Below are 57671 nucleotides of genomic sequence, written 5' to 3'. Positions count from 1 at the left end.
CACAGTAGTGTGCACGGCGGAGGGTGGTTCGGCCATCATGCTCCTGACAGAACTTCAGGAGGAGTGAGCGGTGGACCTGATCAAGACGGACTTCCAGCTGCTGGACGAGCGGTTCGCGCGCGTCAACGGCGACGAGTGGACGCAGCGCCTGCACACGGGCTGCCGCTGGACGGAGGGGCCGGCGTACTTCCCGGCCGGCCGCTACCTGGTGTTCAGCGACATCCCGAACGACCGAACAATGCGCTGGGACGAGACAACGGGCCAGGTCGGCGTGTTCCGTCAGCCGTCCGGGTACGCGAACGGCCACACGGTGGACCGCCAGGGCCGGCTGATCAGCTGCGAGCAGGGACCCCGCCGCGTGACGCGCACCGAGCACGACGGCTCGATCACGGTGCTGGCGTCGGAGTACCAGGGGAAGCGTCTGAACAGCCCGAACGACGTGGTCGAGCACTCGGACGGGTCAATCTGGTTCACCGACCCGAGTTACGGAATCGACAGCGATTACGAGGGGTACCGAGCCGAGAGCGAGATCGGCGCCTGCCACGTGTACCGCGCGGCCCCGGACGGCTCGGTGACGATCGTCGCGGACGACTTCAGCCGGCCGAACGGCCTGGCGTTTTCGGCGGACGAGTCGCGGTTGTACATCGCGGACACGCGCCAGGACCCGAGCCACATCAGGGTGTTTTCCGTGGTGGACAACGGAAAGCTGACCGGCGGCGAGATTTTCGCGACGAGCGACAGCGGCGGCTTCGACGGAGTGAGGGTGGACAGCGAGGGCCAGGTCTGGGCGGCAGCGCACGACGGCCTGCACTGTTTCGCTCCGGACGGCACGAGAATCGGCAAGCTGCGCATCCCGGAGGTGTGTTCGAACTTCACGTTCGGCGGCGCACGGGGAAACGAGCTGTTCATCACCGCTTCCAGCTCGGTCTACACCCTGAGGGTGACGGTGAACGGCGCCCGCTACCCGCGCTGAGCGTTGGAGGCGGTCGGGAACGCCTCCCGGCCCAGTGCGCCTTCGGTGCCCCCACGCACCCCAGGCCACATCGGGGCGCTTGGGGCTCAGCCGGGCACGCCGTCGGGAGCGGTCCGGGCGCCGCAGTGGTCTGGGCGCCGCAGCAAGCCGGGCGCCGCAGCTGCGGGGCCGGGCGTCGCCGGGAGCGGTCCGGGCGCCGCCGCAGCGAGCTGGACGCTGCGGCGAGCCGTTCGGGGTGGCTAGGCGGGCGTGGCTGTCTCCACTCGCTCCACCACCGCGTCGAGGCGGCGCCAAGCCCGGCTCACCTGGACCAGCCAAGCCGCCTCGGTGGCCACGTCCGCTTCCGTGTCCGGTTCCGCCGGGTGGTCGGGCTCGCGGGCGAAGCGGCGACCCGCGCGGCCCGCCTCGATCGCCGCCGCCAGGGTTACTGCTTCCACCGTGGCCGCCACCTCCGCCTCGCGGACTCCCGCCCGGCGCGCCGCCGCCTCCGCCCGCGCCGGGAGGTCCGGGTCGAAGTGGGCTCGGAGCGCCAAGTGGCCGTCGCGGATTTCGATGACCCTGCGGTACAGCGCGAACTCCGCGCCGCCCGCCAGTTTGCGGCCCGGGTCCAAGGCGATGCCCGGGACCGCCGTGCGCAGCGCCGTCCACAGCGGCTCGATGCGGCGGTACGCCCGGTACGCGCGGACCCGGCCGACCAGCGACGACACCGCCGGTGACCACGCGCTGAGCGTGGCTCCCGCCGTCACGAAACCGATCGTCACGGCCGCGAGCACCGAAGACGGGACGTCCTCGCGGGCGCCGATCCGTCCCGTCCGCGCCAGCTGCACGACGTCGTCCACGTCCCAGAACGTCCACGCTGCCGCCGCGCCCACGCCGACGACGAGCAGCCACAGCCCGGCGCGCAGCGGTCCCGGCTCCGCGTGCCACGCGCTGCGGACGAACACCGCGAGCAGCAGGCCGAGGCTGATCAGGCTGTACACCAGGAACAGCACCTTGTCGCCCAGGGCGAACGGCAGGCCGGCGGCCGAAAAGAGCGTGTCGTCGCCCACGCGCCGCGGCTCGGAAAGCGCGAAGCACGCCGCGAGCAGCACCATCGTCGCCGCGGTGAACAGCGCGTGCGGGGCGAGGCGGGCGCCTTCGCCACGCCACACCGACTGCGTGAAGGCGACCGCGAACCCGATCGCGCCCAGCTTCAGCTCGTCGCCGGACAGGTTCAGGACCCACTCGGCCACCGGGCCCGGGCCGGCCAGCGCCGACATCGCCGGCGTCAGCACGAGGATGCCGGCGGCGATGCAGATGCCGAAACCGGCGAGGAACCACATCGTGCGCACCGGCTGGCTGCGGCGTGCCTCGATCAGCTTGTACCCGAACCCGGCGAAGCCCGCCGTGCAGAGGTAGTAGGCGAGGGTTTCGATCACGGCGTGCGGCGGCCGAACAAGGAATCGAAGCGCCGCACGCCTTCCGGGACGCCGGGCGCGGGTTCGCGCGGTTCCGCGGGCCGGACGACGCGCTGGGCGAGCAGGCTCGCGACGAGTTCGGCTTCGCGCTCCTCGACCTCCGAGTAGGTGGTGCGCCCGAGCACGCGCCGGACGAGTTCCGGCGAAAGGTTCGGCATGAGCTGCCGTCCGGCGGCGGCATCGATGGCGACGCCGTCGGCGCCCGCGTCGGCTCCGACGTGACCGCACAGCAGGTGCCCGACCTCGTGCAGCAGGATGTGCCGCCGGTGCAACGCGGTCGTGTTCGTCGGGTAGAGGATGTAGTCGGCGCGTTCGGTGCTCATCAGCAACCCGCACGGCGCGCCTTCGGGAGCGCTGACCGGCATGAGTTCGATGGGGCGCCCGCGCTGGGCGGCCAGGCCCGCGACGAAGTCCTCGGCATCGAACGGTTCGGGCAGGCTGACGCCGTCGGCGACCTCGCGGGCCCGCCGCCACAGCGAGCGGGCCGGTCGCCGCCGCCACCATGGTCGCGCCACCTCAGCCCTCCTTCACCACGCCGCGGACGGTTCCAACCGGATCAACGCGGCAGAGCGCCCGTGGTTGCGCGGCCGTCGAAAATCCGACGCACGGACGCGGAAGACGGTGCCCCGCGGGCGGCTCGGCGGCCGGAACGACGATTCGCGACGATACCGGGCGACGGCCCACGGAGGTGCGGCAAGTCCCGAACCCAGGGCGATGTTCCGCAAGTACCGATGGGCAGACGCCCGCAGGCGAACCCCCACCCGCACCAGCGCTTCGCGCCAACGCCCGGCAGCTCCCCCGATGGCGAGTCCCCTCAGCTCTCCTTCTTCGGGCCGCCGCGACCGGCCTCCCGCCGGGCGATCGCGTCGATCATGTCGCTGATCGTGTCCAGGCCGTCGGAAGACAACGTCACCGCCCGCAACGCCAAATCCCGGACCCCGGCGTCGCGCAGGGCGCCCAGCAGGGCCAGCTCCTCCGCGATCTTCCGGCTCTGCTCGTCGTCGAAGAAGTACGCCGGGGGGACTCCGAAGAACTGCGCCAGTGCCTCGAGGTGCCGCTTGGTCGGGTTGTCGCGGCGGCCCGTGCGCAGCTGCCACAAGTACGTGGTCGAAAAGCTCTCACCCGTCGCTTCGCGGCAGGCCTTGGCGACCTCTTCGTTGCTGTACGGCTCCCGATCGGGCCTGCGGACCACGTGGAACAGCCGGTCGATCTTGTCGGCCAGCGTCGACTTTCCGGGCTCCTTGACCACGATGCACTCCCTCAGCTACCAGGCACATTCATCTTAGCTGAATGGCGAACCCCCTTTATCTACCCGAGTTCGCCCGCGGCCGCGGCTGGCACCGCGGGCACGAGAACGACGAACGGTTCATGAACGGCTCCCGCCGGATCGCCGTGCCGCACCGGTGGCACGGCATCCCCTCCTGGCCGTACGCGTCCAGCGACCGGTCGAAGTACCCCGACTGCCCGTTGACGTTCACGTACAGCGCGTCGAACGACGTGCCGCCCGCCCCCAGCGCCGCGTTCATCACGTCCGACGCCGCGGACAGCAGCTCCCGCCCCTTCGCGAGGGACAGCTTTTCGGTCGGACGGGCCCAGTGCAGGCGAGCGCGCCACAGGGCTTCGTCCGCGTAGATGTTGCCGATGCCCGAAACGAGCGTCTGGTCGAGCAGCGCCCGCTTGACCTCGGTGCGCCGCGACCGCAGCGCGCGCACCGCCGCGTCGAGGTCGAACTCCGGGTCCATCGGGTCGCGGGCGATGTGCGCGATCGTGTCCGGGAGCAGGACGTCGCTGCCGATGTCACTGAGGTCGTCGAGGGCCAGGCCGCCGAACGTCCGCTGGTCGACGAACCGCAGCTCCGGCCCGTCGTCGTCGAAGCGCAGGCGGACCCGCAGGTGCTTCTCGTCCGGCGCGCCCTCCGGCTGGACGAGCATCTGCCCGCTCATGCCGAGGTGGGCCAGCAGCGCCTCCTTGTCGGACAGCTCCAGCCACAGGTACTTGCCCCGGCGCCGCGCCGCCTCGACGCGGGTGCCGGCGAGCCGCTGCGCGAAGTCCTCCGCACCCAGGGCGTGCCGGCGGATGGCGCGCGGGTGCAGGACCTCCGCCTCGCGGATGGTCCGCCCCGCGACGTGCGCCTGCAGGCCCAGGCGGACGACTTCGACCTCGGGAAGTTCGGGCATACGGCCATTGTGCCCGGCGGGTACGACACTTTCTGTTCGGCGCCGCCGGACGACGCCGTTACGGCGCGCTGGGGCCGACGTCCGCCTTCGTCAGCGGGACCCGCGTCGCGCCCGACGCGAAGTACTCGTCGGCGCCGACGTCGTAAGCACCGGTGCGGGCCTGCAGGTCGAAGTCCTTCGCCGCGAACGGGTACGAACCCACGCCCGCGTCGATCGCCGGGCTGCCCGAAGCCAGCCGGTAGAGCCCGGCGGCGTCCTTGACCAGCTTCGGGTCGACGTTGCGCGACGGAACGCCCGCCGTGCCGCCGAAGGTGATGTTGCCCTCGTACTTGACCGTCGACCCGCTCGGCAACGTCACCAGCGTCCCCGACGTCCCCTTGACGATGTTGTCCGCGACCACGCAGTCCTTCGGCTTGAAGTCGCCGCCGTCGCCGTCGATCACGCTGTTGCTGCCCAGCACCGTGTTGTACGCGACCGTGACGCGGTCCGGCCGGTCGTGGAGCTTGCTCGTCGGCCCGCTGTCGGCTTCGTTGCCGGAGCCGAACACGATCGCCCGGCCGCCGGAATTCGCCACGTAGTTGCCGACGATCTTGTGGTCGTTGCCGTGGAACCGGATACCGGAGTCGAACAGCACATTGCCCTCGACGGTGCTGCGGTTGCCGTGGCGCAGCACGATGTAGCCCCGGCTGTCGCGGATCGTGTTGTACCGAACCACGTTGTCCGACGACTTGACCGAGATCGCCTCGCTGTCGCCGTCGGCCTTCTCGAACAGGTTGTTCTCGATCAGCGCGTTGGCCGGGTACGACTGGTGGTCGCTGAGGCCCAGCCTGATCGACTCACCACCGTTCGAACCGCTGAACTGGTGGTTGTAGAAGTAGTTGTGGTGCACGTGAACGCGCTTCGCCATGGCGCCGGACGGCCCGAGGATCTGCAGGAACACGCCCTGGCTGGTGCGGTTCTGGAAGACGTTGCGGTCGACGACGGTGTCGTCGCCGCTGACCGTCACCCAGTTGCCGTCGGTGGTGAGCTGGAAGTCGTTGCGGGTCAGGCGGTTGCCCGGCGCGCCGGCCGGGACGCTCAGCTTCGCGCTGCCCCGGAACTTGAACCCGCGCAGCACCACGTTCGAGACGCCGCTCGCGAACGAGAAGGTCTTCGAGCCGGTGATGGTCGCCTGGCCGGTGTGCTCCGCGGCGATCGTCACGGGCGCCGAGGCGGTGCCGGACCGCTTGATCGACAGCGTCGAACCCGCGGAGTAGCTGCCGTCGGCGAGCACGAGCGTGTCGCCGGGGTTCGCTTTGTCCATTGCGGACTGCAGTGCCGCGAGCGAAGTGACGCGGACCTGCGCGGCCGAGGCCGCCGGTCCGGGCACGACGACCAGCGCCGCGGCGATCAAGGGTACGAAGAGCAGACGCATCCGCCAAACCTCTCAGTGAGCTTCGGGCGGCGGATGTCCACACGCTACTGAGCGTTCCGGGAAAGCGTCAACAGGAGTTCCCGCTGATCAGGACTCCGGTTCGGCCTTCTTCTGCGCCTCGAGTTCGGCGGACAGCGAGCGCCAGGCCGTCTCGGCGGCCTTCTGCTCGGCTTCCTTCTTCGTCGAGCCGGCGCCGTTGCCGAGGGGACGGCCCGCGACGAGCACCGTGGCCGTGAACTCCTTGCGGTGGTCCGGCCCGGTGTCTTCGACCTTGTACTCGGGCACGCCGAGGCCGGCCGACGCGGTCAGCTCCTGCAGGCTCGTCTTCCAGTCGAGCCCGGCCCCGCGCAGCGGCGCTTCGGCGAGCAGGCCGTCGAAGAGGTGGTGGACGAGCTTGCGCGCGATCTCGATGCCGTGTTCGAGGTACACGGCCCCGATCACGGCCTCCAGCCCGTCGGCGAGGATGCTCGCTTTGTCCCGCCCGCCGGTGAGCTCTTCGCCCTTGCCGAGCAGCAGGTGCGCCCCGAGCCCGCCCTCGCCGAGCCCGCGCGCCACCCGCGCCAGTGCGTGCATGTTGACGACGCTGGCGCGGAGCTTCGCGAGCTGACCTTCGGGCAGATCGGGATGCGTGTTGTACAGGTGATCGGTGACGACGAGGCCGAGCACGGCGTCACCGAGGAATTCCAGCCGCTCGTTCGGCGGCAGCCCCCCGTTTTCGTACGCGTACGAACGGTGGGTCAGCGACAGCCGGAGCAGCTCGGGGTCGAGAACGACCCCGAGCGCTTCGAGCAACGGCGCCGGATCGGCTGGTGGTCCCCCGGGCGTCTTGCCCCCCATATCGGCTACCCGATCAGGCGGGCTCGACGACCTGGCGGCCGTTGTGCTGGCCGCACGACGGGCACGCGATGTGCTGGAGCTTCGGCTGCTTGCAGGCGCGGTTGGAGCAGGGCACCAGCTGCACCGGAGCCGCCTTCCACTGGCTGCGGCGGGAGCGCGTGTTGGATCGCGACATCTTCCGCTTCGGGACGGCCACGAGTAGATCTCCTTATGACGGTCTGCTCGCGGTGCGAGCGAACTTTCCTCCGGAACGAGCTGGACGCTCGTCAGGCTTGCTCAGCTGGGCCCTTGCGCAGGCTTTTCGCCCGCGTTCTCGTCGAAGCGCTCGACCAGTGCGGCCCACCGAGGGTCTATCTTCTCATGCCCGTGTCCGGGCTCGAGATCGGCCCACTTGACGCCGCAGTCGATGCAGAGCCCGGCGCAGTCTTCCGTGCACAGCGGGGCCAGCGGCAGGGCCAGCACGACGGCGTCGCGGACGATGGGTTCGAGGTCGATCCGGTCGTCGATCAGCCGGGGGATCTCGTCTTCGTCCGTGGTCTCCTCGGTGGCCGACCCCGGGTAGGCGAACAGCTCCTGGACCTCGACCTCGACCTCTTCGGTCAGCGGGTCGAGGCAGCGGGCACAGGTGCCCTTCGCCAGCGCTTTCGCGGTGCCGCTGACGAGGACGCCTTCGACGACGGACTCGAGGAGCAGGTCGAGTTCCAGCTCGGAGCCGGCTTCGATGGTGATGACATCGGGGACGCCGAGCGGCGTCTCCACCGGCACGCTGCGCGTGAGGGCGCGGCTGAGACCGGCGTGACGGCCGAGCTCACGGGTGTCGATCACCCACGGGCTGCGGTCGTCGAGCTGGGGGGTCTTGTTCTCGGACATCCAGTCCAGGGTACGCACGGGCCGCCACCCCTTTTGAGCTGGCACCCGGCGAGGTCGTGCGGCGGGTGGCCGCTTCCGCGCGCGCCCGCCCTCCCTCTGGGGGCCGTCCCCGGGTCCAGTCTATCGGGGGTGGCCGACGAAAAGCCGGGAAAGCCGCAGGTGGGGAGCTTTTGTCCCCAACCCGGGCGGAGTGTGGACAACCGCCCCCGGCAACTCAAAGCCCGGCTGAGAAGCTCGTCACACCTGGTAGTCGTAGAGCGTCGGCCGGCCGCCGGAGCTCGGCAGGTTCGCCGGCGAGCGCAGGTGGTTGCGGCCCGAATCGACCGTTCGCAGCGTGGTCGCCAGCAGCTCCGAGAACTCCGCGAGCTTGCCGTCCACGTACGCGTCGCAGTCCGCTCGCTGGCGGTCCGCCTCCGCGTGGGCCTCGTCCACGATGCGGGCCGACTCCGCGTGCGCCGCCTGGACCACCTCGGTCTGGGCGACCAGGCGCGCCTGCTCGGCGCGGCCGTCTTCGATGGCCCGGTCGTACGCGTCGCGGCCCGCCTGGACCATGCGCTCGGACTCGGCGCGGGACCGGTCCGTGAGGTTCTGGTACTCCGCCTGGCCCGCCGCCACCGTGCGGTCGGCCTGGTCGTGCGCGTCGGCGAGCATCTGCTCCGCCCGGGCCCGCGCGTCGGCGAGGATGCGCTCCGCTTCGTCCGTCGCGTCGGCGATCGCGCGCTCGGCCTCGGCGTTCGCGCCCGCCACCGTCTCGCCCGCTTCCTTGCGGGCCGCATGAATCAAATCGTCGCGCTTGTCGAGGACGTCCTGGGCGTCGTCGATCTCCGCCGGCAGTGCGTCGCGGACGTCGTCGAGGAGCTCGAGCACGTCACCCCGGGGTACCACGCAGCTGGCCGTCATCGGGACGCCACGCGCCTCCTCGACGATCGTGACGAGCTCGTCGAGCGCCTCGAAAACCCGGTACACGGCAACTCCAATCCCCTGTCGCTGTGTCCAGTCTGCCCGCATCGGGCGCCGAAGCGGTGAACGCGACCGGCGCCGGGCGTGTCCCCCTGGACCACGCCCGGCGCCGGAGTTCCTAATACAGCGTCAAGGCCGGATCGGTGATCACCTCGGTGAGCTGCTCTTCGGTCAGCGGGTAGCCGAGACCGCCGATCACGACCGCCGTCGAGCCGTCGGGGCGGTAGAGGAACCCGACGGTGCCGTCGCGCACCGGGTCACCGTTCCGGTCCCGGTACACGAGCTCGGAGAGCACCAGCAGCCCGCCGCCGGGCTGGGGCACCCGGGTGCAGCGCCCCGCCGAAACCGGCGTGGTGCAGAGCCGGTCGGCCGGGACGACCTCGCCCGCGGCCCCCGGGCCGCGGACGGTCAGCTGGAAGTTGCCGGGCCGTCCGTCCGCGTCGACGAACTCGGCCGTCACGCCCATCCGCTCCGGCCCGATGCTGTCGGCGGGCGACCGGCCCAAGGTCAGGTCGTGGACGCCGGGGAGCGCCCGCGTCACGGCGTCGGCGAGCGCCAGCCGGATCCGGGACTGCTCGGCGAGCGAGGGCGGGGACGGCGGACCGGCCGGCGGCACGGGCGCCGGACCGGGCGCGAACACCGCCACGGCCGCGACGGCCGAGGCCGCTGCGAGGGTGCCGATGATCCCCGCCCCGCGTTTCCGGGCCTGCCGGGCCGCGCGATCGGCGACGTCGTCCGGGTCGAAGCCGAGCGGCGGTTCCGGGACGTCCAGCTCGCGCAGGCGGGTTTCGAGTTCGTGCATCACGCGCTCCTCTCCGAGCTGTGCTCGAGCACGCCCCGGAGGGTCTCGAGCCCGCGGGCGGCCTGGCTCCGCACGGTTCCTTCCGAGCAGCGCAGCACCTCCGCGACCTCCGCGGCCGGGAGGTCGGCGCAGTAGCGGAGGACGACGGCGGCGCGCTGCTTCGGCGGAACCTCGGCGAGGGCGCGCAGGAGCGGGCCGGAAATCCCGGCCTCGGGCGTGGCAGAGGGCTGGTCCGGCACGACGCCGTCACGGCGTTCGCGACGCCGCCACGGCCGCCGCTGCTCGTCGAGCCAGCAGCGCAGCAGGACCTGCCGGGCGTAGTTGTCGACGGGCCCCCGCCGGGCGACCTTCGGCCAGACCCGGTACAGCTTGATCAGCGCGACCTGGACGAGGTCCTCCGCGAGGTGCCAGTCGCCGCACAGCAGGTACGCCGTCCGTCTCAGCGCACCCGCCCGCGCCCGGGCGAACTCCCGGAAGTCCGCGTCCTCCGCAGCCCGCATCGCGCCTCCCTCGTCCTCGTTCCGGTGTACCTCACGGACGAGGGGGCGCGGCGCGTTGCACGGTTCAGGAATTCAGGTCGATCCGCTTGAAGGTCGCGTAGTGGTCGGGGGTGTAGGCCAGCTCGCCCGCCTTGCCGGAGATCACGCGGTCGTTCGTGCCGACGGTGAAGAACTTGTAGTAGCCGGACGCGCAGGCCGGGAGCACGCCTTCGCGGTTCTCGTACGTCGTGCCGGCCGAAGTGCCGTTCCGGACGTTGTCGACGACCGTGCGAGCCGCCGACGACAGCTGCGAGTAGCCGATCTTCGCCAGGCCCGAGAGGTCGCCGCAGGCGTGCGTCGTGCCGCCGACGTCGATGACCTTGAAGGTGGCGTAGTGGTCGCCGGTGTAGAAGTACTCGCCGGCGCTGCCGGTCACGATGCGGCGCGTGCCGCGGGTGCTCGAGCCCGGCGTGGGCACCGTGTACTCGTGGTAGTAGCCCGAGGCGCAGGCCGGGAGCACGCCTTCGCGGTTGTCGAAGACGACACCGTCGTTCTTCGGGTACGGGAACGGCCCGCCGGTCTGGATCAGGTTGTACGTCTTCGTCGCTTCGGGCGGCAGCGCCGAAAGCGTCGTGTGCGAGAAGCCGGAGAGGTTCCCGCACGCGTTCTGCGCGACGACGGCGGGGGAAGCCGGGGAAGCCGCTGCGGCGGCGGTGACCCCGGCGAACAGCGTGGCCAGGAGCGCGAAGAGGACCGCGACCAGGCGTGATCGGTAGTTGGCCATTTTCGGACCGTAACTCGATCGGATGATCGTCGGGAGACGCCGACGTGAACTCCCGCACCACCGGCCCCAAGTCCCGACGAACGGAGGGGGCCGGACGACGGGAACCGGACACCCGGGGTCCGATGTGGACCCGGTGGCGGGTCAGCGCCCGAGCTTGGGGAACTTCTCCGAAAGCCGCTCGTAGACGACCGCCGGGACCAGGTGCTCGATGTCGCCGCCGAGCGCCGCGACCTCCTTGACCAGCGAGCTGGACACGAAGCCGTACGCCGGGTTGTTCGCCATCAGCAGCGTCTCGACGCCGGTGAGCTCGCGGTTCATCTGCGCCATCTGCAGCTCGTAGTCGAAGTCGCTGACCGAGCGCAGGCCCTTGGCGACCGCCGCGATGTCGTGGTCGCGGCAGTAGTCGACCAGCAGGCCCTCCCAGGAGTCGACCCGTACGTTCGGCAGCTTCGCGGTGATTTCGCGGAGCATGTCGAGCCGTTCGGAGACCTCGAACAGCCCCTTCTTCGACCGGTTCACCCCCACCGCGACGACGACCTCGTCGAACAGCACGCTGGCCCGTTCGATGATGTCGAGGTGCCCGTTGGTGGCCGGATCGTAGGAACCGGGACAGACCGCACGCCGCATGGCGCGGACGCTACCGTGCCGGACCCGGTCTCCGCCGCGTGGTTCACGACACAGCCGTGTACTCCGCCCAGAAGACGGCCGTGTCGCCGTACTTCTTCGCGCGCGCCGGCGCGAAGCCCGGCGGCCAGTCCGGCTCGCCGTCCCGGGCGGCGCGCTCGATCACCACCAGGGCCGACGGCCCCAGCCAGCCGCCGGCGGCCAGCGCCGCCAGCACGGTTCCGAGCGCGGCCGCGTCCACGGCGTACGGCGGGTCGGCGAGCACGAGGTCGAACGAGGCGGGCGCGGGCGCCGCGACCACCGCCTCGACCGCCCCGGCGCGGACCGTGCCGCCCAGGCCGAGCGCCGCGACGTTGCCGCGCAGGACGTCCACCGCGCGCCGGTCGGACTCCACGAACAGCGCGTCCGCCGCGCCGCGCGAGAGGGCTTCCAGGCCGAGCGCGCCGGACCCGGCGTAGAGGTCGAGGACGTGGGCGCCGTCCAGCTCGCCGGCCGTCTCGAGGGCGTTGAACAGGGCTTCCCGCACGCGCTCCGACGTCGGCCGGGTGCCCTTCGGCGGCACCTTCAGCCGCCGCCCGCCCGCCGTCCCGGCCACGATCCTGGTCACCCCCCGATTGTGCAGTGCCCTGCGGGGCCGCGCCCCGCACCCCACGCCGGGGGCTCCGCCACCCGGACCCCCGCAAGCGTCGGGGAACGCGTGCGGCGCGGATGACCGGGACACGGGTGTCCCCGCCCGGGCCACCGCGTAGAGTCGTTCTTCGCCCTCGGAGGCGATCCCAAAGCTGTCAAGGAGCCATGCGTGTCCGAACCTCGGGTCAGACGGGCCGAGATCGCCATCGAGCAAGCCCACGTCGATCGCGTGTACACCCGTCTGGACGAACTGAAGGCCCAGGCCGAGGCGATGCGTACGAAGGGCTACGAGATCGGCCAGGGGGCGCAGCGCGAGGCGATCTTCGAGCAGGCGTCGATGCTGTTCGAGCGCGACATGATGGTCCACCACGCCAACCAGACGCTGCAGACGCTCGACGCGGAGTACGAAGGCCTCGTCTTCGGCCGGCTCGACGACCGCGAGGGCGAACGCACCTACGTCGGCCGCCTCGGCATCCGCGACGCCGAGTTCGACAACCTCGTCACGGACTGGCGCGCGCCGGCCGCGGCCGCGTTCTACCAGGCCACCGCCGAGGAACCGATGGACGTCGTGCGGCGGCGCGTGATCCGCTGCTCGGGCCAGAACGTCCTCGACGTCGACGACGACGTCCTGATCGCCGACGCCGTCCCCGAGGACATGCGGATCGTCGGCGAGGGCGCGCTGATGGCGGCGCTGGGCCGCTCGCGCGGCGAGAAGATGCGCGACATCGTCGCGACCATCCAGAAGGAGCAGGACGAGGTCATCCGGGCGCCCTGGCGGGGCGTCACCGAGATCACCGGCGGCCCGGGCACCGGCAAGACCGCGGTCGCGCTGCACCGCGCCGCCTACCTGCTCTACCGCTACCGCCGTCAGCTCGGCGGGGCCGGGGTGCTGGTCATCGGGCCGTCGGGCGTGTTCACCAGCTACATCTCGCGGGTCCTCCCCTCCATGGGGGAAACGAACGTCGAACTGCGCGCGCTCGGCGAAGTCCTCGACGGCCTGGAGGCGACGCGGCAGGACGCGGCGCCGCTCGCCGCCGTCAAGGGGTCGCTGCGGATGCGGAAGGTGCTGCTGCGGGCGCTGCGGGACACGCCGCCGGAGGCGCCGGAGGAGATGCGGATCGTCTACCGCGGCGAAGTGCTGAAGCTGAACGCGCGAGAGCTGGAGAAGATCCGTCGCAAGGCCCACACGCAGGGCGCGCCGCCGAACCGGTCGCGGATCCGGGCGGCCGAGATGCTGCTCGACGCCCTCGCCGCGAAGGCCGAGGAGCACGCCAAGGACGACGGCAGGCCGTTCGACCGCGCCGAGCTGATCACCGACCTGGGCGAGCGGATCGACTTCCACCGCTTCCTCGTCGTCTGGTGGCCGGTGCTGTACCCGGCGCAGATCCTCAAGTGGCTGGGCGACGAGAAGCGGCTGGCCTCGGCGGCGAAGGGCGTCCTGAACCGGCCGGAGATCTCGATGCTGGCCGCGGACTTCGCGGACCGGTCGCGGGGCTGGTCGATCGCGGACGTGGCGCTGCTGGACGAGCTGCGCGTCCTGACCGGGCCGGAGCCGAAGCGCAAGCGGCGCCAGGTGATCGAGGTCGAGCCGCAGCGCTCGGGCGGCGCGCCGACGCGGCCGGAGCACTACGACGAGTACTCGCACGTGGTCGTCGACGAGTCCCAGGACCTTTCGCCCATGCAGTGGCGGATGGTGGGCCGGCGCGGGAAGTACGCGAGCTGGACGGTGGTCGGGGACCCGGTGCAGAGCTCGTGGCCGGACCCGGCGGAGGCGGCTTCGGCGCGCGACCAGGCGTTCGGCGTCAAGACCGCCCGCCGGCGGTTCACGCTGCGCACGAACTACCGGAACTCGGCCGAGATCTTCGACCTGGCGGCGAAGGTGGTGGCCGGGCACGCGGAGTCCGGCGAGCTGCCGGTGGCGGTCCGCCGCACCGGGGTGGAGCCGGAGGTCCGCCCGGTGGAGGCGGCCGGCCTGGCCGCGGCGACGCAGGCGGCGGTGAAGGAACTGCTGGGCGCGGTCGAGGGCACGGTCGGCGTCATCACCGCGATGGACCGGGTGCCGGAGGTCGCGGGCTGGCTGTCGGGGCAGGCGGACGAGCGGCTGAAGGTCGTCGGCAGCCTGGATTCGAAGGGCCTGGAGTACGACGCGGTGGTGCTGGTGGAGCCGGTCGACCTGATCACCGAATCGACGACCGGCCGCCGGGTGCTGTACGTGGCGCTGACCCGCGCGACGCAGCAGCTGATCGTGCTGGCCTCGAATCCGGACTGGATCCCCGCCGCCTGACCCCTGCCGCGCCGGTCGTGAGTGGTAAGGAGGGTTCTAACCCTCCTTACCACTCACGACCGGCGCGGCAGAACGCTGAAGGGCCCCTTCGGGGGGCGGGGGGCGGGTTCCCGTGCCCTCGAAGGAGCCCTTCAGACCCCCGGTGAAACGAACGTCGTGGGACGCGAGCGCGTCCAAGGGCATGTCTAGCCGATCCGGGTTGTTCGGTGTCCGCGCTCACCCACCGAACAACAACGCCGAACAAACCCCCGGCACGGTGATCAGGGGCAGGGTGGGGCGTAGCCGAGGTCCGGGAAGCTTTCCCTCCACTCGGCTTCGGTGATCCGGGGTGACACCGCCGCGCAGATCCGCTGGGCCGCCCGGTCCGGATCGGCCTCCCAGAACCGCACGGTGCCGTCCGCGCCCCCGCCCGCCAGGGTGTGGCCGTCCGGCGCGAACTGCGCGGCGTAGACGCGGTCGCGCTGCTCGGGCAGGACCGCGTACGGCGTCGCCGCGGCGACGTCCCACAGCCGGATCGTCCGGTCGTAGCTGCCGGACGCCAGCGTCCGGCCGTCGCCGCTGAAGGACACCGACATGACGACGTCCGCGTGGCCGTCCAGCACCACCGGGGGCGGCACGTGCGCCGGGTCGGTGACGTCCCACAGGCGGACCATGCGGTCGGCGCTCGCCGTGGCGACGTGCCGGCCGTCGGGACTGTAGGCGACCGAGAAGATCGTGTCGGTGTGGCCCGTCAGCTTCGCGAGCGGCCGCGGGGCCCGGGGCGCCGAAATGTCCCAGAGCCGCGCGGTGTGGTCCCAGCCCGCGGTGACGAGCGTCCGGCCGTCCGGGCGGAAAGCGAGGGTGTGGACGTCGTCCCCGTGGCCCTCGAGCTTCGCGATCTCGACCGGACGGGTCCGGTCGGCGAGGTCCCAGAGCCGGGCCGTGTGGCCGTCGCCCGCGGTGGCGAGCAGCCGGCCGTCCGGGCTGAAGGCGACCGCGTCGACGTCGTCGTGGAGCCGGTTGAACACCACCGGCGGCCCGGGCTCGGCCGGGTTTGTGATGTCCCGCAGTGTCATCGTGTGGTCCCAGCTGCCGGTGGCCAGGGTCCGGCCGTCGGGGCTGATCGCGACGCCGCAGACCGCGTCGCCGAACCCGCCGATCGTGGCCGCCTCCCGCGGCGCGCGCGGGTCGGTGCGGTCGTCCAGCCGCACGGTTCCGTCGTAGCCGCCGGAAGCCAGCAGCTTGCCGCCGGGGCCGAAGGTGACGTGGCACGCCTGGGCCGTGTGCGCGGCGACGGCGGGCCCGGGCAGGTCCCAGAGCCGGGCGGACTGGTCGTCGCTGGCCGTGGCGAGGGTGCGGCCGTCGCGGGTGAACACCGCGGCGACGACCGCGCTGGTGTGCCCGGGCAGCGACTGCAGCTCACGCGGCTGCCGCGGGTCGGCGACGTCCCACAGCCGGGCCGTGCGGTCGAAGCCGGTGGTGGCGAGCGTGTGCCCGTCGGCGGCGAAGGCCACCGAGCGCACGATCGCCTTGTGCGTGGTGAGCGAGGCCAGCGGCGCCGGGTGGGCCGGGTCGGCGATGTCCCACAGCCGCGCGGTCTGGTCCTGGCTCGCCGTGGCGAGGACGGGCCGGCCGGGGCTGAACGCCACCGAGTGCACGACGTCGGTGTGCCCGGCCACGACGCCGAGCTGGGTCCGCGAAGCGACGTCCCAGAGGCGGGCGGTCTCGTCGGCCGACGCGGAGGCGAGCAGCCGGCCGTCGCCGCCGAAGGCGAGGTTGTTGACGTAGGACGTGTGCCCGGTCAGCTCCCCCGCCGGCCGCGGGTGGGCGGCGTCGGTGGTGTCGTAGAGCCGGATCGTGCCCTTGAAGTCGGCGGTCGCCAGCAGCGGCCCGGCCGGGCTGAAGGCCACCGCGTACGCCTTGACGTCTTGGTGCCGCTCGATCGCCGTGCCGGGCCCCGGCCGCGCCGGGTCGGAGACGTCCCAGACGCGGACGGTGCCGTCGAAGCCCGCGGTGGCGACGGTCCGGCCGTCGGCCGCGAAGGCGACGTTGTTCACGTTGCCTTCGTGGCCGGCGAGCACGCCCAGCGGCACCGGGTGGTGCGGGTCGTGGACGTCCCAGAGCCGGGCCGTGCCGTCCCAGCTGGCCGTGGCGATGACCCGCCCGTCCGGGCGGAGGGCGACGGTGTTGACCCGGCCGGTGTGCCCGGTGAGCCGCGTCGCGTACGGCGTGCCGAACATGCCGAGCAGGCCGCTGCGCTCGTCGGCCCCGGGATCGAGGCGGTACGCGGCGAGCGCGAGCTGCGCGGCCAGCGCGGGGTTGGTGGCGCGCATGGCCAGCGCCTGGCCGGCGACCTTGTAGGCGAGCGCGTCGTTGCGCTGCTCGGTGGCCGTGGTCTCGGCGCGCACGGCGTAGGCGGTGGCGGCCACGGCGACGACCAGCAGCACCGCGAGCAGCGCGACCAGCTGGCGGAGCCGCCGGGTGCGGCGGCGGTCGCGGTCCCGCTCGGCGTGTTCGACGGCGAGGCTCGCGTCGAGGAACCGCCGTTCGCGCCGCGACAGCGCCGAATCCTGGTGCGCGGCCCACTCCCGGGCGATGGCCAGCCGGGTGCCGCGGTAGAGCCAGCCGGGGTCCTCGTCGACGGACTCCCAGGCGCCGGTCGCCTCGGTGAGCTGCCGGTGGACGCGCAGGCCTTCGCGGTCCTCGGTGAGCCACTCGCGCAGCCGCGGCCAGCCGCGGATGAGGGCTTCGTGGGCGATCTCGATGCCGGTGTCGTCGAGGGTGACCAGCCGGGCCGCGGCCAGCTCGGCGAGAACCACGGCGGTGTCGGTGTCGTCGGCGTCGAGCTCGGCGCGGCCGATGCGCCGCTTGGTGTCTTCGGTGCCTTCGCCGAGGGCGGTCATGCGGAGGAAGATCTGCCGCGCCAGCCGCTGCTGGCGCGGGGAAAGCTTGGCGAAAGTGCCTTCGGACGTCTGCGCGATGGCCCGCTCGATGCCGCCGGCCGACTCGTACGCGGCGAGGGTCAGCGTGGTGCCGCGGCGGCGCCGCCACGTCTCCAGCAGCGCGTGCGAAAGCAGCGGCAGCACGCCGGGCTGGCCGGTGGCATCGGCGACGAGCCGGGAGACCAGGGCGTTCTCGACGCGGTACCCGGTGTCGACGGCGGGCCGCGAGATCGCCTGCCGGAGCTCCTCGGTCGTCATCGGGCCGACCAGGATCTGGGCGTCCTGCATGGCCTCGGCGAGCTCGGCGTGCCGCGCGCAGTGGGTGTAGAAGTCGGTGCGGATGCCGAGGACGACCCGGGTGCGGCTGCCGGGTTCGGTGGTCGCGGTGACGAGCGCGTCGAGGAAGCGGGCCCGTTCCTGGTCGTCCTGGCAGAGGGTGAAGACCTCTTCGAACTGGTCGACGACCAGCACGACGTCTTCGTCCTCGCCGTCGGCCAGCTGACGCGCGGCTAGGCCGAGGTGGCTCGGGTGCGCGGCGAAGTCGTCGAACAGGGCCCCGGGCGCGACGCCGAGCGCGGCGGCGAACTTGACCGCGCACTCCTCCAGCGGGCGGTGCCCCGGGGTGAGCAGCACGGCCGGCCCCTTCACCGAAGGCAGCAGCCCGGCCCGCAGCAGGGACGACTTTCCCGAACCGGACGCGCCGAGGACGGCGAGAAAACGCTGTCTCCCGAGCCGTTCGACAACTTTTTCGACGAGCCGTTCGCGGCCGAAGAATCGGTCCGCGTCGGCGGGCGTGAAAGCGGCCAGCCCGACATACGGCGGAGTTTCCCCGGGTTCCGGCTCGCGCGGTGAATCGGTACCGTCCGCACGCGACTCTTCGGCGACGGCGTGCCAGCGTTCCTCCCATTCCGCCGGCACCCCGCCGCAGGCCCGGACGTAGGCAAGCGTGACGGCCAAGCTGGGGAGTTTCCGCCCGCCGGCGGCTTCCGAGAGCGTTCCCGCCGAGTAGTGCGCGCGCCGCCCGAGCTCGCGGTAGGTCGGATTTCCGGCGCTCTCGCGCAACCGCCGGAGATCGGCGGCGAATTCGACGAGCAGATCGTCCCCGGGATCCAAGGGTCGCTCGGGACGCGGCACCCGGTCCTCCCTGTGGCTCATTCACCGATTCGCCCACCGTAGCCAAAAGCGCGCGATCAGGTGCGGGAATCCAGCGACCGGTGAACCGCTTCGGAGTCGACGCCGAGTTCCGCCAGCAAATCGGCCGCCGGGTCGGGCGGGGCCAGCTTCAGCAGCACGCGCAGCAGCCGCGCCGGATCGCGCGGCCGGGGCGTCCCGCCGATCGCCTCGTTGACGACCGCGCGCGCACCGGAGGTGAACGCTCCGAGGGTCAGCTTTCCGCGCCGCGCCGGGACTTCGGCCGGGCGGAGGCCTTCGACCTCGATGCCGAGCGCCGCCAAGGCCGCCCGGTCCAGGCGGTCCAGGGCCGCGCGGGCCTCGGCCAGGCCGATGCCGAGCGCGAGCGCGCTGTCCGGGTCGTGCAACAGGCCCAGCAGCAGGTGTTCGGTGCCGAGCCGCCGGTCGCCGCGGCGGCGGGACTCCTCCAGGGCCGCCGTCACCACCACGGCGAACGGGCTCTTGGCGATCAGCCGGTCGAGCACGAGGACCTCACTTCCCGTACTTGGCGTGCACGGACTGCCGGGCGACGCCGAGCGCGTCCCCGATCTGCTCCCACGACCAGCCCCGCTCCCGTGCGTGCGCGACGGCCGCCGCTTCGACCTGCTCGGCGAGCCGGTGCAGGGCGCCCACCGCCCGCAACGCCACCGCCGGGTCCGTTTCCGAGACGCGTCCCGAAAGCTCTTCCGCTTCCATGGTGTGTCAGTCTAGCCTGACATGGTCGTCAGTTTGAACTGACACTCTGGAGGGCGTGATGGACGTAGCGGTGATCGGAGCGGGCCCGGTGGGCCTGATGCTGGCGGCGGAGCTGCGGCTCGGCGGCGCGAAGGTGGTGGTCCTGGACCGGCGGACCGAACCGGACCGGCGGCCGCGGGCGAACGGGCTCGGCGGCCGGATCGTCGAGCAGCTCGACCACCGGGGACTCCTGGACCGGTTCCGGGCCGAAGCGGCGTTCGCCGGCCCCGTCCCCGGCTTCCCGTTCGGGCCGGTCCCCCTCCGCTTCTCCGGGCCGGACGCGCCGCTGCGCACGCTCATGCTGCAGCAGCCACGGATGGAGGCCCTGCTGGAGGAGCGCGCGACCGAGCTCGGCGCCGAAATCCGGCGGGGTCACGAACTGGTGGACCTCGGCACCGTCCGCGGCCCGGACGGCGAGTACCGCATCGAGCCGCGGTACATCGCCGGCTGCGACGGCGCACACAGCCGCGTCCGCGAGCTGGCCGGCATCGGCTTCCCCGGCACCACCGGCGACGAGCTGATGCGCCTCGGGCACTTCCGGGCCGACGTGGACCTCTTCGCCACGGTGGCGGGACTGGAGCGCGGCTGGAACCGCCGTCCCGGCGGCCGGGTGCTGGTGACTTCGCTGACGCCGGGCGTCGTGATCGCCGGCGTGCGCGAAGTGACGCCGGAGCCGCCCGGCGAGCCGACGCTCGACGAGTTCCGCGACGCCGTCCGGCGGGTCCTCGGCACCGACCTGCCGCTGGGCGAACCGCTCTGGCTGTCGCGGACGGCGAGTTCGGCGCAGCTCGCCTCGCAGTACCGGGCCGGGCGGGTGCTGCTCGCGGGCGACGCCGCGCACGTCTTTCCTGCCGGTGGGTCGGCGCTCAACGTCGGGCTGCTCGACGCCGTCAACCTCGGCTGGAAGCTCGCCGCCGTCGTCTGCGGTTCGGCTCCGGAGAGTCTCCTCGACAGCTACGACGCCGAGCGGCGCCCGGTGGCGGCGCGGACGTTGACGCAGACCCGGGTCCAGGCCCTGCTCGACCGCCTGACCGGCGAGGACGGCGACGCCCTGCGGACGCTCTTCGGCGAGTTGGCCGCGTTGCCCGAAGCGACCCGGCACCTGGCCGGGCTCCTGCGGGACGCCGACGAGCTGCCGTACGTGCCCGACCTGCCGCTGACCGTCGGCGGCGAGCCGACCCGGGTGGCGGAAGTCATGCGTGACGCGCCCACCGTGCTGTTCGACTTCGCCGACCGCGCCGACCTGCGGGAGGCCGCCGGTCCGGGCGTGAAGATCGTCACAGCCGCCTGCCCGGACGCCCCGGCGGACGCGCTGCTCGTGCGTCCGGACGGCGTCGTGACGTTCAGCGGGGACGATCCGGCCGCGATTCGGGAAGCATTGACGGCACCGGGGCGTTGACCCCGGTTGTGAGCTCATTGCCTGACGTGCCGCTGTCCGTGCTCGACCTGTCCCCCGTTTCGGAGGGGAACACGGTCGGCGAGACGCTGCGCAACACCCTGGACCTCGCCCGCGCCGCGGAACGGCTGGGCTACCACCGCTACTGGCTGGCCGAGCACCACAACATGCCCGGCATCGCCAGCTCGGCCACCGTCGTGCTGATCGGGCACGTCGCCGACGCCACCGAGCGGATCCGCGTCGGGTCGGGCGGCATCATGCTGCCCAACCACGCGCCGCTGGTCGTCGCCGAGCAGTTCGGCACCCTGGAGGCGTTCCACCCCGGCCGCATCGACCTCGGCATCGGCCGCGCGCCGGGCACCGACCAGCGCACGGCGCTGGCGCTGCGCGGCCCGGGCGGGCTGTCCGCCGAAAACTTCCCGGAGCACCTGCAGGAGCTGATCGGCTACTTCACCCATTCGGAGGCCCGCGGCGTCAACGCGGTGGTGGCCGAGGGCAACCAGCCGCCGGTGTGGCTGCTCGGCTCGAGCGGCTTCAGCGCCCAGCTCGCCGGGCGGCTCGGCCTGCCGTTCTCCTTCGCCCACCACTTCGCCGCCGAGAACACGGTCCCGGCCGTCCAGCTCTACCGCGAGAACTTCCGGCCGGGGGTGCTCGACGAGCCGTACGTGATGCTCGGCGTGTCCGTGGTCGCCGCCGAAACCGACGAGCGCGCCCGCTTCCTGGCCGGCCCCAGCGGGCTGACGTTCCTCAGCCTCCGCCGCGGCCGCCCGATCGCGTTGCCGACACCGGAAGAAGCCGCGGAGTACCCGTACACCGAGATGGACCGCGCGTTCCTGGCCGAGCGCTTCGGCTCCAGCATCGTCGGCTCGCCGGAAACCGTCCAAAAGGGACTCGAGCAGCTCCTGGCCGACACCGGCGCGGACGAGCTGATGGTCACCACGATGGTCCACGGCCACGCCGACCGCATCCGCTCCTACGAACTCGTCGCCACCCTCAAGTCCTGACGTGCGCAACGGGTCGACACGCGTGATTCAAAGGTCGACACGCGTGATTGAAGGGTCGACACGGCGCAGGCCGGGGTCCCCCGGCGTGTCGTCCTCCTGATCACGCGTGTCGGCTCCCGGATCACGCGTGTCGGCTTCCCCGTCACGCGTGTCGTCCGGCGGAGTGCGCGGGAATTGACAAAGCGGGGTGGGGCGTCGAGCGCGGGTGGGGTCGCCGGCGGAGTTTCTTTTCCTTCGCTGACAACAAGATCGGGTCCGTTTGTCAGCTCTGGACAAGAAATGCGCGGTTACCAGCCCGTGACCCCGTGATCCTGCTCAAGTTCTTGTCTCCCAGCAAGGCCGTCGTTAGCGTACCGACCAGTAGGAAACGGCACGGCACTCCCGAGACCGTGAATGGCCGGTAATTATTAGTCCATTCGGTCCATTTCCCTGTGGTCATCTCGGGTGTATTCGGCGTGCCGCCGAAACCGCTGGAGGCACACGAATGGCCGAACGGACGACGACGGCGTCGTTCCCGGGGGCGGCCGCATTGCGGCAGACCGGACGGCTCTACGGACTCGGCCTCGACGTCGTCCGGCTGACCTTCCGCCGCCCGTTCCAGGCGCGGGAGCTGATCCAGCAGTTCTGGTTCATCGCGAGCGTGTCGATCCTGCCGACGGCGCTGGTCTCCATCCCGTTCGGCGCGGTGATCGCCCTGCACATCGGCTCGCTGACCACGCAGATCGGCGCGCAGTCGTTCACCGGCGCGGCGAGCGTGCTCGCGATCATCCAGCAGGCCAGCCCGATCGTCACGGCCCTGCTCATCGCCGGCGCCGGCGGCAGCGCGATGTGCGCGGACCTCGGCTCCCGCACCATCCGCGAAGAGATCGACGCGATGGAGGTCCTCGGCGTCTCGCCGGTCCAGCGGCTCATCGTGCCGCGGGTGCTCGCCGCGATGGGCGTCGCCGTCTTCCTCAACGGCATGGTCAGCGTCGTCGGCGTGCTCGGCGGCTACTTCTTCAACGTGATCATGCAGCACGGCACCCCGGGCGCCTACCTGGCCAGCTTCTCCGCCCTGGCCCAGCTGCCCGACCTGTGGATCAGCGAGATCAAGGCCCTCATCTTCGGCTTCGTCGCCGGGGTGGTCGCCTCCTACCGCGGCCTCAACCCCAAGGGCGGCCCGAAGGGCGTCGGCGACGCGGTCAACCAGTCGGTGGTCATCACGTTCCTGCTGCTGTTCGTGCTGAACCTGATCCTCACCACCGTCTACCTGCAACTCGTTCCGCCCAAGGGGAGCTGAAGTGACGACCACGGACCTCCCGAGAACCGCGCGGGTACGCGAGGCCGTCGACCGCCGGTTCGGCTTCCTCGACACCCTCGGCGACCAGATCCTCTTCTTCCTCCGCGCGATCGCCTGGACCCCGCGGGCCCTGCGCCGCTACCTGCGCGAAGTCGTCCGCCTGCTGGCCGAAGTCAGCTTCGGCAGCGGCGCGCTGGCCGTCATCGGCGGCACGATCGGCGTGATGATCGGGATGACCGTCGCCACCGGCACGGTCGTCGGCCTCCAGGGCTACTCCGCGCTGAACCAGGTCGGGACGTCGGCGTTCGCCGGGTTCGTGTCCGCCTACTTCAACACCCGCGAAATCGCGCCGCTGGTGAGCGGGCTCGCGCTGAGCGCCACCGTCGGCTGCGGGTTCACCGCGCAACTCGGCGCGATGCGGATCTCCGAAGAGATCGACGCCCTCGAAGTCATGGGCATCCCCAGCGTCCCGTACCTGGTGACGACCCGGGTGATCGCCGGCTTCCTGGCCGTCATCCCGCTGTACGCGATCGGGCTGCTGTCGAGCTACCTCGCCTCGCGGCAGATCACCGTGTGGTTCTTCGGCCAGTCCGCCGGCACCTACGACCACTACTTCCTGATGTTCCTGCCCCCCGGCGACGTGCTGTGGTCGTTCGGGAAGGTCCTGGTGTTCAGCGTCGTGGTGGTCATGGCGCACTGCTACTACGGCTTCCGCGCGAGCGGCGGCCCGGCCGGGGTCGGTGTCGCGGTGGGCCGCGCGGTGCGCACCGCGATCGTCGCGATCAGCGTCCTCGACTTCTTCCTGTCCCTGGCGATCTGGGGCGCGACGACGACCGTGCAGGTGGCCGGATGAGAAGGGAAACCCGCCGCAAGGCCGGGGTCCGCACCGCCGGGGTGCTGTTCCTCGTGGTGATGGGCGTGCTGGTGACGCTCTCCATCAAGGTTTACGACAAGGACTTCGTCAGCACGGTCCCGGTGACGCTCAAGGCGAGCCGCATCGGCAACCAGCTCCAGGCGGGCGGCCAGGTCAAGGCCCGCGGCGTGCTCGTCGGGGAGATCCGCGGCGTCCGGGCCACCCCGCAGGGTGCCGAGATAGCGCTTGCTCTCGAACCGGGCAAGGTGGACATGCTGCCCCGCAACGTCTCCGCGCTGCTGGTGCCGAAGACGCTGTTCGGCGAGCGGTACGTCCAGCTGTCCATCCCGGACGGCGAGCGCGCCCCCCACCTGGTCGCCGGCGACGTCATCGAGCAGGACCGCTCGGCGAACGCGGTCGAGCTGGAACGGGTCTTCGACAACCTGCTGCCGCTGCTGAAAGCCGTCCAGCCGCAGAAGCTGGCGACGACGCTGACCGCGGTTTCGACGGCCCTGGAGGGACGCGGCGAGCAGCTCGGCCGGACGCTGTCCACCGCCGCCGGCTACCTCACCGGCTTCAACCCCCAGCTGCCGAAGTTCACCAAGGACGTCCAGGACCTCGCGGCGGTCTCCCGGCTGTACGGGGACATCGCCCCCGACCTGCTGGACGCGCTCACCGACTCGGCCGTCACGCTGAACACGGTGCACGACAAGGCACCCGAGCTCGCCACGGTCTACCAGGAGGTGCGGAGCTCGGCGGGCGAGGTCCAGCAGTTCCTGAACCGCAACGAGAACAACCTCATCGCCCTGTCGGCCGACAGCCGCTCGGCGCTGGAGATCGCGGCGGCGTACTCCCCCAGCTTCCCCTGCACCCTGAAGGCGATGGACGCGTTGCGCAAGCCGGTCGACGAAGCGCTCGGCAAGGGCACGAACCAGCCCGGCATGCACGCCGCCGTCACCGTCACCCAGTCGCGCGGCAAGTACGTGCCCGGCAAGGACGACCCGGCGTACCCGGCGGCCGGTGGCCCGCGCTGCTACCCCAGCGGCGTCGCCCCGACGACCGGCACCGCCGCGGTCGCGCCCGGCACGCCCCAGCACCCGCTGCTGACCGGCACCCGGGACGACCTCGGCGTCGCGAACTCCCCGCAGGAACGGGAACTGCTGGCCACCGTGCTCGCCCCGCAGCTGGGCGTGCCGACCGGGGAGGTCGCCGACTGGAGCAGCGTGCTGGTCGGTGCGCTCTACCGCGGAACGGAGGTGACGCTGAAGTGAGGAAGTTCGCCGCCCCGCTGCTCAAGAGCCTGATCTTCATCCTGGTCACCACGGCCGCGACCGTGCTGCTGGCGGTCTCCATCGCCAACACCGGCGTCGGCCGCACCGACCTCTACGGCGCCACCTTCACCGACGCGACGTCGTTGAACGTCGGCGACGACGTGCGGATCTCCGGGGTCCGCGTCGGGCAGGTCGAGGAACTCGAGATCGCCGGCCACAGCCTGGCGCACGTCCGGTTCTCCCTCGACGCCGGCCGGCAGCTGCCCGCCGACGTCGGCGCGGTCGTCAGATACCGCAACATGGTCGGGCAGCGCTACATCGCGCTCGAACGCGGCCCCGGCGGCCAGGGCACCCTGCCCGTCGGCGGGGAAATCCCGCTGAGCCGCACCACCCCCGCCCTGGACCTGACCGACCTGTTCAACGGCTTCAAGCCGCTGTTCCAGGCGCTTTCGCCCACCGACGTCAACCAGCTCTCCGGCGAGATCGTGCAGGTGCTGCAGGGCGAGGGCGGCACGGTCGAGGAGCTGCTCGCGCACACCGGCTCGCTGACCTCGACGCTCGCGAGCCGCGACCGGCTGATCGGCGACGTGATCACCAACCTCAACCACGTGCTCGGCACGGTGAACAGCAAGGGAACCGCACTGACGACGTTGATTTCGACGCTGCGGGAGCTCGTTTCCGGCCTGGCCGCGGACCGCACCGTCATCGGCGACGCGATCGGCGGCCTCGGTGACCTCTCCACGGCCACCGCGGGCCTGCTCGGCGACGTGCGGACCCCGCTGAAGGACAGCATCACCGGCCTCGACGGCGTCACGAAGAACCTCGCGGACGAGCAGACCCTGCCCGGCCTGGAGCAGACGCTGAGCACGTTGCCGGAGAAGCTGAACGGCCTCGGCCGGATCAGCTCCTACGGCTCGTGGATGAACTTCTACGTCTGCAGCGCCGTCCTCCGGACCCAGCCGCCCCGCGGAACCCCCGTGACCGCGAAGAGGTGCGGCTCGTGAAGTCCTTCAAGGAACGCAATCCGCTCGCCCTCGGCGTCGCCGGGAGCGTCGTCCTCGCCGCGCTGCTGACCGTGACGTTCAACTACGACAACCTGCCGATCGTCGGCGGCGGCACCACCTACCGCGCCGAGTTCTCGGAGGCGGCCGGGCTGCAGCCCGACGACGAGGTCCGCGTCGCCGGCATCAAGGTCGGCGAGGTCCGCGACGTCGCGCTGGCCGAGGACCACGTGCTCGTCACCTTCCGCGTGAAGAACGCCTGGGTCGGCGACCGGACGTCGGCGGAGATCCGGATCAAGACGCTGCTGGGCCGCAAGTTCCTCGCGCTCAAGCCGACCGGCGACGCCGTGCAGGACCCCGGCCAGGCGATCCCGCGCACCCGGACGGTCACCCCGTACGACGTCACCGAGGCGTTCAACGGCCTCGCGAACACCGCCGGTTCGATCGACACCGGGCAGCTCGCCGACAGCTTCACCGCGATCAGCGACACCTTCCGCAACGCCCCGGCCCACGTGCGCACCACGCTCGACGGGCTGTCCGCGCTGTCGAAGACCGTGTCCTCCCGCGACGACCAGCTCGCCGGCCTGCTGGCCAACGCCAAGAAGATCACGACGACGCTGGCGAACTCGAACCAGGACTTCGAGCAGCTGCTCTCCGACGGCAACCTGCTGCTGGGCGAGCTCGACCGGCGGCGCCAGGCCATCCACGACCTGCTGACCGGCGCGCAGACGCTGGCCACCCAGCTCTCCGGCCTGGTGGCGGACAACGCCGGCGCGCTCAAGCCGGCGTTGAGCCAGCTGAACACCGTGACCGACCTGCTGACCCGGCAGAACGACAACCTGGGCAAGAGCCTGGCCGCCGCCGGGCCGTACTTCCGGCTCGCCAACAACGCGCTGGGCAACGGCCGCTGGCTCGACTCCTACCTCTGCGGCCTGCTGCCCGAAAACCGTGACCCGTGCGTGCCGCCGAAGCAAACGGGAGCTCCGAAGTGAACGCCACCCGCACCTACCGGTTCCTCGCCGCGGCGGTCGTCACGGCGCTCGTCGTCGTGGCCGCGCTGTGGTGGCTCTTCTCCGGCGCCGGCCTCAACCGCGCCACCGTGCTCTTCTCCCGCGCGGTCGGCGTCTACAGCGGCTCCGACGTCCGGCTGCTCGGCGTCCGGATCGGCCAGGTCGAGTCGGTGACGCCGCGCGGCGAGCAGGTCGAGGTGACGCTGACCTACGACGGCTCCGCCCCGATCGCGGCCGACACCGACGTGGTCGTCATCGCCCCCAGCGTCGTCGCCGACCGGTACGTCCAGTTCTCGAAGCCGGCCCGCGGCGGACCCCGGCTGGTCAACCACGCCACCATCGGCCTGGACCGCAGCGCGACCCCGGTCGAGCTGGACCAGCTGTACGCCAGCCTCGACTCGCTCACCAAGGCGCTGGGCCCCGACGGGGCGAACAAGAACGGCGCCCTGTCGGACCTGCTCACCACCGGCGCGAACAACCTGCGAGGCAACGGAACCGCGTTCAACGACTCCGTCCGGCAGCTCGCGGAACTGGCCAGGACCCTCTCCGGCAACTCCGGCGACCTGTTCGCCACCGTCCGGGAGCTGCAGCAGTTCACCACCATGCTGGCCGCCAACGACGAGCAGGTCACGCAGGTGAACCAGCAGCTCTCGTCGGTGTCCGGCACGCTGTCGGCCAACCGCGACGAGCTGGCCTCGGCGCTGCGCTCGCTCGGGGCCGCGCTCGGCGACATCCAGGGCTTCATCAAGGACAACCGGGCCCTGATCAAGTCCAATGTGGACAAACTGGCGGTGACCACGCAGACGCTCGTCGACCAGCGCGCGTCGCTGGCCGAGTACCTCGAAACCGCGCCGCTGGCCGCGACCAACCTCATCCAGACGGTCGACCCCGCCACCGGCACCCTGCAGACCCGCACCGACCTGATCGACTACCTGCCGCTGCCGGTGACCGGGTCCGTCTACACGAACGAGGCGGGCGGCAGATGAAACCACTGCAACGCGTCACAGCCCTGGCGGCCTGCTGCTTGGCGCTGACCGCCTGCTCGGGCGAGTTCAAGGGCGTCTACGACCTCCCGCTGCCCGGCGGCGCCGACGTCGGCGACCACCCGTACCACGTCACCGTCCAGTTCGCCGACGTCCTCGACCTCGTACCGCAGGCCGCGGTGAAGGTCGGCGACGTCCCGGTCGGGCGGGTCCAGACCATCCGCCTCGGCGCGGACGGCTGGACCGCCGAAGCCGTCGTCGAGGTCAACGGCGACGTCGTGCTGCCCGCCGACGCCGTCGCACGGCTGCGGCAGTCCAGCCTGCTCGGCGAGAAGTTCGTCGAACTCGCCGCCCCCGACGGCCAGGCGAAGGACCGGGCCCGGCTGGCCGACAACGCCGTGATCCCGGTGTCGCGCACCAACCGCAACCCGGAGGTCGAAGAGGTCTTCGGCGCGCTTTCGCTGCTGCTCAACGGCGGCGGCATCGGGCAGCTGCAGACGATCAACCGCGAGCTCGGCAAGGTGATGACCGGCAACGAGACGCAGATCCGCTCGTTCCTCGCGGGCGTCAACACCCTGACCACCGACCTCGACGCGCACCGCCAGGACATCACCGCGGCCCTCGAAGGCGTCAACCGGCTGGCCACGACGCTGGCCGACCGCGACGAGCAGGTGTCCGGGGCGCTCACCGACCTGACCCCGGGCCTGCGCACGCTGACCGACCAGCGCACCCAGCTCGTGGCCATGCTCCAGTCGCTCGACGACCTTTCCGGCGTCGCCACCGACGTCATCCACAAGAGCAAGGACGACCTGGTCGCCGACCTGCGCGCGCTCGCGCCGGTCCTGCAGCGGCTCGCCGACGCCGGGGCGTCGCTGCCGAAGGCCCTGGAGATCCTGCCGTCCTTCCCGTACACCGACGCGGTGATCCCGGCGATCAAGGGCGACTACCTCAACGTCTACCTGTCGGTCATCCCGGCACCGGGCGTGCCGCTGCCGAACCCGGGCGAAGGCGTCCCGGACGGCCTCCCGACCCTGCCGCTGCCGTCGGGGCAGGTCACCACCCCGGGAGGGCGCTGATGCTGACCACCACCAGAGTCCGGGTCCAGGTCATCGCGTTCGTGGTGATCTCGCTCGTCACCGTCGCGTTCGTCGGCGCGAACTACGCCGGGATCGGCCGGCTCGTCGGCAACGGCGGGTACACCGTGAAGCTGGAGCTCGCCGAGGGCGGCGGCATCTTCACGAACGGCGAAGTGACCTACCGCGGCGTCGCCGTCGGGCGGATCGGGGAACTGCGGCTGACACCGTCCGGGACGGAGGCGGACCTGATCATCGACCGCTCGGCCCCGCCGATCCCGGCGAACGCGCAGGCCGTGGTGGCCAACCGGTCCGCGGTCGGCGAGCAGTACGTCGACCTCCAGCCCCGCACGTCGGACGGCCCGTTCCTGGACGGCGGCTCGGTCATCCCGCGGGAGAAGACGACGCTGCCGATGCCGGTGCAGCACCTGCTCGGCGACCTCGACTCGCTGACCGCGTCCGTGCCCACCGGGGACCTGCGCACGGTCGTCGACGAGCTCGACGACGCGCTGCGCGGCACCGGCCCGGATCTGCAGGTGCTGCTGGACACCGCGACGTCGTTCACGAACGACGCGGCGGCCAACCTGCCGCAGACGGCGAAGCTGATCGACGACGGCTCGACCGTGCTGCGCACCCAGCTCGACTCCTCCGCCGAGTGGCGCTCGTTCGCCGGCAACGCCAAGCTGTTCGCCGCCCAGCTGTCCGATTCCGACGGTGACCTGCGGCGGCTGATCGCCACCGCGCCGCCGGCCGCGACCGAGCTGGGCACCCTGCTGCGGGAGACCGACCCCGGGCTGCCGATCCTGCTGGCCAACCTGCTGACCACGGCCCAGGTGATCCAGACCCGCACCGGTCAGCTGGAGCAGCTGCTGGTGGCGACGCCGAAGCTGGTCGCGGCGACGTCGACGGCCTTCCCCGGCGGAAACGGCAACCTCGCCATGGCGCTGACGTTCTACGACCCGGTCCCCTGCCGGGCCGGGTACGAGAGCACGCAGTACCGGCCCAGCACGGACACCTCGCCGCTGCCGTTCAACACCAGTGCGTCCTGCACGCTCGAAAAGGGCGACGCGACCTCGGTGCGGGGCTCGCAGAACGTGCCGCACCCGCCGGTGCCGTCCCCCGCGGCGGCCGCCTCCGGTGCTCCGCTTCCCGCGTCGCCCGGCCTGGCGGTGTCCCCGACGATCGAGGAGATGCTGTGGCTGGGAAAGTGAAGTGGCCGCTGCGGGCCGCCGTGCTCGCGGTGGTCGTCACCGCCGCCTTCGCGGGCTGGTCGGGGTTCTCCTGGTACCGCACCGCGCACAGCGCCGAACTGACCTACGGCACCGCCCGCGACGAGGCGCTGGCCCGTGGCCGGGAGCTGGTCGCGCGGCTGTGCACCCTGGACTACCACCGGCTGGACCAGGGGCTCGCGCAGTGGCTCGACGCGTCGACCGGCCCGCTGCACGACCGGCTGGCCCACACCGACGACACCACGAAGAAGACCCTCGCCCAGGACGCGACGGTGTCCACCGGGAAGGTGCTGGACGCGGCCCTGAGCGAGCTCGACGAGCACGCCGGCACCGCGAAGCTGCTGGCCTCGGTGGAGATCACCGCCCAGAAGGACGGCGTCGCCCCGGCGACCAAGCGCAACCGCTTCGCGGCGGGACTGACGCGGACCGACGGCGGCTGGAAGCTCAGCGCGCTCGACGAGCTGCCGGTGGGGGCCCGATGAGCACCGCCGACGCCCCGGCCGCCACCGAAGAAGAGGCCGCCGTGACCACCCCCGCTCCCGATGACGAGCCCACTCCCGACACCGACACCGATACTGGCACCGAAGAAGCTCCGGAGGAGATCGCGCGGCGGCGCCCGATCCTGCTCCCCCTGCTGATCGCCGTCTCGGTGCTGCTGGCCGCGGCGGGCGTCGTGTGCACCGTGGCGGCGCGCTCGGCGGCCGGCGAACCGGCCGCGGCCAACCACGCGCTCACCGACGTCGGGGCCACCGCCGACGTCACCTCGGCGGTGACGCTGGCGCTCAACCGGATCTTCTCCTACTCCTACGACAAGACCGACGTCACCGGACAGGCCGCGCGGGACGTCCTGCGCGGTGACGCCCGCACCACCTACGACCGGCTGTTCGCCCAGGTGAAAGAAAAAGCACCGGCCCAGAAACTGGTGCTGACGACGCGGGTGACGTCTTCCGCGGTTCAGGAGCTCCGCGAAGGTCACGCCCGGCTTCTCGTGTTCCTCGATCAGTTCGCCACCCGCGCTGACAACAATTCCAGCAGTTCCGCGGCCGCGCAGCTTTCGGTGACGGCGGAACGCGAGGGCAATACCTGGAAGATTACCGGCCTCACCCCCCGCTGACCCCAGTTTTCAGCACGCTGCACAATTCGAAGGAGAGTTGGCATGCCCACTTTGTTGCGCACTCGAACGAATGGCCGGAAATGGGCCCGCGCGGCCGCGGTCGTGGCGGCCGCGGGCGCCGCGATGAGCGTCGTCACCGCCGTACCCGCCTCGGCCGACGTGGTCGAGATCCCGGTCGGCTACACGGTCACCGGCAACACCGTGGTCAAGAAGACCGGCAGCGCGATGACCCTCGGCCCGGGCAGCCTCGACGGCAACCTGATCATCGACGACCAGACCGGCTCGGTCGGCCTCAGCGCGAACCTGACGCTGCCGCCGTCGCAGGCGAACATCTCCCTGGTCTCGGGCCTGTTCAAGATCAAGGCGAAGGTCAAGATCACCCCGACCGGCCCGGCCACCGGCACCCTCGCCGACGGCACGCTGACCACGCACGCCCAGGCGAACATGGAGATCTACGACATCTGGGCCGGCCTGCTGGTCCCGGTGATCCCGCTGCCGACGGTGCCGGGCAGCTGCAAGGCGAGCAAGCCGCTCGAGCTCGACCTGAGCGCCAAGGACGTCGACATCTTCGCCCCGAAGTTCACCGTCACCGGCACCTACACCATCCCGGACTTCAAGAACTGCTTCATCGCCGACCTGGCGCTGGGCGCGCTGGTCTCCGGGCCGGGCAACACGATCTCGCTGGACCTGGCGGCCAAGACCGAAGGCTGATCCGCCGGACGCGAAGAGGGGCTTCCCGGCCGGGAAGCCCCTCTTTCCGCGCTGGTCAGCAGGCCGCGGACGGATCCGCTTTGAGCACGACGCTGAACCGGTCACCGGCGGAGACGGCCTGCAGCGGACCGCAGATGCCGTTGCCCAGCGGGTCGCTTTCCGTCTGGTCGTTGGACCCCCAGCCGACGATGTCGCCGTTGCTCTTGAGCGCGAGGTTGAACGTCCAGCCCGCGTCGATCGCGACGACGTCGGACAGGGCCGTGTCCGGGACCTCGGCCTGGTGGTTGTCGTTGCGGCCCCAGGCGATCACCCGGCCGTCCTTGAGGGCGAGACTGTGCTGGTGACCGGCGGAAACGGCGGTGACACCCGATTTCGCGTCGGCCGGGACGTCCGACTGCCCGAAGTTGTCGCTGCCCCAGGCGAGGACCCCGCCGTTCTTCAGGGCGAGACTGTGGTCACCACCGGCGGAAACGGCGGTGACGCCGGACGTCGCCGCGGCCGGGACGTCCGAGCGCAGGCCCCAGCTGACGACCCGGCCGCCCGCCTTGAGCGCGAGGCTGTGCATGGCGCTGGTGGAGATGGCGACGACGCCGGACTTCGCCTCGTCGGGCACGTCCGTCTGGCCGTACCAGTCGTTTCCCCAGGCCAGCACGCCACCGTTCTTGAGCGCGAGCTCGTGGGCCCAGCCGGCTGCGATCGCGCTGACGCCGGACGCCGCCCCCGGCGGCACCTCCGTCTGGCCGAAGTTGTTGTCGCCCCACACCAGGACTCCGCCACCCTTGAGGGCCACCGCGTCCATGCTGCCCATGGACACCGCGGTCACGCCGTCGAGCGCGTCCGGTGACGGCCCCGAGATGTAGTTCGAGTAGCCCCACTCCAGGACACCGCCGGTGTCCTCGGCCGAAGCGGCCGCGGACGGCACGAGCGGGGCGGCGACCAGTGCCGCGGCCGCCAGCACGGCGGACCGCCGGGAGGTGCTCCGGAAACGGAAGACTTCGGCCACGGGTATCTTCTTTCGCTGAATCGATTCGCACGGTTACGGTGCACGCGCGCACCCAGATACTAACCCGGAGAATCGCCGGACGACACCCGTCGGGTTCTTTGTCAAGCGCCAACCAAGGGTCGACCACGAATGCTCCGCTCTTGACAAAAATCGCAGCGGGGAGGACCACTGGCAAAGCCGGTACGTCACATGCTTGTTGCACAACCGACTGGCGAGTAACCTTATTTATCACAGCCACCTCGCGAGGGTCAGGGCTGCACCAGGGAAAACCCAGGGGAATTCGCGGTACCGATCGGTCCGCGGGGCGCGTGGGCAGCGCCGGCCAAGACGTCAACTGGATGATCGAAGGAGATTGACAGTCATGACCCGACTCAGGACCTTGTCCCTCAAGGCAGTCACCACCGCAGCCATCGTCAGCACGGTGGGCCTGCTCACCGCGGGCGTCGCGGCGGCCGACACGGCCTACACCGCGTCGGCCACGCACCGGTGCACGTTCCCCGGCATCCCGCAGCAGGACGTGGGGATCACCGCGTTCCTGACCGGGCCGGACTCGATCCCGGTCAACGGCACCGCGGTGCCCACCAACGTCGGCGGCACCGCGACGATCTCCGCCGCGGTCCACTCGCTGCTGACCGCGGTCGGCTACGACGGCATCCGCGGTCTGGCGACCGTCCCGGTGAGCGCGGCCCGTGGAACGGTCTCCGGACCCGCGGCCGACCTCAACATCCCGGAGACGATCTACCCGGCCGGCGGGCCGATCACGGTCAACATCGCCCAGGACGCGAACTCGACGGTCCCGACCTACACCGCCCCGGCGACCGACGGAACGGACACGCTGTCGCTCGCCTCGCCGATCACCGCGGCGCTGCAGTTCCACAAGAAGTCCAACAACACCTGGGCGAACTGGAACATGACCTGCACCCTGAAGACGACCACGCCCGCGCAGAACCCCGCGTTCTCGCCGGACTTCGTCATCACCCCCTGAATCACCGGGTGAAGCAGCCGTAGGGATGGCCGGGGCCCCGGCCATCCCTACGGTTCGTTCCCCAGCGGCACGAACAGGAGTACGGCATGGCCTTGCGGCTGACCCGGCGGACGGCGACCCGCGGCGCGATCGCGCTGGTGTGTGTCGTGTCGGTCACCACCGGCGCGTTCACCGGCATCGGTTCCGCCGCACCGGGCGAACCGGACGGCGACGCGGCGTCCGGACGGCACGAGCTGACCAAGACACTGGCCACGACGTGCCCGTTCGCCGACCCGGTCGGACCGCTCGAGCTCGCCGTGAAGACGACCGCGTCGCTGCCCGCCTCGATGACCGTGGGGCAGCCGGTGACCATCGACGGCCTGGTCGTGTCGTTCTCCCTCCCGCGCGCCGCCGCCCAGCAGCTGCTCGGCACCGGCAGCACCCTCGAAGGCGGCCTGACCTTCCAGCTGCAGCTGGAGGAGGGGAAGGTCAAGGACACCCTCACCGTCCCGATGACCATCGCCGCCACCGGATTGCCCGGCGAGGGCGATCTCTCCCTGGTGGCCACCGGAAAGCTCCCGGCCTTTTCCCCGTCCGCCGCCGGCGTGCTGCGGATTCGGGTGACGGCACCGAAACTCGCGCTCGGCCTCACCGGCGCGCCCCCGGAGCAGCCCGCCGAGCAGGTGACCTGCTCGGCCGACGGCGGCCAGGACTCCTCGTTCGGCTCGGTGGCGATCCTGGCGGCCGCCCCTCCCGCGGCGGACGAGCCGGCACCGGAGAAGAAGGCCGTGCCCGGTCCGCGGCCGGCCGGCCCGCAGAAGCACTCCCTGCTCGCCGAAGAACCGCCGCCGGACGACACCACCACGATGGTGCTGCCGCTGCAGCCGAACCAGGTCGACAACACGAGCACGATCGCCAAGACCGGCACCGTGATCCGCAGCAAGCCGGCCGCGCTGGCGAACGGGGTCTGGCTGAACATCACGGATGCCGGGGGATTCCCCGTCCGGAGCGAGATCACCGGTGAGCTGGCCTTCGCCCCGGTGACGACCACCTACCTCGGATACGGATTCCTGCCGATCAGCGCGACCGTGGAGTTCCTTCCGATCGACTACCGGACCAGCACGATGATCCATTCGTTCGGGACACTGTTCGACGGGCTCCTGCGCAACCACCTCGACGTGGTGTCGCGGCTGAGCGACGTCAAGGTGAACGGTGTCCCGCTGGACGCCGGCCCGGACTGCGTGTCGGAGACGCCGATGGCGATCGACATGATGGGCGAGTACGACCCGTTCGGCGGCGGCTTCATCCGAACAGACCCGGACAACCCCGACCCGAAGTACCGGGGCTTCACCCTGCCGCCGTTCAAGAACTGCGGGGCGGCGGAGAAGCTGAGCTCCCTGTTCACCGGGCAGAACTCCGGCCCGGGCAACCAGGCCTCGGCGCGGCTCACGATCATCCCGCTGTGCCAGGAAGCGGACCACCGCAAGTGCCCGCCGGTGGTCCCGATTCCCGCCGAGGTCCTGCGCAGGGGCCGGTAGCCGCGCACCGGATCGGCGTGGCCACCCAGGTTCCGACGGCGCTCAGCAGGCTCCGGGCGCCCGGGGCCGGGAGCCGGTCGCAGGCCTGCTCGAACTCCGCGAAAGCTCCCTGCCCGGCCTTCACGGCGGCCACGAGTGCCTCCGGTGGGAGCGCCCCGGCTGTCAGGCCCGGCACCGCGAGCAGCTCGGGCAGTGCCGAGATCCGGCCGTCGAGCAGGTCGGTGAGGGTGACGTCGAGCCGCGTCCGGTCGCCCCGCAGGGCGAGGACGTCTTCGGCACGGAGGAACAGCCTGCCGAGAGCCGCGCCACAGGTCCGGAACACGTCGTCGTCCGAACCGCCGAGAGCCGCGCCGATGCGGAGCGGGAACTCGAACAGCGAGGCGAAGACCGTGGCCGCCCCGGCACCGGTGGTCACGACGGTGGCGCGCAGCGAAGTGAGCTCGCCCAGCCAGTCCGAAAAGGACCAGGAAAGCTCCGGTGCCGCCTCCGCGATCAGCCGCGACGCCTGGCCCAGCAGGTAGTCACCGGCGAGCACGGTCGTCGCGGACTCCCAGTCGACGCCGCGCACCTCCCGGGGCGGGGCCGCGGGGCCGAGGAAGGCCAACGCGCCGAGGGTGGCGAGCTCGATGGCCGCGGCGACGGACGCGTGCCCGCGCGCCGGGGGGTGGCCGCCGGCCACGAGCGCCGCGTAGAAGCCGATCGCGGGCCGCGGCAGCAGCTCCTCTTCCCGGTCGGCGGTGAACATCCGGGCCAGGAACGGCCAATCGCCCCGGACGATCGACAAGCACACTTCGTCGCAGGCGGCGAGGAACGGCAGCACCCGGACGCGGCCGGCGGGCGGCAGCTCCAGGGGCTCGGCTCCGGCCAGCGTCGACGCGCCTTCCGGCAGCACCACGGCCCGCCGCCCCTTGGCGTAGAAGGGGTGCTCGCTGCCCGCGCCGGCCGCGAGCACGCGCCAGGCGAGGTGGTACCTGCGGGCCGCGTGCCGCGCGGTCTCGAAGTAGCCGACGAACGCGGACCCCAGCAGCCGTTCGTATTCCCGGCGCGCGGCGGCGGGGTCGTCGCGCGAGGACAGGACGGCTCGCGCGGCCAGCCGTCCGGATTGGACGGCCCCGCTCAGCCCTTCGCCGGTGAACGGGTTCACCAGGCCCGCCGCGTCCCCGACCCGCAGCCCACCGGGGCCGGCCGCCGCACCGGGACTGAACCCGCACGACAACGGCCCGGAAGCCATCGGGCCGGCCGGGACACACTTCCGGACGCGGGGATCGAGTTCGGCCAGTGCCCCGATCGCCTCGGCCATCAGGTCACCGGCCGCGACGACGTCCAGCGCCGACACACCGATCGTGCACCCGCCCGGCACCGGGGCCAGCCACGCGCAGCGGGGGCGCCCCCGCGGGTCGTCCGCCGGCGGAGCGAGCAATCTGAGCACGACCCGGTCTGCCGGGACGGGCCCGGTGAACCTCCGCGCACAGCTCACCCCGGCGCCGCCGGACCGCGGTTCGCCGACGTGTCCCGCGCCGCCGGCCAGCACCACGTGCGGGGCCGCCGTCGCCGTCAGCCGGTACTCCGCCCCGCACCGGACGGCGTGTTCTCGCAGGGTGTCCCGCAGCACGGTGCTGTCGACCACGGCGTACCCGGCATCGGGGACGGCGTGGGACGTGGTGGCGTCGAACGCGATCGTCACCGGCAGCACCGGCCAGTCGTCGACGGCCACGCCGATCGAGCGAAGGATCTCCCGCGCCGGGCCGCTGAGCAGGACGTCGTACCCCGGCCCGTCGTCATCGCGCCCGGTCAGCACGACGGGCATCCCGCCGCGGGCCAGGACGGCGGCGGCGACCGCACCGGCCGGCCCGGCGCCGACGACGACGGCGTGGCTCAAGAACGGCTCGCTTCGAGCATCCCGGCCAGCTCCCGGCGGGAGGACCCGTCCGGAGTCCGGGCCAGTGCGGCCTGAGCGTGTCCGAAGTGGACACCGGCGAGTGTGCGGGCGGCCCGCAGCCCGCCGTGGGCGGTGACCAGCTCCCGCACCCGGGTCAGGTCGCCGCCCGAAAACGACGGCGTGAGCAGGAGCCGGTGCAGTTCTCCGGTGGTGTCCACGCGCAGCGCGGCCAGGGTCGGCGCGCCGAACAACCCGAGCAGGTGGTCGGTGCCGGCCGGCTTGTCGCCGCCCGCGGCTTCGAGGTCGAGGCAGTCGTCGAGGACCTGGAAGGCGATGCCCCACTCCACGCCGAACTCGGCGAGCGCCGCGACGACCGCGCTGTCCACTCCGGACTCGACGGCGCCGAGCAGGCAGCACAACCGGAACAGCACGCCGGTCTTGCGCCGCACGAGGTCGACGTAGTCCGGCAGGGACAGCCCGGTGTCGAAGCCGCGTTCGACGTCGAGCAGCTCGCCGTGGGCCAGTTCGGCCACCGTCCGGCTCACCGCGGTGGCGACGCCGTCGCCGAGGTCCGCCGCCTCGGTGCCGGCCGCCGAGAGGCAGGCCAGGCCGGCGAGCACGGCCAGTTCCGCACCGGCGGCCCGGTGCGCGGACGGCCCGCCCCGCCGGATCGCCGCCCGGTCGATCACGTCGTCGTGCACCAGGGAAGCCAGGTGCACGAGCTCGACGACCGCGCCGAGCCGGGCCACCCGCCCGGCGTCGGCCGGGCCGAACCCGGCGCAGGCGGTGAGCAGCCGCGACCGCAGCAGCTTGCCGGGCCGGTCGACGAGCCCGCCGACGGTGTCGCGCAACGGCGCGGAAAGCCCGCCGACGAGCCGGACGAGGTGGTACCGGACCGGATCCGTGGCCGTGGTCACCGGGAGGAGAACCCGTAGGTGTCGTCCACCTCGAGCCCGGGGATCTGCCGCAGCGCCGCCACCACCCGCCGGTACACCGCCAGGTCGTTCAGGTAGTCGAGCAGCTGGGCACGCGTGCGGCCCACCGAGGGCGCGATGACGTCGTCGAAGATCACCCACAGCGCCTGCTTCTCCGGCAGGGTGATCAGCTCGGGCGAGAATCCCGCGAAGACCGTGCGGATGTCGTCCACGTTCTCCTGGCTCAGCTGCGCGGTCGAGCCGGGATCTCCGAGCAGGCCGATGACGAGCGCGCGGTACTTGGCGTAGTACCGCTGGGCTTCGGCCTTCTCCTCCGGGCTGACGGTGGCCTCCTCGAGCCGGTTCACGGCGACGTCGAGGTTCTGGTAGACGAGCTGGATGACCAGGTTTCCGACGGCGCTTTCGCCGAAGAACTCGTCCCGGGCCTGGTCGAGGTAAACGTTGTCGTCCGCCAGCGGGAGGTCGTACAACGCCCCGGCCGCGCCCAGCATCCGGCAGGCGATGGCGGGCATCGGCGTGTACGTCTTGCCGTTGCCGCCTTCGCACACGACCGCGCCGGAGTCGCCGACGAGCGAAAACCGCTGCGCGTAGATGAGGTCTTCGAAGGCGTAGCCGTCGACGAACACCATTGCCGTGGTGTCCAGCACGACACTGGAGGTGTACCCCGAACTGCGGCCGACCTTCTCGATCCGGCCGCCTTCCACCGCGGCCACGGTCGAGTCCGGCGTGAGCAGTTCGACGTCCAGCTCCGCCAGCACGGTGTCGATCTTGGCCATGAAGGTGCCGCCGTGGACGCTGGCGAGGAACGCCAGCCCGATCGCCCGGTGGGTCGGGGAAATCGGCGCCATCAGGTTGCGGGCCACCGTCGAGCTGACGCCGATGCCCGGCTCCAGCTCGGCGATGGCGGCGTCGGCGCTGTTCGCGACGCCTTTGACGAGCGGGATCGACCGCTTGAACCGGGCGACGGTGTTCCCGGCGTCCGCGCCGCCGTCGAGCGGGGCGGGCTGCAGGATCGCCGCGCCCGGCGCGGTGGCACCGAAGTTCGCCAGGACGTGGTTGGCCGAGAGCACGCAGATCGAGCCGTCGGTGCGGTCGCGGACCAGGCAGCCGAGGGTGCCCAGGGTGCCGTCGGCGAGCGAGCCGAGGCTGCCGCCCTGCAGCGGGGGCCGGAAGCGCTCCGCGATCGGCGACGGCGCGGCCGCCTTGGTGGCGCCGGAGAACCGGAACTCCCCCGTTTCGACGACGTCCACGCCGTGCCCGCCGATCGCGGCCGGCAGCAACCGGCTCCGGGAAACCAGGGCGGCGCGGCGCTTCTTGCGGACCAGGGCGATGACGACCGGCTCGTCGGTGAGCTCACCGCCGCGGGTGCGGAAGCCCTTCGCCACGCCGACGACGTTCGGGTCGGTGAGGTACTCGTCGGCCAGCCGGGACTTCGCCGCGTCGAGCGCGGCCGCCGTTCTCGCGTCCATGCGCACGGTCAGCGCACCTCGATCGTCGCGACCGGGGGCACCGGGCTGGGTCCGATGAGGTTGATGGTGGTGGGGAACGAAGTACTGACTCCGCTGTCCTTGAAGACCGTGACGGCGCCTTTGGCGCCGGACTCCGCCTTGATCGTCATCGTCCCGGGATTGCGAACCGCGGGAAGCTGAGGCGATCCGGTCAGGGTGGCGGTACCGGTCAGCACGGTCTCGACGGCGGTCGCCGGCATCGTGACGCGCGGGAAGACGATCGTCACCGGCAGGCGTCCGGAGAGGCCCCGGGAGTCGGCCACCATGACCGTGCCGGTGACTGTCGCGGTCAGTGAGCTGTATCCGGCGGTCCGGAGCAACAGCGGGAAGGCCCGGTCGCTGATCGCCTGCACGATGACCGGACCGAGCGTCACGATCGTCCCGTAGCCGACGACGGCGGGAATTCCGGAGATGATCCGCACCCGGAACGGCGGCGGGCTGGCCGCGGGTCCGCTGGCCCGCCAGGTGAGCTCCGGGAACTCGTCGGCGGCCGCGACGGCGCCGGCCGGCATGGCCGCGCCCGCGGCGAGCACCGCCGCCCCGCGCAGCGCGGACCGTCTTTTGATTACGGGTTCCACCGTGACTCCCCCTCGGAATCGTCCTCATCGGAGGCTAACCACAGAATCGAAGAGCGGACAAGGAAATTCCCGGCTTTCATCGGATCACGACAAAAAACCCGGTGCGCCGAACGGCCGATTGATCACCACTTCACCGCGATGTTACGTTGAGGTGGATCGGGCGTTTTGCCCGCCCGATCGCCATGAGGGGGAGGCAATGATGTCGCGGCTTCGCGTCCTGTTGTGCGGCGTGCTGGCCGCCGCGGCCGTCGCCGGGGTGAGCGACGTTCCGGTCGCCGCCGCGTCCACTTTGGATCATTTCGTGTCCGCTGCCGCGGCCGATCCCGCCACCACCGCCCGGAAACTCGTCCGGCGGCTGGCCGGCAAGGACCCGCGGGCCGCGGTGCGGGCCGACGCGTGGGTGGCGTGGGCCGACGAGAACGACGACGTCGTCTTCGAGTTCCTCGACCACGGGCTCGCCGCCGCGGAACAACGCGCGGCGGAAACCGCGGCGGTGAACGCGGACTTCTGCCGCCGGATCCTGGCGACCTACACAGCGGCGTACGCGCCCGAGGTCAACGCCGCCGCGCAACGCGCGCTGCTGGGCACCGACTCGGATCGGGACCTGTTCGTGCACCAGGGATTCGCGGCCGCGGAGCAACGCGACCGGCTCGCCCGGGAGGCGGACGGCAGCCAGCAGGAAGCCCTCGCCGAAGCGGATCGCCAGTACGTCCGCACGCTCGCCACGCACGACCCCGGCGCGCAGGTGCGCGCGGCGGCCGCCTGGGCGACGCGGCCGGGCGCCACCGACGCGGACATCGTCGAGTTCTTCGCCTACGGCTGGGCGACCGGCGCGGAGCTCGACCTGGAAGCCCACCGCCTGCGTGACGCGGAGCAGGAAGCCCGCTGGCTGGCCACGGTCCGGCAGCTCCTCGCCGACGCGCGGGAGGCGGAACGGGCCGCACTCGAAGCCTCCGGCGAGCTCGAGGTCCAGCTGCGGGAGGCCGCCGCCCGGGCGTGGCAGCGGGTCGGCGCCCAGACCGGCGCGCCGCGCGTGGCCTGGGCGGATGCGGCGCAGGTCGCCCGCGACCAGGCCGCGAACTGGGCCGCGGTCGCCGCGGCGGCACAGGCCGCCACCGGGCCCGACTGGCGGGCCGTGCGCGACGCGGCCGATCCCACCCGGGCCGCCTGGGCGGCCGAACAGAGCTGGGCGGCCGAGCAGGCCGGGTTCTGGACCGGCCTGCTCGCCGAAGCCGTCGACGGGGAAACCCGGATGCGGAATCCGGCGCACAAGTAAGCGCTTTCCATTCATTCGTCCGAACCGCTCCCGGAGGACGCCGAAATGCCGCACGGATTCGTCACGAAGGTGTTCGCGCTCTTGCTCGCGTTCGCCGTGTTCGCCACGACCGACGTCGAGGCGGTCACCCCGGCACCCGTTCCGGTCACCGCCGACGACCCACCGGCCGACGGCGGCCGCCCGATCCCGCACACCGAATACCCCGGCTGGGACGGCGAGACCGGGCTGGGCGAGCCGCTCGACCCGCGGCTGTGGAAGCTGGTCTCCGACATCGCCCAGCTCTCCGAGGAGCCCGAGGTCCGGGCGGCCGCGCAGGCCGCGCTGGACGCCGGCACCGAGGACGCGATCTGGGAGTTCCTCGACACCGGCGAGGTCGAAGCGCAGCAACGCGCCCAGGCCCGCCGTGACGAGACGGCCCGGGTCAACCGCGAAGCCGTCCTGGACCTGCGCGGCACCGGCGGCCCGATCTTCAACGCCGAGGTCGAGCGCGTGCTGGCCGGCTCGGACGCCGACCGGGCCGCGTTCCTCGACTACGGCCGCGGCATCGCCACCGAGCGGGACGAGCGCACCCGGCGGAACGCCCAGGCCCGCGCCGAGGAGTTGCGGGCCCGGGTGACGGCGCTGTCCGGTTCGGCCGGGCCCGAGGTGAAGCTCGCCGCGCAGCAGGCACTGGCCGCCGGGGACGCGGCGATCGTGGCGTTCTTCAACAGCGGCTACGTCGCGGCCGCGCAGCGGGACGCCGCCGCCCGCGAGCAGTACCTGAAGGACCTCGAAGAGCGGAACAAGGCCGCCGAGGCGGCGAGCGACCTCGCCCAGCGGGCGGCCCGCGCGTCCCGGGCCCGGCAGAACCTCGTGGTCGCGAACGGCCGGGGCGTCCGGGCGCTGCAGCGCGCGGCGAACGCGATGGTCTCGGCGGGCACGGCGGCCCGGCAGGCCGCGCAGGTCCTGGCCGCGAACACCGCGGGCGGCCACCACTCCCCCGAGTCGTTCAGCCTGGTCCGCCAGGAGGTGCAGCGGCAGCTGGATCTCGCGGGACAGGCGGCGTCCGAAGCCCAGAGCGCTTCGGTCGCGGCGACGGCGGAAGCGAACATCCTGGTCGAGGCGGGCCTGCCGTACGGCGCCGACTGGGCCCGCCTGGCCCAGGGCATGTCCTCGGCGGCGCAGGCCGCCGTCTCGGCGATCGGGACCGCCCAGCACGCCCTCGAAGCGACAGCGGCCACCGACGCCGCCATCGGGCACCAGAACGAGGCCACGGCCCGCGCGGAAGAAGCGCGGCAGTGGCGCCTGCACGCGGACGAGCACGCAGCCCAGGCGGCGTCCTTGGCCGCCGCGGCCGCCGACCAGGCCAAGGCGGCCAAGGACGCGGCCGAACGCGCCAACCAGGCCCGGATAGCCGCCCAGACGGCCCGCAACTCGGCCTGGGAGAGCATGCAACGCAGTTACGACGCGCTGTCGGCCGCGCGGCGGGAGGCGGGGAACGCCCGCACGGCTCGCCAGGAAGCCGAACGCCAACGCGACGAAGCCGTCCGCTACCGCCAGCAGGCCGACCAGGCCGCCGCCGAGGCGAGCCGGGCGCGGGGCGAGGCGGAAGCGAAGAAGCGCGAAGCCGCCGCGTACCTGGCGCGCGCCCGGGCTCAGGAGGACATCGCCGCCGGGTGCGAGGACACCGCCCGGCGGGAAGAACACAACGCCGAGACCGCGCGCGATGCAGCGTGGAAGGCGGAGCGCGAAGGAAATGCCACCGAAGCCCGCGCGCAAGCGTTCGAAGCGGCCGCGGCCGCGGCGCGGGGCACCGAGCAGGAAGCACCGGCCTGGGCCGCGGCCCAGCAGGCCCGCAGGGACGCCGGAAACGCGGCCTCGGCGGCTCGGGAGGCTCGAGACGCGGCCAACCGGGCGACCGGCGCGGCCGCGCGGGCCCGGGAAGCGGCCACCAAGGCCACCGCGGCCGCCGCCGCGTCCCGCGCCGCGGCACAGGAGGCGGAGCAGGCCGCGGCCAACGCGGACCTGGCCGCGGACAACGCCGAATCCGCCGCCGCGGACACCCACGTCTCCGCCACGCGAGCGAACGCCGCAGCCGCCACCGCGACGGCCGAAGAGGTCAAGGCCTCCGACGCCGCCCGCGCCGCCGCCACGCTCGCCGAACAGGCCACGGAGCAGGCCCGGCTGGCCACGGTGGACGCCGTCCGGGCCGGGCAGAACGCCGGCGAGTCCTTCAGCGAGGCCGTTTCCACGGCTACCCAGGCGAACCTCGCCGGCCGGGCCGCACTCGCCGCGCGGGCGTCCTCGGCCGCCATCACCGCACCGGCGAACACCGCGATCGTCGTCGTGGCCCCGTTCACGGGCGCCGACCTCGACGCCGACTTCGTCGCCGAGGTCGCGGCGCAGGCCCAGGCCGTGGGCGACGAGCAGGCGCGAGCCGCGCAGACCCGCGCGGACGAAGCCAAGACGGCCGCCGCTCAAGCCCAGCAAGCCGCCGACAGCGCGGCGGCCGACACCAAGGCGGCGTTCCAGGCTGCGGCCAACGCGGCGAAGTCGGCGTCGGCCGCCGCGCAGTCCGTAGCCGAGGCGCAGCGGTCGGCGGCCGACGCGGCGGGGTCGGCGAGTGCCGCCCGGGACGCGGCGAGCACGGCCAACGGCTACGACGTGCAAGCCCACGACAACGCCGCCAAGGCCCGCCAGGAGGCGAACAACGCGGCTTCGGACGCGGCGATCGCCGGACTGGCCGCGGACGCGGCCGAGGGCCAGGCGACCGCGGCCCGCACCGCGGCCACCCAGGCGGAAACGGACGCGGCCGCGGCCCGCAAGGCGGCCGACGACGCCGACCGCTACGCCCGCGAAGCAGCGGCGGCGGCTGAGCGCGCCCGGATCCACGCGCAGGAGACGTCGAACGCGGCCCAGCGGGCCCGCGACGCCGCCGCGGACGCGCAACGCGCGGCGGACCAGGCCGAACGGGAACAGCGGGACCGGGACGCCGCAGCCCGCTCACAGCAGGCGCAGGTCATCGCGGACTGCCTGAAAGACCTCAGTCCGCAGGACATCGACTACCTGACCGGCGACGAGGAAGGTTCCGCCGCGCTGGCCGAGTACCTGAGCGCCCAGGGGGCGTGCACGGGCGGCGGCGACGTCGTGTCGTTCCTGACCGAGATCGGTGCCCAGGTCCTGCTCGAGCTGCTCGGCGTCAACGACGTGATCCGCTGCTTCGGCGACGGGGACGTCGCGTCCTGCCTCTGGTCAGTCGTCAACGTGCTGTCGTTCGCGACCCTGGTGGCCAAGGCGGGGCCGATCGGGAAGGCGATCGTCGCCATCGTCGCCAACTTCGGCAAGTACCTCGCGAAGTCCGAGCGCCTGGTGCTGTTGCTGCAGAAGATCAGCGCGGTCCTCGCGAAGCTGCACCGGGCATGCCGGGGAGGCCGGCTCGCCCTCGCGGCCGCCGAGTCCGCCGCTGCGATCCCGATCCTGAGCTGCGAGAAACTCGTCCAGATCCTGGAAGACATCGAGAGCACCCACGGAAGCACCGTCGCGGCGGGCGTCGACTACCAGTACGGCAGAATGCGGGACGAACTCGAGGCCGGCGGCAAGGGTGACCACTGGCTCCCCGGCATCGACAACAACCCGCAGGCCATGGCGGACTACTTCCGGCGCTTCGAAGGCCGGGGCACCTACTGGGACACGAAGAACCGGACGCAGGGCCGGATCAACCCGAACATCAGGATTTCCTACGACGCGGCCAACCAGGTCATCGTCATCGAGAACGTGTACAACGTGCACGGCTACAAGATGGCCCAGTCCGCGTGGGACAAATTGGTCCGCGAAGGGCGATACGTGCTGCGCACCATCCCGTTCGGCCCCGCCGTCAGGGCGCCCCGCACGCTCGCGGCGGCCCGATGACCGCCGGGATCCCGATCGGCGCTTCCGAGCTGACGCTGGACGCGCGAGAGGTCGTGATGGTTTCCGAGGCGCTCCACGTGCTGACGTCCGAGCACGCGGCTCAACCGCTTCGCCGGTTGTGGTTCGGCGCGGACGAACGGCGGGAGCCGGAGCTGCGGACTCGGCTCTCGAAGTGGATCATCGCGGAACGGGCGTACGAGACCAGCCATTCCGCGCGGCCACCCGAGCTGGCCCTGCCGCTGAGCGACGCGCACCTCGTCCACTGCTCGCTGGTTCTCTCGACGGAATTGATCAGTTCCGAAGAGGAGTACAAGGAGAGAGCCGGCTCTTTCCGCGAAGAGGCCATCGCGCTGGCCGGCGCGGTGACCGACGCCGTGCTCCGCTTACCGCCGCTCACGGCCCGGTTACCGGCCGCCGACCCGGAACCGGCCGCGCCGGCGCAGGTGAAAGTGGCGGAAGCGCGTCTCGTCCACGCCTCCCTGGTCCACGTCCTGGGCCGGGCCGGAACACCGGCCGTCGCGTGGTTGTGGCTCGGCGTGGACGCACCCGAAGGCCATCGTTTCGCCGGGACCTTCGAGGAGGCGATCGTGTCCGCCGAAGAGTCCGGTGCGCGCCGGGTGCCCCTCGAGGTGGCCGACGTCCACCTCGCGTACTGCGCCCTGGTGCTGGCCACGAGGCTCATCCGGTCGGAAGCGGCTTACCAGCGCGAAACCGGGCGCTTCAAGGAGGACGCCCGTAGGGCGGGCGTCGCCATCATGCGCGACCTGCGGACGCGCGCCGCCGGAGATTGAGGGGAAGATGTGGTGAAACCAGACAACCGCCGCCGGCTGGGCGTGCTTGCCGCGCTGGTCCTGGCGACGACGGTACCGGCCTTGCCGGCCGCGCACGCCGATCCGGTGACGGCGGCGTCCGCCGCCACCGCGGCCGCCGAAGTGCCGCCCGTTGCCAGTGATTCCGAAAAGCTTCGCGCCGCCCGGACCCTCGGGATCGTGCCGACCGACGCCATGCTGCTCCTGCGGGACAAGGAGTTCGTCATCGCGCTCTGGCGGCAGGCCACCGGTCCCGAAGTCCGGGCGTCGGCCGAACTCGCGTTCGCCGGGACCGATCTCGCCTGCACCGACTGGATCAAGTCCGGGATCATCGCCGCCAACACGCGCGACCAGGCGCAGCAGATGCGGGACGCCGAAGCCGCGCGGGTCGCGCGGGAAGCCAAGGAGCAGGCCGCCATCGTCATCGGGATCGCGCCCGATGCCGAGCTGGTGATCCAGAGCGACCGGGACTTCATCTACCAGATCACCCAACGGGCGACCGGGGCGCGGGTCAAGGCCGCCGCGCTCGTGGCGTTCGGGGCGGCCGCCGCGGCGCAGAAGGAGTTCATCACCAACGGCGTCCGGACCGCGCACGCGCAGGACCAGCAGGACGCCATCGACGCCGACCAGCAGGCCGGCGAGGCCCAGAAAGCCCGCGAAGCCGCGGAGGCTGCGCGCGGCCGGGCGGTGACCGTCGTGCTGGTCGTCCCGTCGCCGGAGATCGTGAGCCTGCCGGACGACGATGTCCTGCGGGTGATCGCCGACGGTGCCCGGCCGGGCAGCGAGGTCGAGAAGGCCGCCGTCACCGCCCTGCGCAGCCGTGTGCGCGCCGACTGGAAGCGCTTCATCGACACCGGCGTCTACGAGGCCAACTGGCGGGACGTCGCCGCCGTGCTGGCGCGGAAGGCCGAGGCGGACCGGGCGCTGGTCGACGACATCCGGCACAAGGCCGTGCTGGGCGGCATCCGGCCGCGGCTGGCCCGGGCCGCCGAACGGGCCCTGGCCGGCGGCGTCGACGACGTCCGCGCGTTCCTCGACCAAGGGCAGTACGACGCGCTGACGCAGTCCTTCAGCCGCAACGCCGTCAACGGCAACATCGCCGGCCAGTACCTGCGCGAGACCGCCGACGGCCTGGTCGTCCGGCCCGGGGCCGCGGAACCGGCGCCCGGTGAAGGGCTCGACGCGACCTGGCGGGTCGTCGAGGGGCTGGCGGGTGAGGACTGCTTCTCGCTGGAGTCGCCCACGAAACCGAACCACTACCTGGCGCGGTACTACGACGGCAAGAAGACGCAGGTCGCCGTGCAGCCCGCGAACGGCACGGTCGACTTCGGCTGGAACGCCACCTGGTGCGTCGACAACATCCTGCCCGGCGCCGGGGTCACCCTGCGCGGCGGCGCCGACTTCCTGACCCGGCAGGCCGACGGCCGCGCCGGCGTCGGCATCGAGTTCTACTGGTGGGTCACCGAACCGCTGCCGGATTCGACCGAAATCACGGTGAACTGGCTGAACAAGTACCTGCCCGACTACGACCCCTACACCGACCTGCTGGTCTCGCCGCTGGGGCCGGAGCAGATCGACGGGGCCGTGCGGTACCGGGACTTCCAGCGCCGGACCGCGCCGGGGCAGGTCGCCTTCCGCAGCTACTGGAGCCGCGGCGGCGCGGTCCACCCGCTCACGACGGGACGCGGGACAGCCTGCGCGTCCCCCGAAATCCTGGCCGTTTACCTGCGCCTCGGCGGACATCCGGTGCTGGGCGTGCCGGTCACGGACGAGGCCTGCACGTCCGACAAGGCGGGCCGGTTCGTGAACTTCGCGGGCGGCGGCTCGATCTATTCGGCCGACCGCGCCGGCGCGCACGCCGTGCTCGGCGCGATCCGCACCAAGTGGCTCTCCCTCGGCGGGGAGAAGTCCACGCTCGGCTACCCGACCTCCGACGAGGTCGCCATCCCCGGCGGCCGCCGCAGCACGTTCGAACGCGGCCGCATCGACTACGACACCGCCACCGGCGTGGCGACCGTGTACCCGGCGAGCTGAAGGAGCCCGACGATGACAGGCAGCACCCGGCTGGGGCTCGCGGCGGGCGCCGCGGCTCTCGCCCTGCTCGGGACCGTGACCCCGGTGGCGACTCGCCCGGCCGCCGCCGCGGTCACGGCCGACGCGCCCCGCAGCGCCACCCAGGACGACAAAGTCCGCGCGGCGCAGGAGATCGGCATCGTCGCGAGTCCCGATCTCCTGATCCTCACCGACCGGAACTTCGTGTTCGCGCTGTGGCAGCGGGCGACCGGCACCGAGGTGCGGGCGTCGGCGGAACTCGCCTACGCGGGCAGCGAACCGGAGCAAACCCAGTGGATCAAGACCGGAGTCCGTGACGCGAACGCCCGTGACCAGGCCCGCATCCTGCGTGACGCCGAGGTGGCGCGCGTGGCCCGCGAGGCCAAGCAGCGGGCGGCGCTGGTCAACAAGATCGTGGCGTCGCCGGTGCTGCTGATCCAGAGCGACCAGGAATTCGCCTTCGCCATGTGGGAAAACGCTTCGGGGCCGAAGCTGAAGGCCGCGGCGCTGGCCGCCTACCAGGGCGACGCCGCCGCGCGGAAGGACTTCATCCTCACCGGGATCTTCACCGCCCGCGCGGCCGACCAGCAGGACCTGATCGACGCCGACACCACGGCGGACGCCGCGAAGAAGGCGGCCCTCGCGGCGCGCGACGCCCGGAGCCGGGCCGCGGCGGTGGTCGCCGTCGTGCCGACCGAGGGCCAGCTCGTCGAACCGGACGTCAACTTCGTGCTCGATCTGTGGCAGGCGGCCAAGACGGGCACCGAGGTGCGGGCGGCGGCCGAGCGCGCCCTGCGGACGATGGACGAGGCGCAGCTGAAGGCCTACATCGGCACCGGGATCCACAGCGCGAACCTGCAGGACTGGTTCACCTGGATCCGGAAGAAGGGCGAGGCGGACCGGCGGCTGCTGTTCGAGCTGCGGACGCGCGCGGAGCAGAGCCGCGTGCACCCCGCGCTGGTCGCCGGGGCGAACACCGCCATGGCGGGCACCGACGACGACGTCGACCGCTTCCTGCGGCTCGGCCAGTACGAGGACGCGGCGCTGATCCAGTCCGTCCGCTCGCAGAGCCCCGGCGCCGCCGGCTGGTACCTGCGCGGCCTGACCGACGCCGTCGTCGGCGCGGGGGCGGGACCGGACACCGCCTGGCGGGTCGTCCCGGGTAAGGCGGACTCGACGTGCCACTCCTTCGAATCGGTGGCGCACCCCGAGTACTACCTGCGCCGGCAGGAGCTGCGGGTGGTCGTCGGCGCGTCCGACGGCACCGACGGGTTCCGCGCGAACGCCACCTGGTGCTCGAAGGCCGGGCTCTCCGGCTCCGGCGTCACGCTGGAGTCCTACAGCTCCCGAGGCCGGTTCGTGCGCCAGTACACCACCGAGGTGTGGGCGGCCGACTCCAGCGGCCAGCACCCGTACGACACCCCGGACGGCTACGCGGCGGACGTCTCCTGGCAGGTCGACGTCCCGTGAGACCCGTGGTGGCCGGGGTCCGCGCGGGCCCCGGCTACGGCGTCGTCCACTGTGGACGCGAACCGCCCGAGCGCGGGGACGGGAGCAGCTCGCTCACCGGGTACCGCAACGGCATCGGTGCCGCCCCGGCCCGCAACGCCAGCTCCATCTCGAAGCGGGCCGCCGGGTCGCGGAGGCTCTCGCCGAAGGTCGCCTGCAGCTGGCGCATGCGGTAGCGGACCGTCTGCGGGTGGACGCCCAGGCGCTCGGCGATCTCCACCACGTTGCCCTGGCTGTCCAGCCACGCCCGCAGCGTCTCCAGCAGCCGTTCCTGCTGCTTGCCCGTCATCTCCGCCAGCGGCGCGAACAGGCGCTGCCGCAGCGTGCCGACCAGGCCGGTGTCGGAGTTGACCAGCAGTGTCGCCAGGTGCTCCTCCGCGCGCAGCACCGGGCGCGCCGCCAGGACGCCGCGCTCGGCCAGCTGCAGCGCGTTCCGGGCCCAGCGCAGGGAATCCGCCACCGAAGCGAGCGGGACGCACGGGCCGATCGCCAAGCGGCAGTCCGGCAGCGCCACCTGCAGCGCCGCCAGCCGGGGGCCGCTCAGCTCACCCGGGACGACCAGTTTCGGGTCCGGCGTGTCGAGCTCGGCGAGGACGTCCGCGTCCAGCCCGGCGTGGCGGCGGGCCGGGGCGACGCCGCTGGCCGGGCAGACCGCCACCGGCGTCGCGTCCACCGGCACCGGCCAGCCGATCAGCTGGGCCAGCTCGGCAATCGCTTTCGGGGACGCGGGCGGCGTCTCCAGAATCAGGTGGAGGAGCTTGCGGCGCCAGGTGTCCAGCGCTCCCGCCGTGCGCGCCTTCGCCTCGAGGTAGCCGTCGAGCGCGACGGAGGCGAGCTCGTCCATGAACGCCAGCATGGCGTCGGCCAGCTGGGACATCACCGCCGAGGAAAGGCCGCTGCGCCGCCCGACGCGCATGATGCGCCGCCACGACACCCGCGCGCCGACGCGGTAGGCCGACTGCAGCGTGTCGAGGCTGCGGCCTTCGCGCATTTCGTTCTGCCCCAGCCGGTGGTGCACCTCGTGGGACTGTTCCTTCGACACCGTCGGGTCGGCGATCTGCGCGACGAACAGCGTGATCGCGTATTCGACGCCGGCCCGGATCGACTTGCCGTAGGGCCCGTCGAGCGGGCGCGCGTAGGCCGGGATGGTCGCGCGGATCTCTTCGACGATTTCGGCGGCGAGGCTGGCCAGCTCGGGGCGCAGGATGTCGGCGAGCTTGCGCGGTAGAGCGGCGGGTGGCGGCGGCGCAGCGTGATCGAATCCGCGCTCCACCGACATCGCAGCTCCTTCGCTCCGCCCCGGACTCCGGTCGCGGGCACCTCGCGGCCGGGCACCCGTGCCTGTTGCCCGGATGACAACCGACACATCGAAAAACTAACGCCAAACGTGTCACACCCGTGAAGGAAAACCGATTTCTTGTCATCATGGTGACAATTTCACGGGGTTCGGCTGCGATGAGCTGACAAGTGTCCCGCCGACTGCCCCTGGGCGTGCGTACGAACGGGCGAACCTCCAACGACCGGCCCGCGCTGCGGTTACGCCCGCATCTTGTATCGTGTGGTTGATACAAGACGAGGAGGAACCGCATGCCGTGGGACAACGTGCTCGGGGTCGCCGTGTTCGCGGGGTTGTTCGGCCTCGCGATCCTGATCGTGCTCTGGCCGGGCGAGAAACACGGTAAACGCTTGCTGAAGCGCTGGGGCGTCGCCGATCCCGACGCCGGGGAGGTGGCCCTCGCCGTCCGGTACCTCAAGCGGCGCCGGCTCTGGTACCCGTGGCTGTTCCTCGCCATCCCGCCACTTCTCGACGACCGGGGAATGGGCTCGATCCTCGCCACGCTGCTGCTGGGCGGCCTGATCGCCGAGCTGCTGGCCCAGCGCCCGTCCCGCGGTCCGCGGCGCGAAGCCGATCTGGCGCCGCGAACGCTGCTGGGCGTCGTCCCGGTATGGGTGCTGGTGCTCGGCGGGCTGGCGGCCGCGGGTTCGCTGGTGCACCTGGGGCTGACCGCGCAGTGGAAGCTGCTGGCGGTGGCCGCGGGCACGGTGGTGGTGAGCGCGGCGATCACGCTGCTGGCGGTGCGCCGCCCGCCGGTCGGTGCCGCGCGCGCCGATCTGGCGCTGCGCAGCCGAAGCGCACGCGTGGCGATCGGGCTGGGCATCGGCGCTTGCACGGCGGTCGGCTGGCCGGCGGGCGACTTGGTCTCGTTCCTGGCGGTCGTGGCGGGCTTGGCGGCGTTCCTGGCGGTGACGGCCCCGGCGAAACGCCTGCCGGCGGCGGCGTGAAGATCGTCGTCGACACCGAAAACGGCGTGGCCCCCTGGCGGCAGGTGCACGACCAGGTCGTCCGGGCGGTCACGACGGGCGCGCTGCCCGAGGGGACCCGGCTGCCGCCGATCCGCCAGCTGGCGCGGGACCTCGGGCTGGCGTCGGGCACGGTGGCCCGGGCGTACCGCGAACTGGAGGCGGCGGGCTGGGTGGCCACGGCCCGCGCGCGCGGCACGGTGGTGACGATCCCGGCCGGCCGCCCGGACCGCGAGGCCCTGCTGCGGTCGGCGGCCGCGGACTTCGCGGCCCAGGCGCGCGACCTCGGCGCGGACCTGGCCACCGCCCTCGACGCAGTCCGCGCGGCCTACCGGTCGTGAGTGGTAACGCGGGTTAGAACCCTACTTACCACTCACGAGCAGCCGGCCCAGCGCGGCGAGGACCGGTTCCAGGACCTCGACCTCGCGCGGTGTCCCCACGCACTCGGTGATCCCCGCGCCGACCACCTCGAACCGGGCCAGCGCGTCCAGCTCCGACACCAGCCGCGCGATCGTCCAGCCGTCCGGCTCCGGGTAGTTCAGCCCGGCGAACTCGGCCGGGTCCAGCACGTCCAGATCCACGTGCACGTACAGCTTCTCCACGCCCGTCAGGGCGGCCACGGAAGTCACCGCCAGCCCCCGCGAGACCGCCGCCTGTTCCTCCGGGTCGAACGCCCGCGTCCCGGCGAGGACCACGTTTCCCGGGGTCAGCGCCGGGTCCGCCGCGAACTCCGGGTCGCCCTCGCCGAACAGTGACCGCAGCACCATGCCGTGGAACGCGCCCGACGGCGACGACTCCGCCGTGTTCAAGTCCGGGTGGGCGTCGAACCACGCGACGCCCAGCCCGGGCCCGTGGCGGAAGCGGGCCACGCCGATCGGCACCAGCTCGACGCCGCAGTCGCCGCCGATCGTCAGGACCGGGCCGCCCGGTGCCTCCAGGGCCGCCAGCTGGGCCGCGCGGTTCGCGCCGGTCAGTTCGGCCCGGGACGCGACCCCACCGTCCACTTCGGACACCGAACGGGTCTGCCGGACGTGGTGCACCGGCCGGCCGAGCACGTGCCCGGCCAGCTCGGACAGGGCCACGCAGCCGTCCGGCAGCTCCGCCGCCCGCGGTCCCAGGGCGCCCTGCCGTTGCGGTACCGCGTTGATCAGCATCCGCCGAGCGTATCGCTCACTCGAGGACCAGCAGAAGGTCACCGCCCTCGACCTGCTGCACCGCGGTGATCGCCCGCCGGGCCACCTTGCCGCCGGCCGACGCCGTGATCGAGGCCTCCATCTTCATCGCCTCGATCGTCGCCACCGTCGCCCCGGCTTCGACCGTGTCGCCCTCGGCGACCTGCAGCGTCACTACGCCCGCGAACGGCGCCGCGACCTGCTTCGGGTTGCCCTTCTCGGCCTTCTCCGTCGCCGGGATGTCCGAGGCGATCGAGCGGTCGCGGATCTGGATCGGCCGCAGCTGGCCGTTCAGCGTCGACATCACCGTGCGCACGCCGCGCTCGTCGGCCTCGCCGATCGCCTCCAGCTCGATGAGCAGCCGCACGCCCGGCTCGAGGTCCACCGGGTACTCCTCCCCCGGCCGCAGCCCGTAGAAGAAGTCCTTGCTCGGCAGCACCGACGTGTCGCCGTAGGCCTCGCGGTGCGCCTCGAACTCCTTCGTGGGCCCGGGGAACAGCAGCCGGTTGAGCGTCCGGCGGGGGTGCTCGGCCAGCGCCGTCCGGTCCTCTTCGGACAGTTCGGCGACCGGCTTCGCGGCGGCCCGGCCCTCCAGTGCCTTGGTGCGGAACGGCTCCGGCCAGCCACCCGGCGGGTCGCCGAGCTCGCCGCGCAGGAAGCCGATCACCGAGTCGGGGATGTCGAACTTGTTCGGCTCCGCCTCGAAGTCGGCCGGCGAGACGCCCGCGCCGACCAGGTGCAGCGCGAGGTCGCCGACGACCTTGGACGACGGCGTCACCTTCACCAGGTGGCCGAGGATCTTGTCCGCGGCGGCGTACATCGCCTCGATGTCCTCGAAGCGGTCGCCCAGGCCGAGCGCGATGGCCTGGGTGCGCAGGTTCGACAGCTGCCCGCCGGGGATCTCGTGGTCGTAGACGCGCCCGGTCGGCGACGCCAGCCCGGCCTCGAACGGCGCGTAGATCTTGCGCACGCTCTCCCAGTACGGCTCCAGGTCGCCGATCGCCCGCAGGTCGAGCCCGGTGGTGCGGGCGGAGTGGTCGGTGGCCGCCACGATCGACGACAGCGACGGCTGCGACGTCGTGCCCGCCATCGACGACACCGCGCCGTCGACGGCGTCCGCGCCCGCGTTGATCGCCGCGAGGTAGGTGGCCAGCTGGCCGCCCGCGGTGTCGTGGGTGTGGATGTGCACCGGCAGGTCGAACTCCTTGCGCAGCGCGGTGACCAGCTTGGTCGCCGCGGGCGCGCGCAGCAGCCCGGCCATGTCCTTGATCGCCAGGACGTGCGCCCCGGCGCCGACGATCTGCTCGGCCAGCTTGAGGTAGTAGTCGAGCGTGTAGAGCTTCTCGCCCGGGTCGGACAGGTCCGAGGTGTAGCAGAGCGCCACCTCGGCGACGGCGGACCCGGTCTCGCGCACGGCTTCGATGGCCGGGCGCATCTGCTCGACGTCGTTGAGCGCGTCGAAGATCCGGAAGATGTCGATGCCGGTCTTCGTGGCCTCCTGGACGAAGGCGTTCGTCACCTCGGTGGGGTACGGCGTGTACCCGACGGTGTTGCGCCCGCGCAGCAGCATCTGCAGGCAGATGTTCGGCACGGCCTCGCGCAGCGCCGCCAGCCGCTCCCACGGGTCCTCGGCGAGGAACCGCAGCGCGACGTCGTAGGTCGCGCCGCCCCAGCACTCCAGCGAAAGCAGTTCGGGGAGCGTGTTCGCGACGACCGGCGCCACCGCGAGGAGGTCCTTCGACCGGACGCGGGTGGCGAGCAGCGACTGGTGCGCGTCGCGGAACGTCGTGTCGGTGACGCCGATGTGCGGCGACTCCCGCAGCCAGCGCGCGAACCCGGCCGGGCCCAGCTCGGCGAGCTTCTGCTTCGAGCCCGGCGCCGGCTGGGCGTCCTTCGGCAGCTTCGGCAGCTTGATCGTGGCGTCCGGCGTCTTCGGGCGCTCGCCGTGCGGCTTGTTGACCGTCTGGTCGGCGAGGTAGGTCAGCAGGCGCGTGCCGCGGTCGGCGGACTGCCGCGCGGTGAGCAGCTGCGGGCGCTCCTCGATGAACGACGTCGTGACGCGCCCGGCGCGGAAGTCCGGGTCGTCGAGGACGGCCTGCAGGAACGGGATGTTCGTGGCCACGCCGCGGATCCGGAACTCGGCGACGGCGCGGCGCGCGCGCCCGACGGCGGTCTTGAAGTCCCGCCCGCGGCAGGTGAGCTTCACCAGCAGCGAGTCGAAGTGGGCGCTGATCTCGGTGCCGGAGAAGGCGGTGCCGCCGTCGAGCCGGATGCCGGAGCCACCCGGCGAGCGGTAGGCGGAGATCATCCCGGTGTCCGGGCGGAAGCCGTTGGCCGGGTCTTCGGTGGTGATGCGGCACTGCAGCGCGGCGCCGCGCAGGTAGATCTTGTCCTGGGAGAGCCCCAGGTCGTCGAGGGTCTCGCCGGAGGCGATCCGCAGCTGCGACTGCACGAGGTCGACGTCGGTGACCTCTTCGGTGACCGTGTGCTCGACCTGGATGCGGGGGTTCATCTCGATGAAGACGTGGTTGCCCTGCTTGTCGAGCAGGAACTCGACGGTGCCGGCGTTGCGGTACCCGATCTTCTTCGCGAACTTGACGGCGTCGGCGCAGATGCGGTCGCGCAGCTCGGGGTCGAGGTTCGGCGCCGGGGCCAGCTCGACGACCTTCTGGTGGCGCCGCTGCACCGAGCAGTCGCGCTCGTAGAGGTGGATGATGTTGCCCGCGCCGTCGGCGAGGATCTGCACCTCGATGTGCCGCGGCTCGACGACGGCCTTCTCGAGGAAGACGGTCGGGTCGCCGAAGGCGGACTCGGCCTCGCGCGCGGCGGCCTCGATGGACTCGCGCAGCACGGCGGGGTCCTCGACGCGGCGCATGCCGCGCCCGCCACCGCCGGCGACGGCCTTGACGAACACCGGGAAGCCCAGCTCCTCGGCCGCGGCGACCAGCGCGTCGACGTCACTCGAGGGTTCGGACGACCCGAGCACGGGCACGCCGGCCTCGCGCGCGGCCTTCACCGCGCGGGCCTTGTTACCGGTGAGTTCGAGAATGTCGGCGCTCGGCCCGACGAAGGTGATCCCCGCTTCCTCGCACGCGCGCGCGAGATCGGGGTTCTCCGAGAGGAAGCCGTAGCCGGGGTAGACGGCATCGGCCCCGGCCTTTTTGGCCGCGGCGACGATCTCGTCGACCGAGAGGTAGGCGCGCACGGGGTGACCGGGTTCGCCGATCTCGTACGCCTCGTCGGCCTTCAGGCGGTGCAGCGAGTTGCGGTCTTCGTGCGGAAACACGGCAACCGTGCCGGCACCGAGTTCGTAGCCGGCGCGGAACGCCCGGATCGCGATCTCCCCGCGGTTGGCCACCAGAACCTTGCGGAACATGCCCGGTCCTTCCCTCTTGGATCGGTAAGTCAACGCACGTTACCCGGTTCTTCCCGCTCTGCGGGAGTTCAGTCCCGGGTGATGGACATCATGCGGCCCGGGAGGTTCACCGCTCACCCCTGGTGGCAGTCTTCGACGACACCTCGGCGCACGTGGAGGCGGATGCGGTTCGGGCGTAGGTCCAGCGTGACCGCCGAGGGTTTCCCGAGGTCGATGACTTGCACCTGGAAGCCGTCACGCTCGCAGCGTTCCCTGGCGGCGTCGATCTTCCGGCCGACCAGCTCGGCCAGGTCGAACGACGGCGGCCGTCGCTCGAGCGGCAATCCGGGCATGGCACACCTCCTCCGGGACCGCTTCTCCTGCAGGACCGCTACTCCTCCGGGACCAGCTTCCCGGAGCCGGGCCCCGGTCGCCAGACGGCGCGTGGCCCAACCGCCCGGCCGTGGCCGGCTGCACCCCGACGGCCTGAGAGCAGGGGCCCACCCTCCCGGGGGGTCCGTCCCGGCTCCAGCCTATCGGGCCCCCCTGACACAAATGCCGGAAAAGCCGCAGATCGGGCACGGTGTCCACACCCCGACTGCGTTGTGGACAACCGGCCCCTCAGTGGCGTTCGCCGGAGCCTCCGGCCTGGCGCAGGTTGCGAGCCGTAGCCGCGCGGCGAGAGTGGCTTGAGCGCGGCGTGGCAGGCCAGGGCGGCAGGCTGCGCGCGCGGTCAGGGCATCGAGGATGGCGAGACCGCCCTGCGGAGGACCTCACGGGCGACAACCGCCCCCCTCAGCCTCCCGGCAACGCGCCCCTCAGCCTCCCGGCAACGCGCCCCTCAGCCTCCCGGCAACGCGCCC

50 protein-coding genes are annotated in these 57671 nt (G+C 72.2%); 24 read left to right on the top strand and 26 right to left on the bottom strand.

Going from position 1 to position 57671, the window contains the following annotated elements; all coding sequences use genetic code 11:
- The first annotated feature begins 70 nt into the window (after positions 1 to 70).
- Positions 71 to 973 (top strand): SMP-30/gluconolactonase/LRE family protein, encoded by a 903-nt coding sequence (locus C2L58_RS45830; RefSeq protein WP_103343886.1) that lies wholly within the window; start codon positions 71 to 73, stop codon positions 971 to 973.
- Between the two features lie 239 nt (positions 974 to 1212).
- Here C2L58_RS45830 and C2L58_RS45825 read toward each other — a convergent pair whose 3' ends face one another.
- The 14 genes from C2L58_RS45825 to rsmD form a co-directional block, all read right to left on the bottom strand.
- Positions 1213 to 2391: an MAB_1171c family putative transporter gene (locus C2L58_RS45825; protein ID WP_103343885.1), complete on the bottom strand. Its 1179-nt coding sequence runs from the start codon at positions 2389 to 2391 to the stop codon at positions 1213 to 1215.
- Positions 2388 to 2945, bottom strand: coding sequence for a hypothetical protein (locus C2L58_RS45820; protein ID WP_233226303.1), 558 nt, complete (start codon positions 2943 to 2945; stop codon positions 2388 to 2390). The genes C2L58_RS45825 and C2L58_RS45820 overlap by 4 nt, the downstream gene beginning before the upstream one ends.
- Before the next feature lie 299 nt (positions 2946 to 3244).
- On the bottom strand, positions 3245 to 3679 hold the full coding sequence (locus tag C2L58_RS45815; protein ID WP_013223693.1) for a helix-turn-helix domain-containing protein: 435 nt from the start codon (positions 3677 to 3679) through the stop codon (positions 3245 to 3247).
- A 55-nt stretch (positions 3680 to 3734) separates the two neighbouring features.
- Positions 3735 to 4607: a bifunctional DNA-formamidopyrimidine glycosylase/DNA-(apurinic or apyrimidinic site) lyase gene (gene mutM / locus C2L58_RS45810; protein ID WP_103343884.1), complete on the bottom strand. Its 873-nt coding sequence runs from the start codon at positions 4605 to 4607 to the stop codon at positions 3735 to 3737.
- Positions 4608 to 4665: 58 nt separating this feature from the next.
- Positions 4666 to 6021, bottom strand: coding sequence for a polysaccharide lyase 6 family protein (locus tag C2L58_RS45805; protein ID WP_103343883.1), 1356 nt, complete (start codon positions 6019 to 6021; stop codon positions 4666 to 4668).
- Positions 6022 to 6108: 87 nt separating this feature from the next.
- Positions 6109 to 6858 carry a ribonuclease III gene (gene rnc / locus C2L58_RS45800; protein ID WP_199191749.1) on the bottom strand — a complete coding sequence of 250 codons (750 nt, stop codon included), beginning with the start codon at positions 6856 to 6858 and terminating at the stop codon, positions 6109 to 6111.
- Positions 6859 to 6871: 13 nt separating this feature from the next.
- Entirely contained in the window at positions 6872 to 7054 is a 183-nt protein-coding gene (gene rpmF / locus C2L58_RS45795; RefSeq protein ID WP_013223689.1) for a 50S ribosomal protein L32, read from the bottom strand.
- Positions 7055 to 7134: 80 nt separating this feature from the next.
- Complete coding sequence (locus C2L58_RS45790) at positions 7135 to 7728, bottom strand: YceD family protein (protein ID WP_199191748.1); 594 nt, start codon at positions 7726 to 7728, stop codon at positions 7135 to 7137.
- A 237-nt stretch (positions 7729 to 7965) separates the two neighbouring features.
- The gene (locus C2L58_RS45785) at positions 7966 to 8694 is read right to left on the bottom strand and encodes a DivIVA domain-containing protein (RefSeq protein ID WP_103343880.1); all 729 of its coding nucleotides are present in this window, start codon (positions 8692 to 8694) and stop codon (positions 7966 to 7968) included.
- A gap of 112 nt (positions 8695 to 8806) precedes the next feature.
- Positions 8807 to 9490, bottom strand: a complete 684-nt coding sequence (locus C2L58_RS45780; protein WP_103343879.1) for a hypothetical protein — start codon at positions 9488 to 9490, stop codon at positions 8807 to 8809.
- Complete coding sequence (locus C2L58_RS45775) at positions 9490 to 9990, bottom strand: SigE family RNA polymerase sigma factor (protein WP_103343878.1); 501 nt, start codon at positions 9988 to 9990, stop codon at positions 9490 to 9492. Before C2L58_RS45775 ends, C2L58_RS45780 begins: the two co-directional genes overlap by 1 nt.
- A 64-nt stretch (positions 9991 to 10054) precedes the next feature.
- Complete coding sequence (locus C2L58_RS45770) at positions 10055 to 10753, bottom strand: ribonuclease domain-containing protein (RefSeq protein ID WP_103343877.1); 699 nt, start codon at positions 10751 to 10753, stop codon at positions 10055 to 10057.
- A gap of 141 nt (positions 10754 to 10894) precedes the next feature.
- A complete protein-coding gene (gene coaD, locus C2L58_RS45765) occupies positions 10895 to 11380 on the bottom strand; it encodes a pantetheine-phosphate adenylyltransferase (RefSeq protein ID WP_103343876.1) in 486 nt (161 codons plus the stop codon).
- A gap of 43 nt (positions 11381 to 11423) precedes the next feature.
- Positions 11424 to 11984, bottom strand: a complete 561-nt coding sequence (gene rsmD / locus C2L58_RS45760; protein ID WP_199191747.1) for a 16S rRNA (guanine(966)-N(2))-methyltransferase RsmD — start codon at positions 11982 to 11984, stop codon at positions 11424 to 11426.
- Between the two features lie 192 nt (positions 11985 to 12176).
- On the opposite strand from rsmD, the gene C2L58_RS45755 reads away from it, so the two are divergent.
- The gene (locus C2L58_RS45755) at positions 12177 to 14291 is read left to right on the top strand and encodes a HelD family protein (RefSeq protein WP_103343874.1); all 2115 of its coding nucleotides are present in this window, start codon (positions 12177 to 12179) and stop codon (positions 14289 to 14291) included.
- 260 nt (positions 14292 to 14551) lie between these two features.
- Here C2L58_RS45755 and C2L58_RS45750 read toward each other — a convergent pair whose 3' ends face one another.
- From C2L58_RS45750 to C2L58_RS45740, 3 genes are read right to left on the bottom strand one after another with little or no spacing between them, the layout of a single operon-like run.
- Positions 14552 to 18346, bottom strand: a complete 3795-nt coding sequence (locus C2L58_RS45750) for an nSTAND1 domain-containing NTPase (protein ID WP_441296379.1) — start codon at positions 18344 to 18346, stop codon at positions 14552 to 14554.
- Between the two features lie 56 nt (positions 18347 to 18402).
- Positions 18403 to 18867 (bottom strand): Clp protease N-terminal domain-containing protein, encoded by a 465-nt coding sequence (locus C2L58_RS45745; protein WP_103343872.1) that lies wholly within the window; start codon positions 18865 to 18867, stop codon positions 18403 to 18405.
- 7 nt (positions 18868 to 18874) lie between these two features.
- Complete coding sequence (locus tag C2L58_RS45740) at positions 18875 to 19078, bottom strand: helix-turn-helix domain-containing protein (RefSeq protein WP_013223678.1); 204 nt, start codon at positions 19076 to 19078, stop codon at positions 18875 to 18877.
- A gap of 58 nt (positions 19079 to 19136) precedes the next feature.
- Here C2L58_RS45740 and C2L58_RS45735 point away from each other — a divergent pair, with 58 nt between their 5' ends.
- The 13 genes from C2L58_RS45735 to C2L58_RS45675 all read left to right on the top strand — a co-directional run bounded on the left by C2L58_RS45735 (position 19137) and on the right by C2L58_RS45675 (position 32041).
- Entirely contained in the window at positions 19137 to 20516 is a 1380-nt protein-coding gene (locus C2L58_RS45735) for an FAD-dependent monooxygenase (protein WP_199191746.1), read from the top strand.
- Positions 20517 to 20524: 8 nt separating this feature from the next.
- Positions 20525 to 21517 (top strand): LLM class flavin-dependent oxidoreductase, encoded by a 993-nt coding sequence (locus C2L58_RS45730; protein ID WP_199191745.1) that lies wholly within the window; start codon positions 20525 to 20527, stop codon positions 21515 to 21517.
- A 484-nt stretch (positions 21518 to 22001) separates the two neighbouring features.
- A complete protein-coding gene (locus tag C2L58_RS45725) occupies positions 22002 to 22796 on the top strand; it encodes an MlaE family ABC transporter permease (RefSeq protein ID WP_013223675.1) in 795 nt (264 codons plus the stop codon).
- A 1-nt stretch (position 22797) separates the two neighbouring features.
- Positions 22798 to 23649: an MlaE family ABC transporter permease gene (locus C2L58_RS45720; RefSeq protein ID WP_103343869.1), complete on the top strand. Its 852-nt coding sequence runs from the start codon at positions 22798 to 22800 to the stop codon at positions 23647 to 23649.
- Positions 23646 to 24920: an MCE family protein gene (locus C2L58_RS45715; RefSeq protein ID WP_103343868.1), complete on the top strand. Its 1275-nt coding sequence runs from the start codon at positions 23646 to 23648 to the stop codon at positions 24918 to 24920. Before C2L58_RS45720 ends, C2L58_RS45715 begins: the two co-directional genes overlap by 4 nt.
- A complete protein-coding gene (locus tag C2L58_RS45710) occupies positions 24917 to 25924 on the top strand; it encodes an MCE family protein (RefSeq protein WP_103343867.1) in 1008 nt (335 codons plus the stop codon). The genes C2L58_RS45715 and C2L58_RS45710 overlap by 4 nt, the downstream gene beginning before the upstream one ends.
- Positions 25921 to 26913, top strand: a complete 993-nt coding sequence (locus C2L58_RS45705) for an MCE family protein (RefSeq protein ID WP_103343893.1) — start codon at positions 25921 to 25923, stop codon at positions 26911 to 26913. Before C2L58_RS45710 ends, C2L58_RS45705 begins: the two co-directional genes overlap by 4 nt.
- The gene (locus C2L58_RS45700) at positions 26910 to 27917 is read left to right on the top strand and encodes an MCE family protein (protein WP_103343866.1); all 1008 of its coding nucleotides are present in this window, start codon (positions 26910 to 26912) and stop codon (positions 27915 to 27917) included. Before C2L58_RS45705 ends, C2L58_RS45700 begins: the two co-directional genes overlap by 4 nt.
- Positions 27914 to 28990, top strand: coding sequence for an MCE family protein (locus C2L58_RS45695; protein ID WP_103343865.1), 1077 nt, complete (start codon positions 27914 to 27916; stop codon positions 28988 to 28990). The genes C2L58_RS45700 and C2L58_RS45695 overlap by 4 nt, the downstream gene beginning before the upstream one ends.
- A 2-nt stretch (positions 28991 to 28992) precedes the next feature.
- Positions 28993 to 30198 (top strand): MCE family protein, encoded by a 1206-nt coding sequence (locus tag C2L58_RS45690; RefSeq protein WP_103343892.1) that lies wholly within the window; start codon positions 28993 to 28995, stop codon positions 30196 to 30198.
- Entirely contained in the window at positions 30183 to 30698 is a 516-nt protein-coding gene (locus C2L58_RS45685) for a hypothetical protein (protein ID WP_233226302.1), read from the top strand. The genes C2L58_RS45690 and C2L58_RS45685 overlap by 16 nt, the downstream gene beginning before the upstream one ends.
- The gene (locus C2L58_RS45680) at positions 30695 to 31330 is read left to right on the top strand and encodes a hypothetical protein (RefSeq protein WP_233226301.1); all 636 of its coding nucleotides are present in this window, start codon (positions 30695 to 30697) and stop codon (positions 31328 to 31330) included. The genes C2L58_RS45685 and C2L58_RS45680 overlap by 4 nt, the downstream gene beginning before the upstream one ends.
- Positions 31331 to 31372: 42 nt before the next feature.
- Complete coding sequence (locus C2L58_RS45675) at positions 31373 to 32041, top strand: hypothetical protein (RefSeq protein ID WP_103343863.1); 669 nt, start codon at positions 31373 to 31375, stop codon at positions 32039 to 32041.
- A gap of 55 nt (positions 32042 to 32096) precedes the next feature.
- On the opposite strand, the gene C2L58_RS45670 is transcribed toward C2L58_RS45675, so the two are convergent.
- Positions 32097 to 32996, bottom strand: a complete 900-nt coding sequence (locus C2L58_RS45670) for an RCC1 domain-containing protein (protein WP_441296380.1) — start codon at positions 32994 to 32996, stop codon at positions 32097 to 32099.
- 409 nt (positions 32997 to 33405) lie between these two features.
- On the opposite strand from C2L58_RS45670, the gene C2L58_RS45665 reads away from it, so the two are divergent.
- Together C2L58_RS45665 and C2L58_RS45660 are read left to right on the top strand one after the other, a co-directional pair.
- Positions 33406 to 34029: a DUF6801 domain-containing protein gene (locus C2L58_RS45665; protein ID WP_103343862.1), complete on the top strand. Its 624-nt coding sequence runs from the start codon at positions 33406 to 33408 to the stop codon at positions 34027 to 34029.
- A gap of 86 nt (positions 34030 to 34115) precedes the next feature.
- Positions 34116 to 35546, top strand: a complete 1431-nt coding sequence (locus C2L58_RS45660; RefSeq protein WP_103343861.1) for a DUF6801 domain-containing protein — start codon at positions 34116 to 34118, stop codon at positions 35544 to 35546.
- Here the strand turns inward: C2L58_RS45660 and C2L58_RS45655 are convergent.
- Genes C2L58_RS45655 through C2L58_RS45640 form a run of 4 tightly spaced genes read right to left on the bottom strand, consistent with a single transcriptional unit; the run spans position 35461 to position 40446 of the window.
- Entirely contained in the window at positions 35461 to 37425 is a 1965-nt protein-coding gene (locus C2L58_RS45655) for a hypothetical protein (protein ID WP_103343860.1), read from the bottom strand. The genes C2L58_RS45660 and C2L58_RS45655 overlap by 86 nt on opposite strands.
- Positions 37422 to 38342, bottom strand: a complete 921-nt coding sequence (locus tag C2L58_RS45650) for a polyprenyl synthetase family protein (protein WP_103343859.1) — start codon at positions 38340 to 38342, stop codon at positions 37422 to 37424. Before C2L58_RS45650 ends, C2L58_RS45655 begins: the two co-directional genes overlap by 4 nt.
- The gene (locus C2L58_RS45645) at positions 38339 to 39829 is read right to left on the bottom strand and encodes a hypothetical protein (protein ID WP_146073826.1); all 1491 of its coding nucleotides are present in this window, start codon (positions 39827 to 39829) and stop codon (positions 38339 to 38341) included. The genes C2L58_RS45650 and C2L58_RS45645 overlap by 4 nt, the downstream gene beginning before the upstream one ends.
- A gap of 8 nt (positions 39830 to 39837) precedes the next feature.
- The gene (locus tag C2L58_RS45640; RefSeq protein WP_146073825.1) at positions 39838 to 40446 is read right to left on the bottom strand and encodes a hypothetical protein; all 609 of its coding nucleotides are present in this window, start codon (positions 40444 to 40446) and stop codon (positions 39838 to 39840) included.
- A gap of 199 nt (positions 40447 to 40645) precedes the next feature.
- Here C2L58_RS45640 and C2L58_RS45635 point away from each other — a divergent pair, with 199 nt between their 5' ends.
- The 5 genes from C2L58_RS45635 to C2L58_RS45615 are packed head-to-tail and all read left to right on the top strand — an operon-like array spanning position 40646 to position 49941.
- Complete coding sequence (locus C2L58_RS45635) at positions 40646 to 41722, top strand: hypothetical protein (protein ID WP_233226300.1); 1077 nt, start codon at positions 40646 to 40648, stop codon at positions 41720 to 41722.
- A gap of 45 nt (positions 41723 to 41767) precedes the next feature.
- On the top strand, positions 41768 to 45610 hold the full coding sequence (locus C2L58_RS45630; RefSeq protein WP_103343856.1) for a hypothetical protein: 3843 nt from the start codon (positions 41768 to 41770) through the stop codon (positions 45608 to 45610).
- Complete coding sequence (locus C2L58_RS45625) at positions 45607 to 46401, top strand: hypothetical protein (protein ID WP_103343855.1); 795 nt, start codon at positions 45607 to 45609, stop codon at positions 46399 to 46401. The genes C2L58_RS45630 and C2L58_RS45625 overlap by 4 nt, the downstream gene beginning before the upstream one ends.
- A gap of 12 nt (positions 46402 to 46413) precedes the next feature.
- Complete coding sequence (locus tag C2L58_RS45620) at positions 46414 to 48453, top strand: AbfB domain-containing protein (RefSeq protein WP_103343854.1); 2040 nt, start codon at positions 46414 to 46416, stop codon at positions 48451 to 48453.
- 12 nt (positions 48454 to 48465) lie between these two features.
- Entirely contained in the window at positions 48466 to 49941 is a 1476-nt protein-coding gene (locus tag C2L58_RS45615; RefSeq protein ID WP_103343853.1) for an AbfB domain-containing protein, read from the top strand.
- Between the two features lie 34 nt (positions 49942 to 49975).
- On the opposite strand, the gene C2L58_RS45610 is transcribed toward C2L58_RS45615, so the two are convergent.
- A complete protein-coding gene (locus tag C2L58_RS45610; RefSeq protein WP_103343852.1) occupies positions 49976 to 51259 on the bottom strand; it encodes a PucR family transcriptional regulator in 1284 nt (427 codons plus the stop codon).
- Between the two features lie 308 nt (positions 51260 to 51567).
- Between C2L58_RS45610 and C2L58_RS45605 the strand changes: the two genes are divergently transcribed.
- A complete protein-coding gene (locus tag C2L58_RS45605) occupies positions 51568 to 52263 on the top strand; it encodes a hypothetical protein (RefSeq protein ID WP_103343851.1) in 696 nt (231 codons plus the stop codon).
- A complete protein-coding gene (locus C2L58_RS45600; RefSeq protein WP_103343850.1) occupies positions 52260 to 52622 on the top strand; it encodes a GntR family transcriptional regulator in 363 nt (120 codons plus the stop codon). Before C2L58_RS45605 ends, C2L58_RS45600 begins: the two co-directional genes overlap by 4 nt.
- Positions 52623 to 52643: 21 nt before the next feature.
- Here the strand turns inward: C2L58_RS45600 and C2L58_RS45595 are convergent, their stop codons facing one another.
- The 3 genes from C2L58_RS45595 to C2L58_RS45585 all read right to left on the bottom strand — a co-directional run bounded on the left by C2L58_RS45595 (position 52644) and on the right by C2L58_RS45585 (position 57161).
- Positions 52644 to 53435, bottom strand: coding sequence for an arginase family protein (locus C2L58_RS45595; protein ID WP_103343849.1), 792 nt, complete (start codon positions 53433 to 53435; stop codon positions 52644 to 52646).
- A 16-nt stretch (positions 53436 to 53451) separates the two neighbouring features.
- Positions 53452 to 56829: a pyruvate carboxylase gene (locus C2L58_RS45590; protein ID WP_103343848.1), complete on the bottom strand. Its 3378-nt coding sequence runs from the start codon at positions 56827 to 56829 to the stop codon at positions 53452 to 53454.
- A gap of 113 nt (positions 56830 to 56942) precedes the next feature.
- Entirely contained in the window at positions 56943 to 57161 is a 219-nt protein-coding gene (locus tag C2L58_RS45585; protein WP_103343847.1) for a hypothetical protein, read from the bottom strand.
- Positions 57162 to 57671: the final 510 nt, after the last annotated feature.

Source organism: Amycolatopsis sp. CA-126428, from assembly GCF_002904335.1.
Taxonomy (GTDB): Bacteria; Actinomycetota; Actinomycetes; order Mycobacteriales; family Pseudonocardiaceae; genus Amycolatopsis.
Note: the sequence above shows the minus strand (reverse complement) of the source record. Positions and strands in the feature narration are given on the sequence as shown.

Coding starts and splice junctions, on each gene's coding strand:
- mutM (WP_103343884.1), bottom strand. CDS start 4,607: ATGCCCGAACTTCCCGAGGTCGAAGTCGTCCGCCTGGGCCTGCAGGCG.
- C2L58_RS45805 (WP_103343883.1), bottom strand. CDS start 6,021: ATGCGTCTGCTCTTCGTACCCTTGATCGCCGCGGCGCTGGTCGTCGTG.
- rnc (WP_199191749.1), bottom strand. CDS start 6,858: ATGGGGGGCAAGACGCCCGGGGGACCACCAGCCGATCCGGCGCCGTTG.
- C2L58_RS45790 (WP_199191748.1), bottom strand. CDS start 7,728: ATGTCCGAGAACAAGACCCCCCAGCTCGACGACCGCAGCCCGTGGGTG.
- C2L58_RS45780 (WP_103343879.1), bottom strand. CDS start 9,490: ATGCACGAACTCGAAACCCGCCTGCGCGAGCTGGACGTCCCGGAACCG.
- C2L58_RS45775 (WP_103343878.1), bottom strand. CDS start 9,990: ATGCGGGCTGCGGAGGACGCGGACTTCCGGGAGTTCGCCCGGGCGCGG.
- C2L58_RS45770 (WP_103343877.1), bottom strand. CDS start 10,753: ATGGCCAACTACCGATCACGCCTGGTCGCGGTCCTCTTCGCGCTCCTG.
- coaD (WP_103343876.1), bottom strand. CDS start 11,380: ATGCGGCGTGCGGTCTGTCCCGGTTCCTACGATCCGGCCACCAACGGG.
- C2L58_RS45740 (WP_013223678.1), bottom strand. CDS start 19,078: ATGGAAGCGGAAGAGCTTTCGGGACGCGTCTCGGAAACGGACCCGGCG.
- C2L58_RS45735 (WP_199191746.1), top strand. CDS start 19,137: ATGGACGTAGCGGTGATCGGAGCGGGCCCGGTGGGCCTGATGCTGGCG.
- C2L58_RS45725 (WP_013223675.1), top strand. CDS start 22,002: ATGGCCGAACGGACGACGACGGCGTCGTTCCCGGGGGCGGCCGCATTG.
- C2L58_RS45715 (WP_103343868.1), top strand. CDS start 23,646: ATGAGAAGGGAAACCCGCCGCAAGGCCGGGGTCCGCACCGCCGGGGTG.
- C2L58_RS45695 (WP_103343865.1), top strand. CDS start 27,914: ATGAAACCACTGCAACGCGTCACAGCCCTGGCGGCCTGCTGCTTGGCG.
- C2L58_RS45680 (WP_233226301.1), top strand. CDS start 30,695: ATGAGCACCGCCGACGCCCCGGCCGCCACCGAAGAAGAGGCCGCCGTG.
- C2L58_RS45675 (WP_103343863.1), top strand. CDS start 31,373: ATGCCCACTTTGTTGCGCACTCGAACGAATGGCCGGAAATGGGCCCGC.
- C2L58_RS45665 (WP_103343862.1), top strand. CDS start 33,406: ATGACCCGACTCAGGACCTTGTCCCTCAAGGCAGTCACCACCGCAGCC.
- C2L58_RS45660 (WP_103343861.1), top strand. CDS start 34,116: ATGGCCTTGCGGCTGACCCGGCGGACGGCGACCCGCGGCGCGATCGCG.
- C2L58_RS45645 (WP_146073826.1), bottom strand. CDS start 39,829: ATGGACGCGAGAACGGCGGCCGCGCTCGACGCGGCGAAGTCCCGGCTG.
- C2L58_RS45635 (WP_233226300.1), top strand. CDS start 40,646: ATGTCGCGGCTTCGCGTCCTGTTGTGCGGCGTGCTGGCCGCCGCGGCC.
- C2L58_RS45630 (WP_103343856.1), top strand. CDS start 41,768: ATGCCGCACGGATTCGTCACGAAGGTGTTCGCGCTCTTGCTCGCGTTC.
- C2L58_RS45625 (WP_103343855.1), top strand. CDS start 45,607: ATGACCGCCGGGATCCCGATCGGCGCTTCCGAGCTGACGCTGGACGCG.
- C2L58_RS45615 (WP_103343853.1), top strand. CDS start 48,466: ATGACAGGCAGCACCCGGCTGGGGCTCGCGGCGGGCGCCGCGGCTCTC.
- C2L58_RS45610 (WP_103343852.1), bottom strand. CDS start 51,259: ATGTCGGTGGAGCGCGGATTCGATCACGCTGCGCCGCCGCCACCCGCC.
- C2L58_RS45605 (WP_103343851.1), top strand. CDS start 51,568: ATGCCGTGGGACAACGTGCTCGGGGTCGCCGTGTTCGCGGGGTTGTTC.
- C2L58_RS45595 (WP_103343849.1), bottom strand. CDS start 53,435: ATGCTGATCAACGCGGTACCGCAACGGCAGGGCGCCCTGGGACCGCGG.
- C2L58_RS45590 (WP_103343848.1), bottom strand. CDS start 56,829: ATGTTCCGCAAGGTTCTGGTGGCCAACCGCGGGGAGATCGCGATCCGG.
- C2L58_RS45585 (WP_103343847.1), bottom strand. CDS start 57,161: ATGCCCGGATTGCCGCTCGAGCGACGGCCGCCGTCGTTCGACCTGGCC.